Genomic DNA, 57,671 nt, shown 5'->3' with positions numbered 1-57,671 from the left:
CCGAGCAGCACGTCAGTCCTGCATGGAGCGGTCGAACCGCAGGCGCAGGTGATCACCGATCTGATTGAGGGCGAAAACAGTGAAGAAGATGACTGCCGCCGGGACGAACACCATATGCGGCGCAGTGGCAATCGCGGCCTTACCGTCGCTGATCATTCCGCCCCAACTCGGCTGCGGCGAAGGGATACCCATCCCCAGAAAGCTGAGCGACCCCTCGGCGACGATCAGTGCCGCGATCACGATCGGGAAGAACGCTCCCAATGACGGCACGACATTCGGGAATATCTCTTTGAGGAGGATCCTGCCATCGCCGGCACCGAGATTCTTCGCAGCACGTACGAATTCGCGCGACGACCAGGAGATGGTGGTGGCCCTCGCCAAACGTAGAAACGCCGGGATCGTGACGAGTGTCAGACCGATGAGAATCGTCGTGACACTCGGAGTCAGGATCGAGGCCAACGCGAGGAGGAGAATCAGTGGCGGGAATGCCAACATCGCGTCCGCGACAAGTGACAGGCACCAGTCCGTGCGCCCGCGGAAGTAGCCGGCGAGCATTCCGAGACTCGCACCGATACCCAGACCCGTGAGTCCGGCCACGACGCCCACCACCAACGACACTCGTGCGCCATGGATGCACCGGGACAGGATGGACCTCCCGTAGCTGTCCGTGCCCAGCAGCAAGTCGAGTGAACCCCACTGCGGTGGAACACGTGAACCTCCAACGGGAACGGAATATTCCGCAATCGGAAGCAGGTTCGCACACAACGCCAGAAGGATCACCGCTCCGAGCCAGAAGTAGCATGCCCATACGACAACCGAACGCTTCTTCCTGGGTGGCGCAACAACTGGTCGCCTTGCCGCCGCGCCGACTGCGGAGGCCTTGACCACCGGGCTGGTGAGTGTCATGCGCGAACCGCCTTTCGGACCCTCGGATCAAGGAAGCCGTAACTGGTATCGACGAGCATGTTGACGACCACATAGACCAACGCGATGAAGACGACAATGCCCTGGACCGTGATCACGTCACGAACGGTGATCGACGACGAGACGAGCTGACCCAGCCCGGGTAGACCGAACAGAATCTCGACAACCACGGTGCCGCCGATCAACCGCCCCAAACTGATGCCGGCCATGGTGATCAAGGAGAAGGACGACGGCCGCAGCGCATGCCGGAACAACACGTACGCCCGCGGCATCCCCTTCGCCCGCGCCGCCGACACGAAGTCCTCCCGCAGCGTGCTGACCAGATCCGTCCGAAGCAACCGCTGGAACGTCGCAACCTCGACCAACGCAATGGCCACCGCAGGCAGGAAGGCATGCTGGAGGTTCGCCCCGAGGCCATCACTGATTCGTGACCACCCCGAGACCGGGAACCAACCGAGCTGCACTCCCAGGAAATAGATCAACACCGGACCCGCGATGAACGCCGGAACCGCCAAGAACCCGGACGAGACAGCACTGATAGCGCGATCCACTGCGGTTCCCTGAGTCGCGGCGGCAATGACGGCCAGCACGATGGCGATGGCAACGCCGAGGAACAGACCCATCACCGCCAGCTCGATCGTCACGGGAAGACGATCCAGAATCGCCTGGGTGACGTCCTGACCAGTGATCGGCGACGAGCCCAGGTCGCCGCGAACTGCAGATCCGAGCCAATCCACGTACTGACGCCACAACGGCTGATCCAGGCCGAGCTCGGTATTCATCTGGGCGACAGCCTCGGGGGTGGCGTTCTCGCCCAGAACCACATCGGCGACAGATCCCGGCGCGAGGCCGAGTAGCCCCACCACGGCCACCGTGACGAGGAACAGTACGAGCAGGCTTCGACCCAGTCGTTTGGAGAACATCAGCGTCATTGCGATCGCCTTCGACCCTTTCCGTATTCACGCGCCAAAGCAAGGGATGGAGCGACGCGGGCGTCGGGTCCGTGAGCGCGCCCTGTGCGCGGGCAGCATAGGCACCGCATCGGCACCTCCCGTTTCTTCACCGCAAGGCCAGGGCTATGACCTGCGTCACGCAAAGATAGACCACTTGCTCAAAACAATGCAATAGGGGAACCCTGGGTCGACGAAGCCGATACACCTGCTGCGGGACAGGCGCCTCCGGTTGCAAGCCTGCGCGGCGCAGTCGGGCGCCGCAGCCGCGGCCTTTACAGGCCTACTCACGGACCGCCCGGTGTACGAGTGCACCGGTGGGCAGGTACGGCGCGTCGCCCGCGAGGACCGTCCCCGCGAGGGGTGGATGGGGATCATCGCCGCTGACGCCGGCATGCTGTCGGCGTCGAATGCGAAAGACCGGGATGCCGATCGGAAAGATCCGGCATTCCCGGTCAGGGTTGACACACCGAACTGGTGCAATTCAGGCCACACGAACAGTTCGGCAATGTCTGCCAGAGCGCAACAGATCAGGCGCGAACAGACCGGATCACGGTGCGGGCGATCACGTTGCGCTGGATCTCATTCGTACCCTCGCCGATCTCCAGTACCTTCGCGTCCGCGTAGAATCTGGAGATCTTCGATTCTCGAATGTAGCCGTAGCCTCCGTGGATCTGAACGCTGGCGCTGGCGGCACGGTTGGCCACCTCAGATGCGTACAGCTTGGCCATCGCAGCTTCCTTGCCGAACGGACGCCCGTTGTCCGCGAGCCACGCAGCGCGATAGACGAGGCTCCGTGCAGCTTCGACTTCGGTGGCCATGTCGGCCAACTTGTGCTGCACCGCCTGGAAGTCGGCGAGACGCTTGCCGAACTGTTCCCGTTGCGTCGCATGCACAGACGCGAGATCGAGCGCCTCTTGTGCGAGCGACAACCCCAGTGCGGCAACACTGATGCGGCCGCCGTCCAGCACGTCGAGGAACTGCCGAAGCCCGTTGCCCTCTTCTCCGATCAGATTCTCGGCCGGGATCCAGCAGTTGTCGAAGATGAGTTCCCGCGTGTCCATCCCGTGCCAGCCGAGCTTCCGAAGGGGGCGTCCGACTGTGTATCCGTCGGTTCCGGTGGGAACGAAGAACGTTCCGAATCGCTTGGATCCGTCGTCGTTCGTCCCGGTGACGGCGAGTAGCGTCACACCAAGACTCACCTCGGTTCCAGCGTTGGTAATGAACATCTTTGCGCCATTGACGAGCCAACCGCCGGCATCCTGCCGCGCTGTCGTCCTGATTCCTGACGCATCGGATCCCGCCGTCGGCTCCGTCAGTCCGAATGCCCCGATGTTCCTACCGGAGGCGAGCGGAATGAGCCAGTTCTTCTTCTGTTCTTCGGTGCCGAACACAGCCAGCGGAAGCGACGCAATCGTCGAGTGTGCGTTCCAGGCTGCTGCGAATGATTGATCGGCAGCGCCGATCGCTTCCATCGCCGCCACGTAGGAGACGTAACCTGCATCAGTGCCACTGTACTCGTGCGGAATGAGCAGCCCGGTAAGGTCGAGTTCTCCCATTTTCAGGAACACATCGGAAGGGAAACGTTCTTCCTCCGACCAGGACTCGGCGTACGGCTCGATCTCCTTCTCGGCGAAGTCACGGCACAGCTTCTGAAGCTCGATCGCCTCGGCAGGCAGGTCTAGATCCATGTCGGGTCCGTCCTGTGAATAGGTCGCCGACGGCGACCCTTGTTTTTTAGAACAATCGGTATAATATTGACCGCACTGTGCCCCAGTCAAGAGTCGACTCGTGCGCGAGTCTCCACACCGATCGGCGAAGACATAATGACGCTTGCTGAAACAGATTCGACAGCACACTATTTCGATGACCCCGTAACTCTGGCCGGGTTGTACCGGCGGATGCTGAGGATCCGCCGATTCGAGGAGCACGCCTCCCGGCTGTATCGCGCAACCCAGATACCCGGATTTCTGCATCTGTCCATCGGTCAGGAGGCCACCGCCGTCGGCGCCTGCTGGCCGCTCGACGACCGGGACGTCATCACGTCCACACATCGCGGGCACGGTCATTGCATCGCCAAGGGCCTGGATGTCGACGGCATGTTTGCGGAGTTGATGGGAAAGGAGACCGGCACCTGCAAGGGCCGCGGTGGCTCGATGCACATCGCGGACCCCAGGAAGGGGATCTTCGGCGCCAACGGCATCGTCGGCGCCGGAATGCCGATCGCGGTGGGTGCCGGCACGGCAGCCCAACTGCGCGACGCGGGCGGTGTTGTGGTCGCCTTCTTCGGCGACGGTGCCGTGGCCCAAGGCGTGTTCCACGAGTCGGTCAACCTTGCAGCGGTGTGGGACCTTCCGGTGATCTTCTTCTGCGAGAACAACGGGTACTCCGAGTTCTCCCCCGCGGGAGACCAGCATCGCGCGACGCTGCGTGAGCGAGCAGCCGGCTACGGGGTCGAGTTCCACCAAGTAGATGGCAACGACGTCACGAAGGTCGCCAGGCTTCAGCGCGAGCTCGTGCACCGGCTTCGCGCGGGCGGCGGCCCGGCCATCGTCGAAGCCACAACCTACCGATGGCACGGCCACTACGAGGGTGACCCGGAGAGCTATCGGAGTGCAGCCGAACTCGAGGAGTGGAAGAAGAGGGACCCGCTTATCGTCCTCGGCGACACGATGCGTCACGTTGGGATGGTCCCGGAACTCGCGGCGATCGAGGCCGAGGTCGAAGCGGAGATCGAGCAAGCCATCGCGAAAGCATCGGACGCCCCGTATCCGGCGGACGAGACGGTGGCGGACTACGTTTCGACCCCTCGCCCCGTCGTGTCCGAGCCTCCCGTTCCCACCGAAGGTTCGACGAAGGTCATGCATGCGATCACCGATGCCTTGACCTACGAGCTGGAGAACGACCCGACGGTCTTTCTGGCAGGGATCGACGTCGGCAAGGGCGGAAATGTCTACGGCCTGACCCGCGGTCTGACCGAGAGGTTTCCCGGACGCGTTCGGGATACCCCCATCTCGGAGAGTGCAATCATGGGAACAGCGGTCGGCGCGGCCATGGCAGGCTTCAAGCCAGTGGTCGAGTTGATGTACTTCGACTTCATCGGCGTGTGCCTCGATCAGTTGATGAACCAGGCCGCCAAACTGCGTTTCATGACAGGCGGGGCCGTATCGATGCCCCTCGTTGTCCGTACTCAGTTCGGTGCCGGAAAGTCCTCGGGCAGCCAGCACTCGCAGAGCCTCGAAGCCCTGTTGGCACACATTCCGGGCCTGACGGTCGTCATGCCGTCGACGCCGGCCGACACCTACGGACTGCTGAGAGCCGCCATCCAGGATCCGAACCCGGTGATCTTCATCGAGAACCGCCTTCTCTACGGCAGGAAGGGGCCGACCCCGCCAGCGGACCATATCGTTCCTCTCGGCAAGGCAATCGTGCGTCGGCTCGGCCGTGACGTCACTGTGGTCTCCTATTCGAAGATGATGTACGACTGCCTGGCAGTCGCCGATCGCCTCGCCGACGACGGCATCGACGTCGAAGTCATCGACCTTCGCACGATAAGTCCGCTGGACTTCGACACCGTGCTCGAGTCACTCCGCAAGACCAACCGGCTCGTCGTCGTCCACCAGGCGGTCGGCGAGTTCGGTGTCGGCGCGGAGCTCGCAGCTCGGGCTGTCCGAGAAGGGTTCTGGCACCTCGATGCCCCCGTGATTCGGGTGACCGCAGGATCGACGCCGGCACCGTACTCGCCGCCCCTCGAGCAGCAATGGTTGCCTGACGAGGCCCGCATCGAGGACGCAATCCGAGAAGCGCTCGATGCCCACCCGTGAAGTACCGCTGCGACCAGGACAACCGAGACCTGGACCACTGACACAACAATTGTTCGTCTGGGACCGAAGAACAGGAGCGCGCAAATGAGCGCAAAACTCGAGGACAAGACCGCTGTTGTCACGGGAGCGGCTGGTGCCCTGGGATCAGCGGTGGCCACACACTTCGCCGCCGAAGGCATACGGGCAATCGTGCTCGCCGACATAAACCTCGACGCTCTCGACGCCCTGGCGGAAACGCTGCGAGCACAGGACATCGAGGTGGCCGCAGAACACCTCGACGTCGCGGACGGGGACGAATTCGATGCGCTGATCCACAATGCAGCCGTACGATTCGGAACGGTCGACACCCTGGTGAACACCGCTGGCATCGTCTCGCCGAATGCACGCATTCACAATCTCTCCACAGCGGACTGGGAGCGGTCGATGTCGGTCAATCTCACCGGTACGTTCCACGGCATCCGAGCGGTGGCACGCACCTCGAGGAAGAAGACCAACGTATCGATTGTGAACATCGCATCGGTCAGTGGACTGACCGCGTGGACATACGCCGCTCCGTACTGCGCATCAAAGGCCGGCGTGATTCACCTGACCCGAGTTGCCGCCCTCGAGTACGCGAAGGAAGGGATACGGGTCAACGCGGTGTGCCCCGGCACCTTCCCCACCGCACTCCATGACAGCTTGCCGGCTGAAGCGCTGACTGCGATTGAAGACAGGCATCCACTGGGTTTCGGCGCACCCGCAGACCTCACCGGCGCAGTCACCTTCCTCGCGAGCGACGAATCACGCTGGGTGACAGGACACTCACTGGTCGTCGACGGCGGGTACTCGCTACCCTGACGATCTCACCTCCGAGGACGCGCAGGCAGAAACCCGGTATCCGGACGGCCATGGTGCAGTTCGTTGGTATCCAGAAATTCAGCTACATAGCCTGACCAGTACATTCAACCGGCAGGTACCGACCCCGATCGAGAGCCTCACCGTGTTCAACTTTGCCTCCGTGCTCGAACGAAACTCACACCGATTCGGCGACAGGATTGCCGTTTCGGAGGGCGCTCGCGAGCTGACCTACCGTGACCTGCAGTCGCGCGTCCAGTCCGCCTCCGTCGCCTTGCGCGACCTCGGAGTGACGCCCGGTGACATCGTCGCCGTTCTGTTGTACAACCGGGTCGAGTTCATCGAAACGATGCTGGCAGCCAACAGGATCGGCGCCGCCATCCTGCCGCTCAACTATCGGCTGTCTCCTTCGGAATGGCAGTACATTCTCGAGCACTCGGACGCCGCCGTCATCGTCACAGAGACAGAGTTCGTCCCGGCCGTCGACACGATTGCAGGGTCGCTGCCGAACCTTCACCACAAAGTGACGCTGGACCTTCCACCGGATCCCACATGGCGCGAGTACGACACGCTGATCAGCAAGGGCCATGGGCAGACAACGCAGATCGTCGATGGCACCCCGGGCTCGCTGCAACGACTCATGTACACCTCCGGGACCACATCGCGACCGAAGGGCGTGATCATCTCCCATGAAAACCTCATCTGGAAGAATCTTGCCCACATCCTCGAGTTCTCCCTGACCGCCGAGGACAACACCCTCATTTGCGGACCGCTGTACCACGTCGGAGGCATGGATCTGCCGGGTTTGGCGACGTTCCACGTGGGTGGCCGACTGAGCCTGGTCCGCAAGTTCGATGCGGCCGGCGTCGCGAACTCGATCGAGACCCTGCGTCCGACCAACATCTGGCTGGCGCCTTCGATGATGAATGCACTGCTGCAACTGCCGGACATCTCCGATCGCGACACTTCGTCGATCCGCTTCATCACCGGCGGAGGAGAGAAGATGCCGATCCCGTTGCTCGACCGTATCTCCGACGCCTTTCCCGGAGTATGGTTCGCCGACGCATACGGGCTCACCGAAACAGTGTCCGGCGATACCGTCAACGACGCCGCACACATGCGATCGAAGGTCGGCTCGGTTGGACGGCCGGTGCCCCACGTCCAGGTGGCCGTGGTCGATGAGCACGGGACACCGCTCGAGGCCGGAGAACTCGGCGAGATCGTGGTTCGCGGCCCCAAGGTCATGACGGGGTACTGGCGCGACGAGGAAGCAACGCGCAAGGCCCTCCGCAACGGCTGGTTCCACACGGGAGACATCGGTCGCCTCGATGCCGACGGATACCTCTACATCGAGGATCGCAAGAAGGACATGATCGTCTCCGGTGGAGAGAATATCGCGACCCCGGAGGTCGAACGCGTGCTCTACGAGCACCCGGACGTGGTCGAAGCTGCAGTCGTGGGCATGCCTCATCCACGCTGGGGAGAGGTACCCCGGGCATTTGTCGTCTTGCGCGCCGGCAGCGGCGCCGACTCCGAGACTTTGAAAGAGTTCTGTCGCACACGGCTGGCCAAGTACAAGGTTCCTGCGGAGATCGAGTGCATCGAGTCCCTTCCCAGAACGCCTTCGGGAAAGGTACTCAAGCGCGTCCTGCGCGATACCCCCGCCTGAGCGCGAGGGAAGGCGCAACTCCAGGCGCCATCGACACAACGGCGTTCGCAAAGCGAGCGTCACCGACTCGCGCCTACCGGTGCACGATCGAATGGACGGAAAAAGAATGGGCATCGCGAACGCCGACGTCTCGGGACGACGAGTAGTCATCACGGGTGCCGGGCGAGGACTCGGAAGAGTTCTGGCGACAGCATTCGACGCAGCAGGAGCTCAACTCGGCCTGGTGGCCCGATCGGAGCAGGCACTGACGAAGGTGGCCTCCACCCTCAGCGGCGACCCACTGATCTGCGCGGGCGATGTGCGTGCGGACGGATTCAACGAGACCGTCGCCGACCAGATGGTCGAGCGTTTCGGTGGAGTCGATGTGTGGATCTGCAATGCCGGCGTATCACCCGAGGTCGCCGCCGTGGAGCACACGGATCCTGCGGTGTGGCGCGACATCATCGACGTCAATCTGACCGGCACGTTCCTCGGTGCTCGCGCGGCTGCCACAGCCATGGAATCGGGGGGCCGGATCATCGTCACGGGTTCAGTCGTCGGTATCCGCCCTCGCGGAGGACTGGCGGCGTACGCCGCCTCCAAGAGCGGCTCTCATGCGCTCGTGCAGTCCATGGCACAAGAACTCGGGCCACGGCAGATCACCGTCAACGCTGTTGCGCTCGGATGGTTCGACACCGGGCTCGGCGCTCATTGGCACCGTGACACCGAGCGCGAGAACGACATCACTCGGCACACGGCACTTGGACGGTGGGGAACTCCGGAAGATCTTCCGGGAATCTACCTCTTCCTTGCCTCCGCGGCATCGGCCTATGTCACGGGATCCGCGATCACGGTCGACGGCGGATACTCACTACTGTGACGCCGCTCGTGCCACACGCCTCTTTGTGAATCGGCAGTAGAGAATGCGGAGCGTCACTGTCGGGTGGACAATCCTCGACAGCGTAGTTTTCAGCGACTGTATGGAATCGAATTACCTTGTGAGTCAGTGAAATTGAAGGGTGGAACGATCCGAGGCCCGACAGATCTTCACCGCGAACGATACGGGCCGCGGGCCGCGCACTCGCCCCCAAGGCGTGCGTCCGGATGTCCCCCGTCGCCGGTGAGGTCGACGAGCATCGCCTGGTACTGCCCTCTCCCCCAAATCTGGCTGAAGATGTGATAAGAATGGTCAGTTGACTAGGTTATAGTCCGGTCGGAACAACAAAACTCGACTTCAGTAAGCCGACGTCAACGTGTGGCGTGTGCGGAGGTAGACCGAACGACGGAGATGGGCTGCGAAGTCATGGCAAGACCACCAGGGCACGGCCCCGCGTATGAAGTGAAGCGCCAGGAAATCATCGACATCGCCGCCGCCCTCTTTGCGAAGAAGGGATACGCGGGCACCGGCATCGCCGAGCTCAGCGAGTCAACTGGGACTGCACGCGGGGCGCTGTACTACTACATCGGCTCGAAGGAGAACCTTCTGGTCGAGATCCAGAACCGGGTCATGGAACCACTCCTCACCGCTGCCCGGCGAATTGCCGATCTCGAGATAGACCCTGTCCTGCAGCTCCGGATGCTGTCCCAGTCGCTACTGGAAAATATCCTTGCCCGACTCGACCACGTTTGGGTCTACGAACACGACTACAAGAGTCTGCGTGGAACGAACCGCTCGCGCCTCCTGGGGCAACGGCGAGAGTTCGAAGACATCGTCGAGCAGATTCTCGTCGCTGCCATGGACAATGGATCGTTCCGGAAACTCGACCCTCGCCTGGCCACGCTCCAGTTCCTCAACATGCACAATCACACGTATCAGTGGATAAAGCCCGGTGGTGAGTGGGACGCGGAAACGTTGTCCAGGGAGTACTGCATGACCCTTATCTCGGGATTCCGCAGCGAGAGCTATCCGGTCGACGATCTGGACGAGCGCATGCACGACTACATGGGCCGGAGAAAGACCTCACCCCCCGAATCCCCGGCACGCCCCCGCAAGCGAGGCAAGCAGCAAACGTAGTCCTGCGATGTGGACGCGAGCGCCCTACCTCAGCGATGCGGGAGGTAGGAACCGCTCACCGTACTTGGCAGCCAACTCCTCCGCGCGGGCAACGAAACCACCCTTGCCTCCCTCGTAGCCGGTGACGAACTGGCTGACACCACCGGTCCACGCCGGGTAGCCGATGCCCATGATCGAACCGATGTTGGCGTCGGCGGTGGAGGTGATGACGCCTTCGTCGAAGCACATGACCGCCTCGATGGCCACGATGAAGAGAACCCGGTCGATCAGGTCGCGAAGGGGCGGGGTCGACGATCCGGAATCGAAGCGCTCACGCAGTCCCGGCCACAGGCCGACGCGCTTGCCGTCGGCGTAGTCGTAGAAACCCGCCCCACCCAGACGGCCGGTGCGGCCGCCCTCGACGAGACTTTCGACGACCGGGCCGACCGTTGGTTCCCCGCCTACCGCCTCGGTCTGCTCCTCGCGAATCCCCTGGATCAGGGCGAGGCCGACTTCATCCGACATCTGCAGCGGTGCAACGGAATACCCGGCCTGCAAACCGGACTGCTCGACGCTGGCCGGCTCAACCCCCTCGGCGAGCATGGTGATGGCCTCGTTGACGTACGTACCGATGAGACGCGAGACGAAGAAGCCGGGCGTGTCGTCGACCACGATCGGTGTCCGGCGAATGGCCTGGACGTAGTCGAATGCCCGAGCCAGTGCCTCGTCGGACGTCTTCTCTCCACGGATGATCTCCACGAGCGGCACCTCGTCGACCGGTGAGAGGAAGTGGATGCCGACGAAGTCTTCCTGACGCTTCACCCCGGCCGCGAGACCCGCAACTGGAAGCGCCGTGGAGCTCGAGCACAACAGTGCGTTGGGTTCGACGATGTCCTCGATCTCCTGGAACGCCCTGTGCGCGAGTTCAACCGATTCGAACGCGGCCTCGACGACCAGGTCGACACCCGCAAAGTCGGCGACATCAGCTGTCGGGGTGATCCTGGCAAGGAGTGCGTCAGATCTGTCCTGCGTGCTCCGGCCGTTCGAAAGCGCCTTGTTCTCAGAATCTTCGGCGTGAGCCTTGCCCTTCAGCGCAGTCTCGATGGCGACGTCCCCGAGGACGACCTCGAAGCCCGCCTTCGCGGAGAGGTAGGCGATGCCCGCGCCGACGGGGCCTGCGCCGAGAACGCCGACCTTGGTGATCGGGGTCTTGGCGATACCGGCAGGACGTGAGCCGCCGGCCCTGATCGCCTGCTGGTCGAAGAAGAACGCCTGCATCATGTTCTTCGCGACTTGACCGGTGACCAGCGAAGTGAAGTAGCGAGCCTCGATGATCATCGCGTTGTCGAAGTCGACCTGCGAGCCCTCGACCGCAGCGGCCATGATCGCGCGAGGAGCCGGCATGGGAGCGCCCCTGAACTGCTTGCGCAGGTTCGCCGGTAACGCCGGAAGGATTGCTGCGAGTGCAGGAGTTGCGGGGGCTCCGCCGGGGATCCGGTAGCCCACCCTGTCCCAAGGCTGTACACCGCCTTCGGGATTGGCCTTGATCCAGGACTTCGCGGCAGGCACCAATTCGTCGATGGAAGATACGACCTCGTCGACGAGGCCCACGTCCTTCGCCTCCGCCGGTCCACGCGTCCCTCCCGGGACGAGGACGCGAAGGATCGCATCCTGCAGGCCGAGCATCCGAACGGTGCGGACGACTCCGCCACCGCCGGGCAACATGCCGAGAGTCGACTCGGGGAAGCCGATCTTGACGCCCTTGACGTCGGCCGCGATGCGGTGGTGGGTGGCAAGGGCGATCTCGAGACCGCCACCGAGCGCGGCGCCGTTGATGGCGGCAACCACCGGCTTACCGAGGGTCTCGAGGCGACGCAGCATCGCCCGGAACCCCTCGACGTTCGCGAGGACCTCGTGAGCCTGATCTGGGCCGATCGTGATCGTGCGCCTGAGGTCACCGCCCGCGAAGAAGGTCTTCTTCGCGGAGGTGAGCACGACGCCGGTGACGGACTCCCTCTCCCCGTACAGGCGGTCGACTGTGGCCACGAACGACTGCTTGCACAGGTCGTTCATCGTGTTGGTGCTCTGGTTCGGGTCGTCCATGGTGAGCACGACGATGCCGTCGGCGTCCTGCTCCCAGTCGATCATGTTCTTCTCGGTCACGTAGATCGGTCTCCAGGTAGTCCGAGCGCTGGAAAGGCCGGTTGCCTACACGCGCTCGATGATGGTGGCCACGCCCATACCGCCGCCGATGCACAGCGTGACCAGGGCCCGCTTCGCACCGCGACGCTCGAGCTCGTCGACCATGGTGCCGGTGATCATCGCTCCGGTCGCGCCGAGCGGGTGCCCCATCGCGATCGCACCGCCGTTGACGTTGAGCTTCTCGTCGGGGATCTTCAGGTCCTTTGCGAACTTCATCGCCACGGACGCGAACGCCTCGTTGATCTCGAACAGGTCGATGTCGTCGACGGTCAGACCGGCGGCGGCGAGCACCTTCTTCGAGGCCGGGGTGGGGCCGGTGAGCATGATCGTCGAGTCGGCACCGGAGGTGGCGGTCGCGACGACGCGGGCACGCGCGGTCAGACCCATCTCCTTGCCGGCCCGCTCGGATCCGACGAGGACCAGCGCGGCACCGTCGACGATGCCGGAGCTGTTGCCGCCGTGGTGGACATGGTCGATCTTCTCCACCCAGTGGTACTTCTGCAGCGCCACGGCGTCGAAGCCGCCCATCTCACCGATGCCCGCAAACGACGGCGCCAGCTTGCCCAGCGCCTCGACCGTGGTGCCCGGACGCATGTGCTCGTCGTGGTCGAGGACCGTGACACCGTTGATGTCCTTGACCGGGACGACGGACTTGGCGAAGTAGCCGCCCGCCCACGCCTTCGCCGCGAGGTCCTGCGAGCGGGCCGCGTATCCGTCAACATCCTCGCGGGAGAATCCCTCCATCGTCGCGATCAGGTCGGCGCCGATGCCCTGCGGCACCAGGTAGGTGTCGTAGTTGGTCGCTGGATCCAGCATCCAGGCGCCGCCATCGGAGCCCATCTTCACCCGGGACATCGACTCGACACCACCCGCGATGGCCAGCTCGTCCCAGCCGGACCGAACCTTCTGCGCGGCCATGTTCACGGCCTCCAGACCGGACGCGCAGAACCGGTTGATCTGCACGCCGCCGACCGTCTCGGGCAGGCCGGCGACCGTCACCGCGGTCCGGGCGATGTCGGCACCCTGATCGCCGAGCGGCGAGACGACACCCAGGATCACGTCGGAGATGCGGTGCTCGTCAAGATCCGGGAACCGCACCCTCAGTTCGTCGATCAGGCCGGTGACCAGGTCGATCGGCTTCACTGTATGCAGCGAGCCGGACGCCTTGCCGCGGCCGCGTGGGGTTCGGATGGCTTCATAGATGAATGCCTCCGTGGTCACCGTTTCGGCGTCTTCCGGAAGTCCCAACTCACGATCTTGCTCGGCGTCACCCGCAACCATCCGTGGCGACCGTCGGCCGTGAACGTGTCGCTGCCCGTGTACTTTCGCGCGAAACGAAGTTCGGCGTCCGTCAATCGACTGTCGACGGACGAACCCCGGGGTACGTCTCCGACGCTCTCCGCGTGCCCGCTGATCTCCACTCCGCGCAATTCCCCGAAACCGTGGCCGGCATCGATGACGATCGACACCCGGGGATCACGCGTGACGTCCTTCCAGCGTTGGCTTCGCACAATCGAATTGAGCCACAAGCAGGTTCCGTCCCAGACGAACCACAATGGCACGACGTGCGGGGTGCCGTTGCCGTCCACCGTTGCGACACGGCAAGTCCGCTCCTCGGCGAGGAAGCTGTCGATCTCGTCCTGTGTCATCGCGATCGATCGGCCTCGACGCTGCTGCCTTACTTCTGCCATTTCAGACCCTCGTTCCTGTCAGCGCCCACGCCATTGCGGGGTCCTGCGTTCGAAGAAGGCATTGATGCCTTCTCCCATGTCTTCCGATGCCTTGACTGCCTCGATCGCTCGCGCTGTTGCTTCCCACCCTCGCTCATCGGCCTCGGAGAACTGGGATGCAATAGCGGCAAGCGTCTGCTGGACTGAGATCGGTGCTGATTGACAGATCTCCTCAGCGAGATCGCGTGCTTGGCGAAGGGCGTCACCCGGCTCGGTGACGATGTTGACCAATCCGAGCTGGAAGGCGCGATCGGCGGTGAGTCCCGCGTTGGTGATGAGGAGTTGCTTCGCAACATGTATCGGCAGCGCGCGAATCGCCCGAAACAGCGCTCCGGACGTGGCAACGACTCCTCGTTGCGTCTCGGGTAGCGCGAATCGCGCAGTGGTGGATGCCACGATGAGGTCACAAGCAAGTGCAATCTCGAATCCGCCACCCAGAGCAGGCCCTTCGACGGCCGCAATCAACGGCTTGATTCGGCGCCGCCGGATGAGCCCGTACTCACCGCCGCGATCGGTGCGTGCCTGTGCACCGTCTTTGAGGTCCGACCCCGCGGAGAAGACCGAGTCACTTCCGGTGATCACCCCAACCCAGATGTCGTCGTCATCATCGAGTCGGTCCAGCGCAGTGCTGATCCCCGTCGCCATCTCTGGATCTATCGCATTGCGCTTGTGTTCACGGTCCAAGGTGATGACGAGAACTTTGCCGTGAAGTGTCTGGCGGACAGGCATTCCTACTCCTTGGTGAGAGCTGCGTACGCTCGGGGGTCAACCTTCTGCACCTGTGCGTGTGTGCTCATCGGCCCGGTCTCCTACTTGAGCACGATCGGGGTGACGGGGGATCCGGCGGAGTTGGTGACCTTCAACCCCGGAGCGCAGAACAGGAACTCCCACACCCCATCGGCCTCACAGTCCGCCGCCAACTCCTCGAGGTTGAACATCTCCCCGAGCGTCAGACCCATATCCCGGATCACCACCTGATGGAACGGAATCGTCGCACCCGGAACCGGGCTCGGCCACACCTCACCCGAATGATTATCGATCGCCAACGCCGCCACCTCCCGGTCATAGAGCCACTGACAGGTATCGAGGCACGGACCCGGAGCATTACCCAAAAAATGCTCACGATCCCCCTCGAGGAACCACCGATACGACCCGGTCCGCAACAACACCACGTCACCGGACTCCACCCGCACCCCCTGCCGCTCCTCCGCCGCCAGCAGATCCGCCTCGGTGATCTCATACGAGTCCGCGAGCCGATCCACCCCCTTGAGCCGGGCGATGTCGAGCAACACCCCCCGCGAGATCAACCGATCCACCGCCTTGTGAAAGGAGTTGCGGGACGCACCCACAAAGTTGTTGACCGCACCCGCGGGCACACCGTTGTAGAACATCCCGCCATACCCCACATGCGCGAGCCCATCCCACTGCGTCGCCGACTGCAACCCGGTGATGATCATGTCATCCGCCGAGATCAACCCGTCCGCCGTCTTCGCCGTGTCCGACGGCAACAGCGTCATCACATGGATCGGATTGGTCCGCAACCCCCCACCCTTGAACGGGCCGTCCTTGTCGAACGGCATCCCCAGATCGAACGCCTTCCCGGTCCGCACCAACTGCGCCGCCGAAACCCGTTTGCCGGGGGTGACGAAGTTCAGCGTGCCGATCTCGTCGCCCTCACCCCACCGCCCCCAGTTGCTCAGCTTGCGACCGAGCTCCTGGTGCGGCCACACCTTCTCACCGCCGCCATCGCTGCCATCGCTGCCATCGCTGCCATCGCTGCCATCGCTCATGGTGTCGTCCTCCTCATCGGTGTGCCATGTAGTGCGTCACGCAGTCCATGAGACTGTCGGGAATGTAGTAGTCGGAACGGTTCTCGATCTGCGGCAGGTTGTCGACGACATCGGCGATGGTGGCATGGTGCGGATCGGGGTGCAGGTACCCCTCCGTGGCACCGAGGAACAGGTGCGCGAACCGCCCGGCCCCCGCCAGATAGGTCTGCCCGCTGACCTCACACGCCTCGTGCGCCAGGTAACCCACCATCGGAGCCACCAGCGCCGGGTCCATGTCGGACTTCGGCTCGTCCCTCCCCTTCCGCACCTGGTCCATGCCGTCCGACGGGGCACCACCCATCCGCGTCATCGCATTCGGTGCGATCACATTGATCTTGATATCGTGCTCGCCCGCCGAGAGCGTCATGCTGTTCGCCATCCCGATCACCGCCGCCTTCGCCGTGGCATACCCGAGGTTGTCCGGCAACCCGAACATCCCGATCGAGGTGGTGATGACGATCCGCCCGTAGTTCTGCTCGAGCATGTGCGGCCACGCCGCACGGGAGGTGTGGAACGCACCCATGACGTGGACGGCGAGGTGACTGTCGATGTTGTCCGCGTCCACGTCGGGCAGACCACCGAACCGGACATTGCCCGCATTGTTGACGACGACATCGATCCGCCCGAAATGCTCCACCGCCGTCTCGATCACCCGCCGGCCACCGGCGACGGTCGAGATGTCGCTGACGTCGGCGACCGCGACTCCGCCGGCGTCGACGATCTCCTGCGCAACGATCTGCGCCGGAGTGGCGTCCGCACCCGCCCCTGCGATCGAGCCGCCGAGATCGTTCACCACCACCCTGGCACCCAACCCGCCGAGCAGATGCGCATAGGCCCGCCCGATCCCGCGACCGGCCCCGGTCACCACCGCGACCCGACCGTCGAACCTGTATTTCTCCATCGCCAAAACCTTCTGTGTTGATTGCCGATTCACGACAGGAAACGCGCGTACTTCGAGTCCAGGACCCCGCGCAACGCCTCCCGCAACTTCGGCCGGCCACCCGGGTTGAGCAGGAAACTGCGGGGCTTACCCGCAATGTTGGTGCCGTAGAAGTAGCTGGCCTCCCCGAACGAGGAATGCACGGCCAGTTCTTCGATCATCTGGTTCCACTTCTGCTCCAGATCCGCGGGCACCTCCATCACCGTGGACCCCCGCTCACGCATGAACTCGATCGCATCGGCGACGAAGTCCACCTGATCCTCGGCATAGCGGGGGTTGTTGCCCGCCGCGCCGTGCGGGCCACCCGGGAAGAAGAAGTTCGGGAACTGCCGGCACATCGTGCCGGCGAACGTGCGCGGACCACCCGCCCAGTACTCCTCCAACGCCAGACCACCACGCCCACGAACACCCATCCTCGTCAGCGCACCGGTCCCGAAGTCGAACCCCGATGCCCACACGATGATGTCGAATTCCTCGAGCCCGTCCGCCGTTTCGATGCCGGTCTCGGTCACCCGCAGGATCGGAGTCGCCGTGATGTCGACCAGCGACACCCTCGGATTGTTGTACGCCTCGAAGTAGTCCGTCGTGAACGGTGGCCGCTTCGCCGCCCAACCATGATCCCGCGGGATCAACTTCTCCGCGGTCTCGGGGTCCGTGACGATGCCCCGGATCTTCTCCGCCATGAACCGGCACCAGTCCTCGTTGGCGGCGGAGTCGGTCATCGTGTCGGCGTAATTGCTGATCACCTTCGAGAAGCCGGGGCTGGTCCACATCTTCTCGTACCGCGCCCACCGCTGCTCCTCGGTGTCCTCGAACGCCTTCCGCGTGTCCCGCTGATGCAAAAAGCCGCTGTCGGACGCGTTCAGGATCTCCCGCATCTGCTCGAAATCCGCTTTGAGCTGCTCGTACTGCTCGGCCGAGATCGGCTCGTTCGCCAACGGAGTGCACCAGTTCGGTGTCCGCTGGTACACCGTCAACGATTCCACCTCGTCCGCGATCACCGGAATGATCTGCACACCACTCGAACCCGTCCCGATCACCGCGACCCGCTTACCGGTGAAGTCCACCGGCTCGTCCGGCCACAACCCGGTGTGATGCGACACCCCCCGGAAATCCTCCCGGCCCGGCACCGCCGGGAACGCCGGAACCGACAACACCCCCGTCGCAGCGACAACGAACCGCGCCCGCACCACGCTGCCATCGCTCGCGGACACCAACCAGGTGCCCGACTCCTCCTCGAACACCGCCGAGATCACCCGGGCACCGAACCGGATCAGCCGACGCAAATCCAACGCGTCGACCACATAATTGAAGTACCGCTCGTTCTCCGCCTGACCGGCGAACCGCTCGGTCCACTCCCACCCGTCGAACAACTCCCTCGAAAACAAGTACCCGTAGGTGTAACTCTCCGAATCCAACCGCGCACCCGGATACCGATTCCAGAACCACACCCCACCGACCCCACCACCCGCCTCCAACGCCAGCGTCGAAAACCCCGCCTCACGAGCCCGATACAACTGATGGACACCGGTCACCCCGGCACCGACCACCAACACATCAACGGACGTAACAGCATCCACCGCACTCATCAACATTCCCTCTCATCGCATCCCGCAATCACCGCGCAACCCGCCGATCGCCCGACAACACGGCAGTCGTGAACCCCCACGGAATCCTCCTCCACTCGGCTTCGGATGCTCGATTGCCCCGACAGCCCTCGCGTCATCAAGCAGAAATGACACAATTCGCGGCGAAGTATCTTTCGCCAATTACCAGGTCACCGGAAGCTCGTAGATCCCGTAGGCCTGCGAATCCTCCTTGAACTTCAGCTCGGAGATGTCGGCGTCGAGCCGCAGCGTCGGGATACGACGGAAGAGCGTGCTGAAGACGACGTGCAGCTCGATGCGCGCCAGCTGCTGTCCGATGCACTGATGCGGGCCCCAACCAAAGGTGATGTGGTGCGCCGCCGGGCGGGCCAGATCCACCTTCTCAGGGTTGGGGAACGCCTCTGGATCCCAGTTCCCTGCGGGAAGGGACACGATCAGTCCCTCACCCGCGCGGATGGTCTCGCCTTCGAACTCGATGTCTTCGATCACCGCTCGTTTCGCCATCAGGTGCGGAATGGTCAAGTACCGCAACAGTTCCTCGACGGCGTTGGTCACGAACTTCGAATCGTCGGATCGCTCACGAAGCAGGGCGAGCTGCTCTTCGTTCTGTAACAGCAAACCCGTACCCAGAGTGATCATGTTGGCACTGGTGTCATGGCCGGCGACGAGCAGGATGTGCCCGAGGCGAGAGGCCTCGTCGAGCGTCAGCTCGCCGTCCTTCACGCGCGTCCCCAGGTCGGACAGGACGTCCTCGACGGGATTCGCCATCTTCGCATCGATGAGACCCGCGATGTATCGACGAAGTGTTGCGGAAGTCTCGGCGGATTGCTCCGGGGTCTTGTTCAGTGCGTTGGTGACGCCGGCGTGCTCCTGGAAGAAGTCGTGGTCCGCGTACGGTACCCCGAGGAGTTCGCAGATCATCAGCGACGGCAACGGAAGCGACAGTGCCTCGTTCAGTTCGGTCGGGTTGGGGCCGGCCAGCATCTGGTCGATGAGGTCGTCGGTGATCTGCTGAATCGCAGGCCTGAGCTTCTCCATCCGACGACGAGTGAAGGAACTCGTCAGCATCCGCCGCCAGTGGGCGTGGTCGGGGCCGTCAGTATTGTTGATCGACGGAAGCGACTGGCCGGCATGTGCCTGCATGGCCACCGTCGTGTGCGGGTACCCCGGGCGCCACACGTTCGAGCTCACCCGCGGGTCGGTCAGGATCTCGCGCTGCGCTGCATGGCCGGTCACGAGCCAGGGCGTGTTGCCGTCCCAGGTCCTGACCCGACGAATCGGCTTGTCTTCCTTGTGCAGTTCGAGCAGCCCCGGAGGCGGCGCAAACGGGCACTCGCCCGACCTGGCCATCGGAAATTCGACAATCTCCGCAGCCTTGGCGGTCTCATTCATGTGTGTCCTCTATCTGTAGTCTTCTACGCATGGCGATCACGGAGCCACGCTATTCCTCGATGACAATGGCGAGAGCCGGACACACCGCCGCTGCCTGTCGGACGTCGTCAGCCAATTCGTCTGGAGGAGAAGGGTTCAGGAGCACGACGATTCCGTCCTCGTCACGCTGGTCGAACACCTCCGCCGCAGCGCTCACACACTGTCCGGCAGCGACGCACTTCTCCTCGTCAATGACAATCTTCATGTCTCTCCTCGTGATCTTTCGGCCGATCGAGAGTCGCGAGCGCGGCGATCTCCGCATATCCCATACGCAACTGTTTCCACAGGCGTGGCCCTGCCTGTGGAAGTGGACTTCCGGCAGTCGAGAGCGACTCAACTCCGACATCCTTGCCGTACCGAATGTGACTGCAAACATATCTCGACCGGTCATTCAAATCAACAGTTCGTTGTCCCCACTTTCGGTTCGACCAGGACCTGTAACCGATAGTGCAGTAATAGATTACGGCCGTATCGTGCCATCTCGTCATAACCGAACACGACCGCCGAGCCACGTGTTCCTCTCCCCGCCTACGGAACGACGGGCCAAACGTTAGGTTGGCCGGTACGAAGGTTCTCGTCCGCGACGATGGTCTGCAGTGGCATTTCGAATGGCGCGCACTGACCTTCACTGCACCCTGAAAGCCCGAAGCCGACGGTCCGGGCGATGGGCCCGGACCGTCGGTCGTGAAATGGCGATTCGTGCAGACGTCTTGCGAAGAATCGGGGACAGGTGCGCGATTCTCCTCTTCCTACTTCTGGATCCAGAGCGTCTCGGGGAGCACCGACCCCATCCCGTACTGCTGAATTCCACCGACGTTGCCGTTGGCGATGACACCAGGCGCAGCGCGGGTGTAGAAGATGACGGGGTTGAGTTCGGCAAGGCGCTTCTGAACAGTCTCGTACGCCGCTGTACGTTCCGCTGGATCGGTAGCCATGCGGCCCGCCTCCAGCGCTGCATCCATCTCGGGATCCTTGATGCCACTGGTGTTGCCGGCGGAGGCGCTGTGGAGCGAGGACCACAGGCGCGGTTCGGGATCAGAGAAGGCTACTGTGCTCACCAAAGTGTCGTAGTCCTTCTTGGCCATGATCTGCCCCACCTGAGCGAGATCGATTGTCCGGACATCGACCTTGACGTTGTTCAACGTACTGAGCTGCGTCTGAATCGCCTCGCCCAGAGCCTTGCCCGACGGGTACAACGACATCGTGAAATTCAGCGGCTTGCCCTCTGCGGCCAGCTCGTCGAGGAGGCGCTGCGCCTCGGCTCGGTCCTCGTCGGCCAGCGGGATGTCTTTGTAGAACGGCGAGGACTTGTCGAACAACGTGTGCGGCAGCTTGGCGGCACCGCCGTAGACCGCGTTGTTGATGCCGTCGAGATCGAGTGCGAGCGCGAAGGCCTTACGGGCACGCGCGTCGTCGAACGGCGCCTTCGTGCTGTTCAGCACCATCGTGGTGCCGCCGCCGAGCGGAACGACCGCGTTCTGCAGTCCGGCGTTCTTCGCCTTGTCGATGTTCGACCACACACCTTCGAGGGCGAGGTCGGCTCCGCCGCTGACGAGGGTGTTGTATCGCTGATCGGCATCACCGATCGCGCGGATCTCGAGCTTGTCCAGATACGGGCGCGGCGCGTCGTAGTACTTGTCGTTCCGGGTCAGCTTGATGACGTCCTGACGCGACCACTGCTCCAACGTGAACGGCCCGGCACCGATCGGATTGGAGTCGACGGACTGCTGGCCGGCCTGCAACGACGCCGGGGAGGCGATCCAGTTCATACCCGTCTGCAAAATAGCGTTGGCGAAGTTCGGCACCGGCTCGACCAGCGTCACCCGCAGGGTCCGATCATCGATGACCTGACTGCTGTCGATCAACGACGCCTGCGTGATGTCCGGTGAGGCGGTTGCGCGGTCTTTGATGCGGTCCCAGCCGAACTTCACGGCCGCGGCGTCGAACGGGCTGCCGTCGGAGAACTGAACACCGTCCCGCACTCTGAGAGTGAAAGTCTTGCCCGCGTCGGCGGACGAGAAGTCCTCCGCCAGCTTGAAGTCGATGCCACCGGTTTCCGGATTGTCGATCATCAAGGTGCCGTAGAGCGCGTTGCCCAGCACCGGGGAGTTTGCCCAGGAGTTGGAGATGAGCGCGGGATCGAGGCTGCGGGGTTCGGCCTGTTCGATGATCAGGCCGGTTCCGCCGCTGACCGCGTCGCCGGAGGGGCCGCCGGCGCTTGCAGAGTCGGTTGAGTTTCCGCTGCTACACGCGCTGAGCATGAGCATGGCGGCGGCAGCGCCGGCCACGAGCGCACGTCTTTTCGAAATCACGGGGGGCCTTTCATGGTTCGAGGGTGAAAGAATTTGACACAGGGGAGGTTTCGGTCAGATCAGTTCTGCATGGTGCGGTCACACCGCAGGCGCAGGTGATCGCCGACCTGGTTGAGGGCGAAGACGGCAAGGAATCGGCCGACGAGTCGCGCGCGACCCCGGAGGCATCGCGGCGCCTCGCACGGCGGGGAATTCGACACCGACTGCTGCAGTGAACCGCGTCTTCAGCATGAACACTCCTCGCGACCGAGGTATCCCGGCGCACGCTCGTAACGAGACGAAGGCTTGAGTACCTTCGTTCTGTTACTTAGATAACATAGTTTGCTAGGTCAGCGTTGGCAAGACTAACCTTTCAGAGTTCACCGTAGAGACTGTGACGCGAGGCCGCGTCAGGCGATTCCGGTGTGTGGAATGGCGGATCGATCGACGCCCCGAGTCCTGTCGACCCCGCGACGGCCGGCCAGCTTCCCTGACCTTCCGAGACCGTCCGCCATGCGCATGTCGACGACACGCAGTGCCAGAATCCCGGAATAGGCAAGTGCCACTTGAGATGCGGGGGTCTTTACTATTGCTTTGCCGATCCCGGACCCCTATGCTCCCTGTGGGCCAGTCCAATGACGGCGGTAAGAGTTGGACAGAGACGGAGTTCCCGAATGGGGACCGGCCGTTCTGTGGCGACCCCAACGTGGCAGTCGACTCAACCGGCACCTTCTTCACCGCATTCAACCGGCTCGGTTGCCCGGGCACCGACGACCGGTCCGGTGCCTGCCCGGAGGGAGCGGGTCGTGTCGGGGTCGCACGGTCGAACGACGGTGGAAAGACCTGGTCGGCGCCAGTCGACACGACCGTCTTCCGCGCCACCACACCGCGGCTGAGGATCGACGACGCCACCAACAGGATCGACGTCGTAGGCGGCCCCAGCGGCCCGAGCCCGCATCAGGTCTCCGTCAGCTCTGACAATGGCCTGACCTGGGGTCCGATGGCGGCGCTGCCCTCGCAGGCGTTCGGCAACCAGATCGCGGCGCATGATGGCGTCCTCGCGACAGCGACAGCCCTTGCGGTGGAGAACAACGTCGTCGTCCCCGGGGAGGTGCGGTTCCTCGCCAGCACCGACGACGGGGCAACCTTCACATCGCACCCGGTGACGGACAGCGACGGCGATCCAGCACGACTGCCACATGGCGTGGCCTTCCCCGACAGCGTCGGGCGGACCGCGACCGACCCGATCCCCTGGGTGACGGCAGACCCCACCGCGCACGGCCGCTTCGCCGTCATGCTGCCCGACGGCAACGACTTCGCGGTCTACGTCACCGCTGATTCCGGCACCACGTGGGCCGGGCCGACCACGATCCCCGCCGCCGGTGCGGCGAAGCCGTGGATCGAGTACGGTCCCGACGGTCGGTTGGGCGTGATGTGGCGGATGCTGGGCAACGACATGGTCAACGCTTTTGCGACCGTCTCATTCGACGGTGGCCAGACATTCAGCCCGGCGGTGCAGGTCAACCATGCGCCGCAGCCCTTCGGCTTCCACTACTCCTCCAGTGGCGGCGACGAGTTCTCGGGGATACTCTTCAGGGGCGACTACGTCTATGTCACCTGGGCGGACGGCCGAACCGGCGGCGAACTCGACGGAATCGTCGGACGCGTGCCACTGTCGATGTTCCAGGGCTGAGCGGACTCGACCGAAGATTTGCCTCCGGGTGCGGTGGACGATGTCGCGATCGTTCACCGTCCGGAGGTCCTCGCACACAATGCAATACCCGGCCTGATGCGATCAATCGGTCGCGTTGACACCGGACCTGCGACACACGGCCTGTTCGTGGTCGGCATCCGGAGCACCGCCGGGCACGAAGCACACCTCGCCTCCGTCAATGGACAGGTGACCGTAGTGCGGCGCGGGAAAATGGGCCGGGAACAGGAAAGCGCCCTCGTCCAGCGCCCGCCTCACCAGATCCTGCCGGGTGACGATCGCGGTTGCCAAGTCATCGCATCCGGGCAGATGGAGTTCCGGTCGAGTCAGCTGGACCGGATGATGAAACGCGTCGCCGCTGAAGTAGGCGAACATTCCCTCCGACTCGAGACGCATCAACGCGTGACCCACCGTGTGACCCGGCGCAGGTTCGATGGTCAGACCCGACGAGAGTGCATACGGTGCAGATACGACCTTGGCCAGACCCGCGTCGACGATCGGGCGCACGCACTCGTCAAAAGTGTTGGGGTTGAACTCGTTGGGGTGCACATCCGAACTGGACGTGTCCCACCGCCGGTACTCCTCGTCGACGAGCAGGTAGGTCGCGTTGGGAAACGTCGGCACCCACGCACCATCGACCTGCACCGTGTTCCAGCCACAGTGATCGTGATGAAGGTGGGTGCAGAACACGACGTCAACGGCATCGACCGACACCCCCGACTGGGCAAGTCGCTCCAGAAACGGCACGTTCAGGCCATCGAAATAGAGGCCCCGCCCTTCGCGGCCGTTGCCGGTACAGGGATCGACGAGCACGGTGAGACCGTCAACTCTCACCACCCAACTGTGGCTCGAGAACTGGAAGGTCACCGACTCCTCGTCCAGGAAGCCGTCGGGCAGTTGAGCGATTCGGCGAGAGAGAAACTCTCCGTCATCGGTGAGCAGACCGAGTGAAACCGGTAGCGACTGCTCCGCCACACGGTCAATCAGAGCGTTGCCCAGCCTGATCGTCGACATAGTTTCCACCTATCAGCAGAGTGAGGGGCCCACAAGCTTCTCAGGCCGCGGCGTTTCGATGCGAGTCAGTCGGACCTTACCGCGCCAATGTTGTTGCAGCCAAGGGTCGATGAACTACAAATCCTGTCGAAACCCACCCCGATTACCGAAATCAGACACCATGCACCAACCGGGCTCCGTCGACCGACGCAATGCCTCACCCACACCGGGCGCCGGCCTGCCGATCACGATCGGCAGCCCGGGTTCGCCCACATCGAAAAATTGATGCTTGCAAGTTGTCTTCTAAGACTTAGTATACTTAGTGAACGGAGACCCTCAGGCGAACCAATTTCGAGAAGGACCTGGTGCAACGACAGGCTAGCCACCCACTCGCTGCGCCCTGAATCTCGATCGCACGCGCATCGGCAAGCGGGACACCTGACGGTCTACAGTCACCCATCCGGAGCGACTCGGAGAGGCCACACGCATCCACAACACGCGTACCGCAGCCGAAACCCACGGTCAGTGCGCGCATCTGCACATCACACGACATTCCATGCACCACTATGGAAAGGGCCTAAGGCGAACGCTATGGTGCTCACACTTTCGAAACGAGCTGGACGAAGCCTGCTCGTCCTCTTCCTGGTGACGGTAGCCGCCGTCTCCCTGCTCAGTTTGGCCCCCGGATCCGCTGCACAGGTGATCCTAGGCGAAAACTCCACTCCGCAGGCGGTCGCCGAACTGAACGCAAAGCTCGGCCTCGATCAGCCACTGTGGCGGCAATACATCGACTGGCTCGGCTCGGCGCTGCAAGGCAATCTCGGCACGTCGCCGTTGACGGGACAGGACGTCACTCACGCAATTCTGGATCGCCTTCCCGTCACCCTCGAGCTTGCAATCCTGGGGTTGCTCATCGCCCTGGCGATCGCAATCGTTCTGGCGGTGGTCGCCGCTGCTACTGCGGGAAGTTCGACCGACCGGGGCATCAGCGCCGTCACGTCTGTATTCCTCGCGATCCCCGCCTTCATCGCAGGCCCCGTACTGATCTACTTCCTCGCGTTGAAGCTGGGGTGGTTCCCCGTATCCGGCTGGTCTCGGATCGGAGACGGACTCGGCGACAATCTCCGAAGCGCGTTCCTCCCCGCACTCGCAATTGCATTCGTCGAGATCGCCACGTTCCAACGTCTTCTGCGGACCGACCTCGTCAGCACACTGAGAGAGGACTACGTGTCCGCTGCCCGTGCGAAGGGAATGTCGCGGACGTACGTCATGTTCCGGCATGCGCTTCGCCCCTCCTCCTTCTCGTTGATAACGCTTGCAGGCATCAGCCTCGGCCGCCTCATCGGCGGAACGGTGGTGGTCGAGATCCTCTTCGGGCTTCCGGGCCTCGGACAGTTGGTTTCGTCGTCCATCACGCTTCGTGACGTGATCACTGTCCAAGGCATTGTGGTCTTCGTTGCCCTCGTCTACGTCGTCGTCAACATGATCGTCGATTTCAGCTACGGATTCCTTGATCCACGAGTTCGCAAGGCGGTTCGCGCATGACCATCAGTCCCTCCTTGGACCAAATTCCCGACATCGAAGCAGAAGTCGAGAAACCGGTCGTTCGTGTCAAGAAGAAAAAGCGTTCGGTGATTGTCTGGTCTGCGTACTTCTGGTTGGCCATGGTCCTCGTCCTCGCCGTCACTGCGAACTTCCTACCCATAGCCGACTACGCTGCCCCCGTTGGTGAATCGCGACTCTCTCCCAGCTTCGGCTCGATCGACCTGTTGCTCGGCACCGACAGTTTCGGCCGGTCGATCCTCTCTCGCTGCATCCACGGAGCGCGGGTGTCACTCGTGGTCGGTACGGTGGCCGGCATTACGGGGCTGGCGATCGGCACGACTCTCGGCATGATCGCCGGCTTCTTCGGCCGGAAGGTCGATTCCGGTATCTCACTTCTCGCAGACGCGATGCTGGCCTTCCCTCCGCTGATCCTGCTGCTGGCCCTGTCCTCGATCCTCACGCCGAGCGTCAAGACGATTCTCGTCGGTCTGACACTCGTCACGGTTCCGTCTTTCATTCGTCTGGCACGTGCCACGACGATCTCCTGGACGTCCCGCGAATTTGTTCGTGCAGCTAAGAATCTCGGCGCGAGCAACTCCAGGATTCTGCTCAAGGAAATTCTGCCGAACGTTCTTCCCGCTCTGGGCGCATTCTTTCCCATCGTGATTGCAGCGCTGATCGTGGCCGAAGGATCACTGAGTTTTCTCGGTCTGGGCCTGCCGCCGCCGCAGCCCAGTTGGGGCGGAATGATCAGCGACGGCAAGTCCTCCATTGCAACGTCACCGCACATTGTGTTCGTCCCTTCGATGGTCATCTTCCTCACCGTTTTCGCCCTCAATCAGGTAGGTGACCACCTACGCCTGCGGTTCGACCGCACCATGCAGGACTGATCCGACCGATATCCCTCTTGTCATGTTCTTCACCCGGACCATGAAAGGTCCTCCCGTGATTTCGAAAAGACGTGCGCTCGTGGCCTGCGCTGCCGCCGCCATGCTCATGCTCAGCGCGTGTAGCAGCGGAAGCTCAGCCGACTCAGCAAGCACCAGTGGCCCCTCCGGGGACGTGGTGAGCGGCGGAACCGGTCGGATCATCGAACAGGCCGAACCCCGCAGCCTCGATCCCGCGCTCATCTCCAACTCCTGGGCCAACTCCCCGGTGCTGGGCAACGCGCTCTACGGCACCTTGATGATCGACAATCCGGAAACCGGTGGCATCGACTTCAAGCTGGCGGAGGACTTCTCGTCCGCCGACGCGGGCAAGACCTTCACCCTCACACTGCGCGACGGTGTCCAGTTCTCCGACGGCAGCCCGTTCGACGCCGAAGCGGTGAAGTTCGGCTGGGACCACATCAAGAACCCGGCAACCGCCTCGCCGGACATCCCGCAGGCGTCCTTGATCGACAGCAGTCGCGTCCTCGACGACCGCACACTCGAGGTGGCGTTGGTCGAACCGGTCCCGAACTTCGCCAACGCCATCTTGCAGACGTCGATGAACTGGATTGCCTCCCCGGCCTCGTTGCAGGCCGGCCAGCAGGCCATCGACACCAATCCGATCGGTGCCGGGCCGTTCACGTTGGAGCAGTGGTCACGTCAGGACGTCATCAAGCTCACCCGCAACGACAACTATTACGACGCGCCGCGCCCGTATCTGGACAAGCTCGAGATCCGTGCCATCGGCGACGCCGATCAGCGATACAACACCCTCGTCAGCGGCGGCGCCGACCTCACCCTCGAAGGCAACTGGTCGAACATCGACAAGGCGAAGAACGCCGGACTGCAGAACGCGGTCGTTCCGACCGGCGGCGGCACCACTTTGGTACTGAACAGCACGAAGGCACCGTTCGACGACCCGCGGGCCCGCAAGGCCTTCGCGATCGCGCTCGATCTCGACGGCATCAACAACGCGGTCTACGACGGCACCGCCAAGCTGCCGCACACCCTGTTCGACGAGTCCTCGCCGTTCTACAAGAACATCCCGCTCGCCGACGAGGACCGAGCAGAGGCACAGCGCCTCCTCGACGAGCTCGCCGCAGAGGGCAAGCCGCTGGAATTCACGATGTCGCTGTACCCGTCGGGCAAGGCTTTGGGTGAGGCGATACAGACGCAGCTCAGTACGTTGAACAATATCAAGGTCAACATGCGCACCATCGACTTCGCCCAGGTAGGTCAAATCCTCGGCCAGATGGACTACGACGTGATCACGAACGCTGTCGTTTTCGGAGATCCCGAACCACGCCTGTGGTTCGGTCTTCACGGTGCCTCCGCAGGAAACTACAGCGGCGTCAAGGATGCGCAGATGGATGCAGCACTGGACGACGCACGGGTTTCCCAGGACGATTCGGAACGGGCGGCGGCGTATGAGGTTGTCCAACAGCGTCTTGTCGAACTGAATCCCGTCATCTTCTATGTCCGTTCTGCGCCCGGGGTCGTCGCCAACGGCAATGTCGGTGGAATTCAGCAGTACGGGATGGGGTCGGTACTTCCCGAGGTGCTCTGGATCCACACCCATGATTGACCCCCCATTCCTTCGGATGCGGTTCGGCCGCACCGTGCTGGACTGATCTGACCGATACCCTTCTGTGTCAGGTTCTTTCACCCTCTCAGCCCATGAAAGGTCCCCCGTGATCTCGAAAAGACGTGCGCTCCTGGCCGGCGCTGCCGCCGCCATGCTCATGCTCAGCGCGTGTAGCAGCGGAAACTCAACCGACTCGGCAACTGCCGGCGGCCCCGCCGGTGACCCGGTCACCGGCGGAACCGGCCGGATCATCGAGCAGTGGGAGCCGCGCACCCTCGACCCCGCACAGATCACGAACTGGTGGGCGAACTCCCCAGTTCTGGGCAATGCCCTCTACGGCACCCTGATGACCAACGATCTCGAAACCGGAGAGATCGACTTCAAACTGGCGGAGAGCCTCACAACCGCCGACGCGGGCAAGACCTTCACCCTCACCCTCCGTGACGGCGTCCAGTTCTCCGACGGCAGCCCGTTCGACGCCGCAGCCGTCAAGTTCGGCTGGGAGCACGTCAAGGACCCCGCCACCGCCTCACCGGACATACCGCAGGCGAAGCTGATCGAGAGCAGCCGCGTCGTCGACGACCGCACCCTCGAGGTGACCCTGGTCGAACCGGTCCCGAACTTCGCCAACGCCATCGTGGAAACGTCGATGAACTGGATCGCCTCCCCGGCCTCGTTGCGGGCCGGCCAGCAGGCCATCGACTCCAATCCGATCGGTGCGGGACCGTACACGCTCGAGCAGTGGTCTCGCCAGGACGTCATCAAGCTCACCCGCAACGTCAAGTACTACGACGCACCACTCCCGTATCTGGACAAGCTCGAGATCCGCGCAATCGGCGATGCCGATCAGCGGTACAACACACTCGTCAGCGGTGGAGCCGATCTCGCCCTCGAAGGCATCTGGTCGAACATCGCCAAGGCGAGGGACGCCGGCCTGCAGAACGCGGTCGTTCCGCTCGGCGGCGGTACGGATCTGGCCTTGAACACCACCAAGGCGCCGTTCGACGACGTGCGGGCCCGCAAGGCGTTCGCGCTCGCACTCGATCTCGACGGCATCAACAATGCGGTGTTCGAGGGCACGGCGGAGTTGCCGCGTACCCTGTTCGACGAGTCCTCGCCGTTCTACAAGGACATCCCGCTCGCCGAGCAGGATCGGGCCGAGGCGCAGCGCCTCCTCGACGAGCTGGCAGCAGAGGGCAAGCCGCTGGAATTCACGATCTCGCTGTATCCGTCGAACAGGGCTCTGGGCGAGGCGATTCAGACTCAGCTGAGCACTTTGAACAACATCAAGGTCAACGTGCGGACGATCGATCTGGCCCAGCTGGGCCAGATCATGGCGCGGAAGGACTATGACGCCCTGGTTGCGGGCCTGATGTTCAGTGATCCCGAGCCGCGCCTGTGGTTCGGTCTCCACAGCTCCTCCAGCGGAAACTACAGCGGCATCGCCGATCCCCAACTGGACGAGGCACTCGACAAGGGCCTGTCCTCCCAGGACGAGTCGGAGCGCGTGGCTGCGTACGAGGTGGTCCAGCAGCGTCTTGCCGAGTTGAACCCGCTCATCTTCTACACCCGTGCTGCACCGGGTGTCATGGCCAACGGCAACGTCGGTGGAGTCGTGCAGTACGGAATGGGGTCGGTACTACCCGAGACGCTCTGGATCCAGAAGTGACAAGGAGACGACAATGAGTGCTCCTCAGCTCTGCCCACCGAAAGGCAGCGAGAACATGGTTGATACCCCGGTCCTTCAGGTGCGCAACCTTCATACGTACATCGGTTCGCCTCGCGGCGTCGTACAGGCGGTTGACGGAGTGTCCTTCGACGTGGCGCCGTCCGAGGCATTCGGAGTCGTGGGCGAGTCCGGCTCGGGAAAGTCTGTGATGGCGCGCGCCATCATGGGATTGATGCCGAGTCAGGCTTCCCTGACCGGCGAGGTGTACTTCCAGGGACGCAACCTCCTGACACTCAGCCAGAAAGACAGGGAGGAGGTTTGGGGGAAGCAGATTGCGATGGTGTTTCAGGACCCCGGTCGTTCTCTCAATCCCGTGGTCCGTATCGAACGCCAACTCACCGAGGGAATTCGGCGACATCTCGGTGTTTCGCGTTCCGAAGCGCACGGTCGCGCGCTCACCCTCCTCCAAGAAGTGGGAGTTCCCGATCCCGAGCAACGACTGCGCAACTATCCGCACGAACTCTCCGGCGGCATGCGCCAACGCGTGATGATTGCGATTGCACTTGCATGTGAGCCTGACCTGCTCATCGCCGACGAGCCGACCACCGCACTCGACGTGACGATCCAGCGGCAGATCCTGGATCTCTTGAGGAAGGTGCAAACCGAGCGTGGGATGTCGCTGATGCTCATCAGCCACGACCTTGCAGTGGTTGCCGGACGCACCGACCGCGTCGCGGTCATGTATGCAGGCAAACTGGCCGAGGTCGGATCGACGAGGGAGGTGTTCAACGCGCCCCGCCATCGGTACACCCATGCACTGCTCGGTGCAACGCCGACGATCGAGCACGAACGCCATGCACCGTTGAACTTGATTGCGGGTTCACTGCCGTCCCCCACCCATCCACCGGCAGGGTGTCGGTTCGCGCCCCGTTGCGAGGCGGCGGACACGGAATGTACGGAACTGGGCCCGACAATGACCTCTGTCGGTAGGGACCATCAGTTCGCCTGCATGAATCCAGCATCAACACAATCTCTTTCAGCAGTCGGAGGTACACCCCGTGGCCGGTAGCGGAACCGCGCATCTGCGCGGAGAAGACACTCTTCTCAGTGTTCAGGACCTTGCGGTCGAATACAGAACGAAAGGCGGATCGTTCAAAGCGGTCGCGGGTATCAGCTTCGACGTCAAGAAGGGCGAGACACTCGGCATCGTCGGCGAATCCGGGTGTGGCAAATCCACGACAGGCCGGGCCGTACTTCGCCTCGATCCCATAGCGGGTGGACGAATCCGCTACGACGACACATGGATCGAAGAACTTCCCGAGAAGCGTATGCGCGATCTGCGCCGGGAGATGCAGATGATCTTCCAGGATCCTGTTGCATCGCTCAATCCACGTCGAGCTGTCAAGGACATCGTCACCGAGGGCCTCGCGATCGCGGGTGCGTCCGCCGAGGACCAGTCCGAGGCATCGCAGACGGTGCTCGAGCAGGTGGGCTTACCCAGCGAGCGCTTCTCCTCGATGCTGCCACGTCAACTGAGTGGTGGGCAGGCCCAACGCTTGGCCATCGGCCGGGCCCTCGCGCTCAATCCTCGCCTACTGATTTGCGACGAGCCGGTCTCGGCCCTGGACGTGTCGGTGCAAGCTCAGATTCTGAACCTCCTCGAAGATCTCAAGAAGGAGTTCGATCTGACGATCATCTTCATCGCCCACGATCTGGGCGTGGTACGAGCGGTCAGCGACAACGTACTGGTGATGTATCTCGGTAAGGTCTGCGAATTCGGTGACGCCGTCGAGGTTTACGAAAAGCCGGCACACCCCTATACCCGAGCACTGCTCGATTCCGTGCCGTTGACCGATCCTGACAAGGGATTTGCCGGTCCCGCCCTCCAAGGCGACATCCCGTCTCCCCTGCGCCCGCCGGCCGGTTGCCGATTCAGGTCACGCTGCCCCTCTGCACAGGCAAAGTGCGCCGAGGAGGAACCCGTGATGAGCGAGGTTCGTCCCGGGCAGTACGCGGCCTGCCACTTCCCATCGCGTTAGACCGATCCCGAGACCGAGACTCCCCAGTGCCGCAACGAAGTTGCTGCACCGGGGATTCATCACCACGATCGGAGATCAGGTCATCGACGCGACGCGGACGGCGGCAGCCAGGTCATCGACCACTTCTTGTCGGCGCAGACGAGATTGCTTCGGCATGTTCCAGCCCAGGATGCCGGTGACAATCCCCTCCTTGCGATACCGAGCGACAAACCGGCGAGCCGACAGATCGCCGTCGACGATGTCCACCTCGGCATCTGCAGGGAGTGCGCCGTGTACCTGAATCTTCACGTCGAACTGATCAGACCAGAAGTACGGCACGGGCACGTAGGGTTCGTCTTCGCCGACGATGGCACCGGCAACTGCGAAGCCCTGTTCAGTGGCATTGGTTCGGTTCTCCAGGCGGACAAGTTCACCGAGCTGCTCATGATGCCATCGGGCCACGTCACCGACGGCGTAGATGCCGTCTGCCGCTCGGCAACGAGAGTCGCACACCACGCCGTTGTCCAGCCGCAAACCACTGTCGGTCAGCCAGTCCGTCGTCGGGATCGCACCGATCGCCACCACAACCACATCGGCTGGCAGAACCTCGTCCGTCGCCAGTCGGACGCCGGTGACACGTCCGCCTGCTTCCGTCAGTCCGACGACGCTGACGCCCAGTCGTAGTCGGACTCCATTGTCCTGGTGCAATTCCGCAAGCAGTTCCGACACCATCGGACCGACCTGCAACACCATCGGCGCCGGCTGCGGGCCGGTCATTGTCACGTCGACGCCCAGTGCCCGTGCTGTTGCAGCGATTTCGGACCCGAGAACCCCTTCGCCGACGACGACCAGCCGAGTAGCCGTCAACAGGTCGGAGCGCAACGCGATTGTATCTTCGAGCGAGCGCAGCACATGTACCCCGCCCAGCCACTCCGTCCCCGGCAAGACTCGGGGACGCACTCCCGTCGCGATGACGATCGCATCCGCCTGCAAGTCTCGGCCCGCTGCCGTTCGCACCGTCCGGGTAGCCGGGTCCAGTCCGACCGCCGAGTCACCAAGGATGAAGTCAGCATCCAGGGAACTCAAGGCTTCATCCGTACGCAACGCTGCGCGGCCGGATTCCCAGGCCCCCGAGAGGACCTGCTTGGACAGGGGCGGACGATCATAGGGCGCATGCACCTCGTCCCCCAGGACGGTGATTCTTCCCGTGTAATTCCTGCGCCGCAGCGCTTCCGCGGTAGAGAGGCCTGCCGCTGACGCGCCCACCACCAACACCGCATCCGGGGACGTCATGCGAGTGCCGACGCCCGATGTAATGTCGCCATTCCCCATGCGTGACTCCCAATCAACTCTCTTGGCGTGTATCGCCAGATAAATTAGACCAAACGTTACAAACAATTAGAGCCGACGCAGCGGAGGCTCTTTCACCATCCACACTCGCTGCGAATTCGCGGACGCCGGCCGACGAGTCTTGAATGTCCTACGGCTGGCCGGGATTGAGCCTGACGAACAGCCCCTCCGCCTCCGCGCACACCACGTCTCCGTCACGCAGTTCGGCACGCAGAACTCGCTTGCGCCCTTCCTCACTGACGAACCATCCATGCACGGTGAGTTCGGCACCGACTGGGGTGACCGACCGGTAGTCGGTGTGCAGGTAAGCGGTCCGGGAGTGTCGTCGGCCTGCCGAGTTCGCCAACCGACCCAGGACCTCGTCGAAGAACAGCGGGATCGCACCACCGTGTACCGCCCCGTTGCCGCCCAGAAAGTAGCGGCCGAATCGGACCGTGCCCCGAACATTGTTGCGGTCGGCCTCCCTGACGACAAAGGTCGGCGACATCGTCTGGCCTCGCCCCTGCAGATCCCGGAGGTGACCGAACACCTGATCCCGCTCCGGAACGGCAATCGGTGCGAGCCGCTGGCCCCACCGTTCCAGATCGTCGCGCAGTGCGGCCACAGTGTCGGGGTCCGGCCGTGCGGCAGTGACGTAGTCCAAGAAGTCGCGCAATCGCGCGACCATTTCACCGTAAGCAGTGTCGTTCTCATCGCCCGGCTTCACCAGCGCTGCCCATGAGTCGGGCACCGGAACATGGTCCAGTTCGGGCATGTCGATTCCGAGCCTCGCATTGTCATCGCGCATCGTTGTGCTCATCTCACCGACATCCCGCGCGTACTCCTGCAGTGCCATCCCGTACTCCCTTTCCCAACCCAGGCCGCTCGCCCGTGTGCGCGGAACAGGGTCCCAGCACACGGGAGAGCGGCGTTGTGACGACGCTGCCCTCCGGTCGAGTCGAGTTCAGGACGAAGACGAACAGGCCACGCCGGTCGCTGTCATTCCGCGATGCTGCCCGTGTGAAGCCGCGCGAGACGCAGACCTTCATGCTGGTCAGGCGCCTCGACGTTCCACCCACCGCACGAACACCAGCACGTGTAGTGATCCCCGTCGGGAATAATCCCCTGGCCATCGCAGGATCCACCAGTGTTCGCGATGCTCGTCATGAACTCGAGTGGCTTTTCCTCGAGTGCGCTCTCGTAGTCGCCGTCCATGTGTCAGACCTCGCTTTCGGAATCAACGCGGAAGACGGGCAACTGCCAACCATCCGAAATGGGATGGAAGTCGACCGTCAGACTCATGCCGATCTGCACTTTCTCGGGTGCGATGTCGACGATGTTCGTGACAAGCCGCGTCCCCGGGGCATCGGGCAGCTCGACGACAGCCGGCACCAGGGTCAGGTTCGGTTGCCCGGGAAACTTGTGCACGACCGCGAAACTATAGACGGTCGCGCGGCCGGACAGATCCACCCAGTCCATCGACGTCGACTGGCACTCCGGGCAAAACGGCGTCGGAGGCAGTCGAAAGGTCCCGCAGTCACTACACTTGGGCGCCACCAACCGACGCTGCTTCGCAGCCTGCCAGAACGGCTCGGTCGAGGCATCGGTGGCGATTCTTACCCTTTCGGTTGGAAGCACCGAGGCGAGGCGTGATTCGGTCATCGGTCACGCCCCAGGATGAGGCCGCTGATCGGCAGAGCCGCGGGCCCCCCGGTGACCAACGCGTAGTCGGCATCGTCAACCTGATTGATCGCAGTCCCGCGCATTTGCTCGACTCCCTCCAGAATGTGGGTCATTCCGATGATGTACGCCTCGGACAGTTGTCCGCCATGGGGATTGACGGCGACGGCCCCCTTCTTCTTCTGACGCGAGTAGCGGATAGCACCACTCTCCACGAAGGGTCCACCCTCGCCCTTCTCACAGAAGCCGTAATCCTCGAGCTGCATCACGACCATCGGGGTGAAATGGTCGTAGATCAGGGCAACGTCGATGTCCTGCGCGGTGAGCCCGGCCTGCTTGTACAGGCGGTCGGCCACCGACTTGTGACCGGAAGATGTGAACGTGTCCGCCGGCATGCCGTACCAGGTGAATCCACGGCCCCAGTCCCGTGATCCACCGTGAGCGGCCGACACCACTGGGACCGGCTTCTGCTTCATGTCACGGGAGCGTTCCGCGGACGTCGTGATGATCGCGATCGCACCCTCCGTCTCCAGACAGAAGTCGTACACGCAGAGCGGCTCCGCGATCATTCTCCCGTTGAAGTACTCCTCGCGGGTGAGGGGCGCCTTCTGAATGGCCTTGGGCCTGTTCAAGGCGTTGTTGCGCGTCGAGATCGCGACCTCGGCGAAAGCTTCACGGGTGGTGCCGTACTCGTACATGTGACGACGCGCCAGCACCGACATCAGGTGTCCCGGACCCGCCAGTCCGGACGGCTGCACGAACGAACCGAGCGGAGTGGGCGGTTTGGCCGAGATCACGGTTCCGAGCCGCTGTTGTTGCTGCTGCAACGCCATGACCGTCACCACGACGGACGCGTCTCCGGCCACAATCGCAGCACGGGCAAGGCCGATCGCTCCGGCCGAGCCACCGCCACCACCGGTGAGTGTTGCCGTGAACCGAACCTCGGGGATTCCCAAGGTCTCCATGAAGTCCACAGTCTCCATCTTGTCGCCGTAACCGGCGCCGGCTCCCGAGTAGTACGCGAAGCCGTCGATCTCCTTGACCGAGATTCCGGCATCGTCACATGCTGCCAGAATGGCCTCGCCGGCAAGCTGAGTGATGCTCTTGCCTGCGGATTCACCCCTGCGGTAGTAGGGCGTCGCTCCGACACCGACGATCGCGACGTCACGGCTTCCCGAATCCTTCAGCATGCCGTCATACCCCACTGCTGGGAGCAGCCGGAACGTGCGGGAACAGCTCGTAGAACGCACCCTGGGTTATCCGCAAGCGAGTCTCGTCGGAGACGCCGTCGAACAACTGCTTGAGGGTGTCCTGCGTATGCCCGAAGGTTCCCTCCATGTGGGGGTAGTCGGAACCGAACATCACATTCTTGTAGCCCATGGCGTCATGCGCAGCGACCGCCGTCTCGTCGTGCTGGAAGGATGCGTACACCTGCGCCATCAGGGTTTCCTTCGGATCGCGCTCGAGCTTCGGGCGCACGACCCTACTGTGCTGGCGGTACCCCTCGAGCATGCGATCACCCAGGAACGGAATCCAGGTGGCACCGCCCTCGGAGATCAGCACCCGCAGGTCGGGATGCCGATCGAGGGCACCGGACGCGACCAGTTTCATCGCGGCCCGCTGGCCGGAGAAGGTCGTCTCGGCGTAGTTCATCACGGCACCGCCGGGTCCGCGGTACACCACACCGGCACCGCCGGACGTGACATCCACCGGATCCGTGCCGATGTGGAAGGCGAGAACCATTCGAGCGCGTTCCGCAGCATCCCAGAACGGTTCCCATTCAGGACGGTGCCAATCCGGTGCACTCGGGTGCGGCGTGGTCGGCAGGAAGACCGCATGGAAACCGTTCTCGGCTGCCCACTCGAGTTCGGAAACCGCGTCCTCGACGACCAGCGTCGAAACCTGTGCAGTCACCACGTAGCGATCCGAGACGGACACAAGATCTTCCAACGCCCACTCATTGCTTGCCCGCATGCACGCCTTGAGCAACTCGGGCGTACGGAACGTCGAGGACCACATCCCCAGCGACGGGAAGATGACCTCGGCCCACACCCCTTCGTGGTCCAGGTCGGTGAGGCGAGCCTTCGCATCCCGGATGCCGACCGCTTTCCGGGTCTCCTCCAGGAACTCGACAGCCGCCGAGGTCGGCAGTTTGCGGCGGAAGGTCTGACCGTCGACATGCACGGTTTCGTACTCGCCGTCCGGATCCTTCTCGGAAATCGGCGTCAGGTCCGCGAGCGCCTTCGGCAACCGGGTCGTCCACAGATCGCCCGGCTCGAGAAAGTGCGAATCGCCGGAGTTGGTCCAGATCTTCTGCATTGCGCAATCCTCCGAACATCAGGCCGCATGCACGCGGCGTTGGGGTCAACCGAGTATCTCACTAAGTTAGCGAGGTGTCCATACTTTCTAAGACTTGTCTATTATCTTTGCATCGAGGGAGAATCGTGGAGCGATCACGTCGACGAACCTTGCACAACCGACCAGCGGAGAGGCCAGACCATGCCACCCGAGAATGATTCCACCAGCACCAGGCGCAGGCACACGACAGGTGAAGCAACTCGTGAACTGCTGATGACGTCGGCCGAGCGCCTGTTCGCGTGGCATGGTGTGGAGGGAGTCACGTTGCGGGAGATCCAGATTCAAGCTGGTCAGTCGAACTCGTCGGTCATCGCCTACCACTTCGGATCGAAAGCCGGGCTCGTTCGCGCACTGATCGCTTTTCGGTACAAGACCATCGACGCACGGCGAACCGAGTTGCTGGAGGAGGCTCGTGCCGCGAACAACATCCGTGACCCCCGGACTGCGGTGTGGCTCATAGTGCGCCCCCTGGTGGAAAGCATCGAGTCCGGCGAGATGTTTGTGCCCTTCCTCGCCAAACTGAACGAGAACCCTCGCTCGCATGGCGAGTACTGGCCCAGGCAGCTCGAGGATACAACTGTCGACGTCCTCAATCAGATACCGCTCGAAGTGGTTGCCGACATGCCTGATCGAGTTCGACGCGGTCGCGAAGTCCAGCTGTACAACAGTGTGCTGCACATGCTCGGCGATCACGCACGTCGACAGCATCACATCAGCGAGGCGAGGCTGAGCAGCTACGTGGACGGGTGGGTGGGGATGCTGACCGCGCCGGTCTCGGCGACAACGTCCAGTCTCCTGAAGACCGACGCGACCGTCCCCCGCACCCACCGCCGTTCGAAGCAATCAGCCCGCGATTGACTTGTCTCTGAGCTCCGCGATCTGCGCAGCGCCATAGCCGATCTCGCTCAGTAGGGCATCGGTGTGCTCGCCGAGAGTGCAACCCGCGTCGGCCTTGACATCGGACCGAGAGAAGCTGTTGAGCGGCGCGAGCCGCCGATGCTCGTCGAACACAGGGCTGACAGCGGTGGCCGTGTATCCGGCATTGTGGAACTCGTCCGTCTGCATGCACCATTCCGCCGTTTCCTGCGCGACGGCAACACAGCCCACATCCTGCGCCGTCAGAAGTGACTCCCACTGGTCCTTCTTCCGCGTGCCGAAAATACTGCTCAGCGCGGCCACCAGCGCTGCGCTGTTCACCCTCCGGGACTCGGGATCTGCGAACCTCTCGTCTCTGATCTCGTCGTACTCGCTGAGTGCGCGGACGAGCGGGGCCCACTCGTCTGGTTCAGGTGCTGCCAGGAAGACCCAGCCATCGGCGGCCCGGTACATGCGGTAGAGCGGGCCGAGCCCACGGAACTCGTCGTCGACACGCGTTACCGCCTGGCGGCCCGCATAGCTGGTGTTCCGCGAGATCAGGATCTGCGTGCAACTCGCCAACATCGTCGTGACGAGGTCGGCGAGCACGATCCCGCGTCGCTTCGCGTAGATGCCCAACAGCAAGGCGGATCCCGCGCCCAGAGCAGCGACACCATCGGCTTGCACCGCCGGAACCGTTCCCCCGGCGTAGAGACTGCGAGCACCGGTCAGGAGCTCCTCACGATCCTCCGGCCCCTGTCTGACCAACGGCGAATCGGTGACCGACACACCTGACGCCGCACCCATCGAAGGCGCGTAGGCCGGTCGGGAAGCGTAGGGTCCGTCGACGCCGTAGCCGACCGCGTTGAGGTACACCAGATCTGGATTGATCTTCCGCAAGGACGCCTCGTCGAAGCCGATCCTCCTGGATGCGCCGGCGCGGAAGCACTGGAGTACCGCATCGCACTGTTTCACAAGGCGGTGAAGCACATCCCGGCCCTCTTCGGTGCCGAGGTCAATGGCGATACTCTCCTTGCCTTGCAGCACCTTCGCGCCGCCGGCCTCGGGATAGGCCATGATCCCTCGGATCAGATCTCCGCCGAGGGGTTCGATCTTGATCACTCGTGCACCGAGGTCCGTGAGCAAGGTTGCACCGTAGGGACCGGCATACATCGCTCCGAGCTCGAGTACCGTCACCCCCTCGAGCGGGTACTTCTTGACACCGTCCGCGTTCCCATCGACCGGAGTCGTCTCAGGAGGGGCCGAGCTCGCGAATGCTCGCAGCTCATCGGAATGCTCACCGATGCGGGGAGCGGGCCGCACGTCGGTCAGCGGGTTACCGCCCGCATGCACGAGAGTTGAGGGCTGACGCACAGGTCCTAGGTTGGGATCGTCGACGGTGACGACTCGTCTCTCGTGAACCAGCTGTGGATGATCGAGCGCCTCGTCGGGGCTACGGAACTGCTCGGCTGCCACATTGGGGTTACGCTCGAACGTACTTTCCCACTCGGCCAGAGTCCGTTCCCCGACCTTCGAAATCATCTTGTTCCACCACTCGAAGCGCAGATCCGCATCGGGAAGCACCGGGAACCCCGCCCATTTGGGATCGGTCAGCTCCTCCGCCATGCCGAGTTCTTCCACCCACGCTTGCAGCAGCCGCGGTGCGCTCTGCGAGAACTGCAACCACGTCCCGTCCTTCGTCGTGGCCACGAGTAGTGCGAACATCAAACGGGACTGGGGGCGACCCTGATCGTCGAATGCCGCAACCTGGGATTCGAAAGCGTCCGGGTAGCGGTGAAGAATCATCTCATAGAACCAGTTGTACGGATCGTAGGCACCGACACCCGTCACCAGATTGGATTCGACCACCTGACCCAGGCCGCTCTGTTCACGCTCGATCAGGGCCGCCAGGATTCCCTGCACGGCGGAATGCGCTGCACCGAAAGACGCGTACGGCACCGAAACGTAGGTGGGATCGGGCCCCGGAGCGAGTTGCCGCTTGGAGTGGAAGATTCCGCACTTGGCCATGACCAATGCTTCGTAGCTCTTGTAGTTGGACCAGGGTCCCTGGGTTCCCCACCCCGTGATCGTTGCCGCGACCAGGCGCGGGTACCGCGCGGACAACGACTCCGCGGTGAATCCGCGGCGCTCCAACTCCGCGGGCCGCATCGTGGTGACGAGGACGTCGGCCCGGGTCAACAGACCGTCCAGCACATCGAGATCCGCGTCGGCGTCCAGGTCGAGACTGATGCTGCGCCGAGACCGAAGCAGGCCCGGCCAACCGGGCTCCTGCCGCAACGGGCTTCCCTCGGGCGCCTCCACCAGAATGACGTCTGCACCGGAGTCCGCCAGGAACTGGGTGGCCTGGGCTCCGGCCAACGTCGTGGAGAGATCGACCACGACCAGGCCGGCAAGGGGTGCAGGTCTGGTGCTGTCAGTTGAGTCGGTCATGATTCACCTTTGTGCTGTTTCGTTATTGGACAGAAGCGGCGGCCACCGAGGCTCGTTCAGCCGGCCCGGACCGCCGACAGGGTTCCCCCGTCCACCAGCAGATCCGTGCCGGTGATGAAGGATGCGCGGTCCGACGCGAGAAACTCGATCGCGTCAGCGGTTTCGACCATCGTGCCCTCACGCTCGAGGGGCGTGTTCCGGAGCAATTCGAGCTTGAGTTTGCCACTTTGGCCGGAGAATTCCCTGGCGCCCATGGGAGTGGCGATCAGTCCCGGTGACATCGACACGATGCGTGCACCCTTGGCGCCCCATGCGGTCGCGCGGCGCCTGCACATGCGGTTGATCGCGAACTTCGACAGCCGGTACGCCTGAACGGGCTGCTTCTCCGGTACCAGGGCTTCCAGTCGGTCGAAGAAGTCCGGGGCCAGCGGATCGTCCAGGACCGAGATGATCTCGTCGGTCGGCGGATCGGATCGATGAGCGGCAAGCGAGGACACGAAGATCGCAGCGGTGCTCTGCCTCGCCAGCTCCAGGCACTTGCGTTCGATGAGCGTTGCCCCGATGAGGTTCACCGTCAGCAGCGTGCGCCAATCCCCGACGGACGGCGACAGTGCCGCCACGTGCGCGAGGGTACGTAGTTGCCCCTGCTTCGCGACGAATTTTCCGAGTTCTGTGACCGATTCGGGATCGGTGATGTCACACTGCGTCGCCGTCACGTCGATGCCGTCCTCGCGGAGCACCGCCTCCCGGTTCGGATTCTTGTCCGCCGACAGGCTCGCCAGGACGATTCGGTGCGACTGACCCAAGCGACGCGCAGTCGACATACCCATTCCGCCGCCGCCGATCACCAACGCGATGGGCAGGTCGGGACGCTCGCTGACTCCAGTCCTCATGGTTCCTCCATTCACCTTCACTGAACTCGATCAGCGTTCTACCGACCGAGTTTCGAACTTCACACGACGAACTCGGCCGCCCCTTCGACGACCACCGAACCGTCGTTCTTCCGCAATGCGATCGCCAACTCGACGAGTTCCTCGCCGTCGCGTTCGAAGAGTCGCGCCACTGCCGCAGAGGCGACCAACTCGTCACCGCGGTACACGACGTTTGTGAAACGCGTCCGGAATCGCCGGACCGTGTCCTCCCCGAAGTGCTCCGTGCAATATCCCGCCAGCCAGCCCGCACCCAACATCCCCACACTGAACGCGGCCGGAAACCCCGCCGATCGGGCAAGTTCGTCGTCGTGATGCATCGGGTTCATGTCACCGCTGGCACCTTGATAGCGCACGATGTCGGTCATCGTGACAGGACCGAAAACTCGATCCGGAAGCTTCTGTCCCAGAGTAAACTCCGTCATGACTTCCCCTTCTGCACGTAGGCTGACGTGTACCAGCACTCGGCTCGAACCTTGTCGTCGTCGCCGCAGAACGACACGACGAAGCGAACGATCACCATGGGACCACTACGGCCGTGCTTGATCCGAACGTCGTGTAGCCGCTCGGACGTGAACAGGGTGTCCCCCGCCCTCGGCGGCGGCCCGTGGAAGACGTACTCCTGCTCCAGCGACAACAGGCTTGTTATGTCGAACGGGACACCCGCCGTCGCACACGCTTCCGCGACCTCTGCGGAGCGCACGGTGTTGCCGATCGCTTTCCAGTACACAACGGTTGCCAGAAAGGTCGGCGGTATCGCACTCGCCGGATTGTCCAGGTAGGCCGGCCTACCCGCACCGGTCGCGGTGGCGTACTCCCTGACCTTGCCCCACTCGATGGGAAACTTCACCATGTGCATTTCTCACTTCGCAATTAGTTCTGCAGTGCGCCGGCGGCCTGACTGCGCGGCGTCACCAGGTGGACGCGCTGCACGTCGGCCCTCGCCAATCTCTGCAATTCCGCCCCGACGGCCTCGTTCGGCCTCGACAGATCCTGGATTCTGAATTCTCCAGTGCTGCAATGCTACGCATCTCGCACTATGACATACCCAAACACTTAGTGCAATTAGTTATCTATGTCGGTCCCTACTGATATCTTCGACACAAGCCTGACCACCCGGGCCACGTGACCGGGCGATGCCTCCCGGCCGAGCGGCCCCCACTAACGAAAGCCTTTCCGCAACATGCCGATCACGAGCAGCAGGACCCTCTTGCCGGGTGACGGAGTCACCCTCACCGCCGATCTGTGGCGTCCGGAATCCCACACGGAGAGAGGGTCCGTCGTGCTCTTGCACGGTGGCGGCCAGACCAGGCACTCGTGGCAGCGCACCGGCATCCGTCTGGCCGAACACGGTTGGCGCACTTATGCCGTGGACGCCCGCGGCCACGGCGACAGCGATTGGGCATCCGACGGTGACTACAGCACCGAGGCGTACGCCCGGGACCTCGTTTCGATCGTCGGCGTGATCGGCGAGGCGCCCGTTCTCGTGGGTGCGTCGATGGGCGGGACGGCCGCGCTCATCGCGGAAGCCGACCATCCTGGCCTGAGTCGAGCGCTCGTCCTTGTCGACGTCGTCCCGAAGGCAGAGCCGGAGGGGCTGGCGAAGATCACCGGATTCTTGGAGCGCGGACTCGCCGGCTTCGACACACTCGACGATGCCCTCGCTGCCGTAGTCGCCTACAACCCCCACCGTCGTCGACCGCCGCGTGCCGACGGCCTGCGCAAGAATCTGCGTGAGCGAGATGGTCGTTGGTACTGGCACTGGGATCCTCAACTCCTCTCCGATCGAAAGAAAACACTGGCCACGGCCACAACGCGGGAGATCCGCGCACGGGCGGCAGCACGAACGATCACCGTCCCGACTTTGCTGATCCGCGGCGCACAGTCGGACATCGTCAGCCCCGACGGTGCACGCGAACTTCTCGAGTTGATTCCCGGCTCGCGTCATGTGGATGTCAGTGGTGCCGGGCACATGGTCAGTGGCGACGACAACGACGTCCTCAGCGAGGGACTGCTCGAATTCCTCTCGGAGATCCAGCCCCGGTCCTGACTCTCGCCGGGTACGTCAGTCGAGGTTTACCCACACCGTCTTCGTCGCGAGGTACTCGTCCATGTGCTCGGTGCCTCCCTCTCGGCCGTATCCACTCATCTTGGAGCCACCGAAAGGAACGGCCGGGTCGAGGAGGTGGTAGGTGTTGACCCACACCGAACCCGCTCGAACCCGAGCGGCAACTCGGTGCGCGGTGCCGACATTCTGGGTGAAGACACCGCCGGCGAGCCCGTACGGCGTCGCGTTCGCACGTTCGACAGCCTCGTCGAGGGTGTCGAACGGCAGCGCGGAGATGACAGGACCGAAGATCTCCTCCTGCACGATCGACATGGAGTCGTCGGCGTCACCGAAAACAGTGGGAGCGACGAAGTTACCGGCGGCGAGCGCTCCGGAATCGAGACGGCTTCCCCCGGCTCGGACGGTGGCGCCCTGCTGCACCCCCGCGTCGAGGAAGCCGACGACCTTGTCGAGCTGGCGCTTGCTCACCAGCGGCCCGATCTCGGTCTCGAGGTCGATGCCCGGTCCGACCCGCAGCTCGCTTGCGAAGACCGAGAGGCGCTCGACGAATTCGTCGTGAATGGCACGATCGACAAGCAGTCGTGAGCCGGCGATGCAGATCTGACCAGAGTTGGCGAACGCCGCCATGGCCACGGTAGGCACGGTGGTGTCGAGGTCCGCGTCCGCACACACGATCAGTGGTGACTTGCCGCCGAGCTCGAGCGACACCCGCTTGATGTTGTTCGCGGACGCCCGCACGATACTCTGACCGGTTTGCGTCGATCCGGTGAACGCGATCTTGTCGACCCCGGGGTGCTCGGCGAGTGCGGCACCGGCTTCGACTCCGTTGCCCGTGACCACGTTGACGACACCCTCGGGAACCCCGGCGCGGTCCATCAGCTCGGCAATCAGCAGCGGGCTCAACGGCGCTTCTTCCGAAGGCTTGAGCACGATGGTGCACCCGGTGGCCAACGCGGGCCCGATCTTCCAGATCGACGCGGCGACCGGTGCGTTCCACGGGATGATGGCGCCGACGACACCGACGGGTTCCTTGCTGGTGTAGCTCAGCAGATCACCCGTTTGCGAGTTCTTGATCGTGCGGCCGTCCAAATTCATTGCCATGCCGGCGTAGTACCGCAGCATGCCGGTGACACGCGCCTTCTCGGCACGAGTCCGGATCAGCGGCTTGCCCATGTCAAGGGTGTCGGTCAAGCTGAGTTCGTCCCAGTGCTTGTCGAACAGATCGGCCAGGTCCAGCAACAGACGTTGACGCTGAACAGGTTTGAACCGACTCCAGGGACCGTCGAACGCACGGCGTGCGGCAGCTACGGCGCGGTCCACGTCGTCCGCTCGGCCTCGAGGCACCGATGCGAGAACTTCACCCGTTGCCGGATTGACGGTGTCAATTGTTTCACCGGACACCGCGTCGACCCAGGTGCCGCCGATGTACATCTTGCGGACGTGACTCTCGGACGGAGTGAGTACGTCTTCGATCCCTGTTGTGGTCGTCATACCAGCGACTCCTTCGCTTCCTGTCGGCGCCGTGCTTTGATGTCCTCTGGACGGGGATTCGGGGGATTCACGACGAGGATGGCGCGTGCTGACGGATCGCCTGATCCAGCAGGGACGCCGCAGGCCACCCGACATATGCTGCGCACTGCAACGCAGCTTCCTCCAGCTCCTCGCGCGTGAGATCACCGCTTTCCAGAGCAGCGGCAACATGCGCCGCCATCGGTTTCGCAGCCCCCACCGCCGCAATGCACGAGAGGGTGATCAGACGACGTTCGCGGATCGACAATCCGGGGCGCGTCCACACCTGATCGAAGAGGAAATCCTCGCCCGCTTCCATGAGCACGGAGGGCGAGCCACCGCTCTTGGTGGTTACCATGATCTTCTCGTATGTCGTGCGTCGGTCGCCCGCCTCGCCGAGGTTCTTTACCGGATCATCCACTGTTCTTCCGTCCGTCGATGCTTGCGCGACCCGGTCGTCACCGGGCGTCACACCGAAACATTAGGCGCAGCGGGTAATCCCGCCGTCGTCGATATTCCACTACATGGAACGGCGTCACCCACTCCTCGGTTGCCGTTCATTCCATCCAACGGAACCCACGGATGACACGTCCAACTGCGTTCGACACACTTCGGACATGGCAATTGAGCACTTCGGTCTGCTGTCCGACGAAGGTTGGGTCGACGGTTCGGTCGACCAGATCTCCCCCAGGAACTTCTGGAACGACGGCGGTCTCCTCGCCGATGCCCCTGTCGACGCGGGGAAGACCTTCAAGGGCAACATGTGGATCTCGACCAAGGTGGACACGTCCTTCCACTTGAACGGGCTTCGATGCGAGGCCAACTTCTCGACGCCTCGTCGTCACAGCAACCTCGACGGACTGATCATCGTGTTCGGCGGCCAGTTCACCATCACGTGGGACGAGGCCGGCGACGCAGCCAGTCGAACCATCGGTCCAGGCGAGTTCTGGACCATCACGGCAGGTACTCCCCATGTCATGACCGCCGGCCCCGAGGGCGTGACCTACCTCGAGTCGTGGTCCGAACCGCTCGACAAGCTCGAAACGTACTGGCACGACGAAGGCTGGGCCGATCGCTGACTCGTCGCCCGTTCTCTGCGAACCGCCCCTGAGCTGCCAGTGAATGGACCCCCGGGCCGTGAATCCACGGCCCGGGGGTCCGACTGTGTTACCCGGAGACCGTCAGGTACCGCGGGTCGTACGGCCCGATTGTCCTGGCGTAGTCCATCTCGGCACTGAAGTTGCCAACCTTGTCGCTCATCACCCAGGGAGCGGTCGACCACGTCAGCGGTGCGCCCCACGCTTCCTCGACGAGGTATCTGTTGAGCTCGACCGAGGAGGCCTCGCGTTCTTGCCGGCTACGACGCGGATCGGTGGCATCGGTCAGCATCTTCTCGTATTCGGGAGTCACACCCGCCGGGTTGGTCCGGGGCCCCCAACGGTAGTTGGAACCAGCGGTGAAGCCGGTCCCCATCGTCGAGACCTGCACCATGGCCGATGCCTCACCACGGCTGAAGGACTGCGGGCCCTCGAGTCCGTCTTTCACGATCGGCGTCATCTTGATGCCGGCCTTCGCGAACTGCTCCTGCAGAACGTCGGCCACACCCGGAGTGACCGTGTTGACAACGATGACCCGGCCCAGGTCGATCCCGTCCGGGTGACCGGCCTCGGCGAGCAGTTTCTTGGCCCGCTCGGGGTCGTAACTGTAGATGCCTTCGAGCGACGCGTCGTAGCCCGGCAGGCCGGCGCGCGAGTACTGATAGCGGGCGTCGGAGCCGGGGAAGAGCGCAGCGACGATTTCCTGACGGTTGTATGCGTAGTTGATCGCCTTCCGCACCCTCACGTCATCGAGTGGCGCCGTGTTCCGGTTCAGGAAGAGTTCCACGCCGGTGCCGCTCGGGATGTTCACGGTGACCAGCCCTTTGCGGCCGTCGAGGGCTGCGACGGTACCGGGCACGAACAGGCCCAGATCGATCTGGCCACCGGCCATGGCATTGGTGAACGCCTGGGCGTCGGGAATGGCCTCGTACTCGATGCGCGCGATTTTCGCAGCGTTTTTGTCCCAGTAGTCCGTGCGATCGCGAACGATGACGAGTTTCTCTCCGGGAGCGAAGCTGTCAACCGAATATGCGCCCGAGCCATTGGTCTCGACAGCCGGGTTGCCGTGGGCAATCAGATCGGGATGCATGATGAAGCCGGCCATCTCGGCCAGAATGTACGGCACGACGTCGGTAGGGTTCGCCAGCGTGAGCGTGACCTGATAGGGGCCGGTAACGGCGACGTCGACAACCGGTTTCATCCGTGACTTCACCGAGGGGCTGTCGAGCGTGCGAGCCCGGTCCAGGTTGACCTTCACGACGTCCCCGTCAACGGGCGAGCCGTCGCGGAAGGTCGCATCCTCTCGCAGGTCGAGAACGAGCGCCAAACCGTCCTCGGAGTACGAGTAGTTCTCGACCAGCATGCCTTCGGCGGTTCCGTCCGCTTTCACGGTGAACAGCCGGTCGTAGATCATGTTGAGACCGAATCTGAATGTCACGATCTCACTGGTCGCCATGTGCGGGTCGAGGGTTTGGGTCCCGGTGGTCCATCCGGTCCTCAGAGTTGCCTCCGTGTTCGGGCTACCCGAACCGCCCGAACCGGAGTCGGTGGAACCGCAGGACGCGAGCAACCCCACTGCGAGGAGTGCGGCAGCCACACGGATCGTGCGCCGTAGAAACATAGTGAGCCTTTCTTCCGGGAACACTTGGGTCGCCGCTCGATACGACCTCACGACGGAGCAGGGCGAAATGTCCGCCTGCTCGGGTGCGACGCCGGAATCGCCGACAGCAGCGTGCGGGTGTACTCCTGCGTGGGGTTCGCGAACAGCGCAGCGGCATCCTCGCACTCGACGAGCTCCCCCCGCTTCATCACGGCGATGCGGTCGGCGATGACGCGCACGAGCGACATGTCGTGAGAGATGAACAAGTAGGCGAGATTTCGCTCCTCCTGCAGTTCGCGCAGCAGGTTGACGACATGCGACCGGATGGACATGTCCAGCGCGGCGACGGGCTCGTCGCACACTACGATCTCGGGATCGGTCACGAGAGCGCGGGCAATGGCAACGCGTTGCAGTTGGCCACCGGACATCTCGTACGGATAGCGCTCGAGATGATGCGAGGTCAACCCGACCCGGTCCAGCAGCGTCGCGACACGCTTGGCACGATCGGCTGCGCTGTAGCCACCCTGGGCGAGCATCGGTTCGGCAATCGAATACCGGATCTGAGCACGGGGATTGAGCGACTTGAACGGATCCTGGAAGATCATCGTCGCCCGGGTTCTGATCTTGCGGAGGTCGGACGCACCCATCGCGGTGATGTCGTCACCGAGCACCGTGATCGACCCCGACGTGGGCTCGATCAGTCGCAGCGCCAACCGGCCGACAGTCGACTTGCCCGCACCGGACTCGCCGACGAGTGCGAGCGTCTCACCACGCCGCACCTCGAAGCTCACTCCCCGTACCGCTTCGACGGATTCGGCAATCCGCCCGAGCAGGTTGCGTCTGGCCGGGTACGACTTCGTCAGTCCCTCGACGGCCAGTGCTGTGTCGTGAATGCCTGATCGGACACGGTTGCGTGCACCGGTCATGGTGGTGTCAGTCATAGAATGCGTCCTCCAGCGAGATCTCGCCGGTGCGGACGCAGCGCGCGAGATGATCGGGTCCGGTAGCCGAGAGCGGGATGGGACCATCGGTGCACGCGTCCTTCACGTACGGGCAGCGAGGAGCGAACCGACAGGAATCCACGAACTCGTGCGGGGGTGGCACTCGTCCGGGTATGACGCCCATCTTCTCGGCATGCCGTACCGGGTCGGGCATGGCGTGTAGGAGCCCGGCGGTATAGGGGTGCCGCGGATTGTCGAACAGTTCGAGGATGGGCGCATCCTCGACGATTCGGCCCGCGTACATCACTGCCGCCCGGTCGCACACTTCCGCGACAACACTGAGGTCATGGGTGATGAGCAGGACACCGAGACCGAGCTCTCGTTGGAGTTCGTGAATCAGGCCGAGCACCTGCCGCTGCACGGTCACGTCCAGCGCGGTGGTCGGCTCATCGGCGATCAGTACGTCCGGGTCACACGACAGTGCCATCGCCAGCATGACGCGCTGGCACATGCCTCCGCTGAACTCGTGCGGGTAGGCGTGAACTCGCTTCGCCTGTTCGGGGATCCCGACGCGGTCGAACAGTTCGACGGCACGCGCCCATGCGTCCTTTCTCGAACACTTGCGGTGCCGCCGCACCGCTTCGGCGACCTGGTCACCGACCCGGAACGCAGGGTTGAGACTGCGGCGCGGTTCCTGGAAGATCATCGCGACCTCGGCGCCGCGAACCTGGTCGAGTTCTGTCTCCGACAATGTGTTCAGGTCGCGGTCGTTGACAACGGTGGAGCCGGATGTGCGTGCGTTGCGGGCCAGCAGGCGCATGATCGCGAGCGACGTGACGGTCTTGCCGGAACCTGATTCTCCGACCAGTCCCACGGTTTCGCCTCTGCGCACACTGAACGTGACGTCGTCGACGATCCGCGTCCAGCCGTGATCTGGCGTCTCGAAGTCGACGCACAACCCGTCGACCCGAAGGACCGTATCCTGCATCAGCGCGTCCGTAGTGACCGTCATGCCTTGCTCCCGCCCTGGCTGCCCACCGCGTCGCGAAGGCTGTCACCGAACAGCGACAGCAGCAGGATCGAGACGACGATCATCACGCTGGACGGAACGATGGTCCAACTGTTGATCGCGAGGTTGTCGAATCCCTCCTTCACCATCGAGCCCCAACTCGCGGTCGGCGGTTGAACACCGAGGCCGAGGAAGCTGAGACCGGATTCCGCGACGATCGCAACGGAAACTCCGAAGGAGATCTGAACAAGCATGGGCGAGAATATATTCGGCGCCACGTGGCGCGTCATGATCCGGGCCGGACCGGCACCACCGGAGCGAGCGGCTTCCACGAAGTCCTCGCTGATCACTTCCCTCGTACTGACCCGCACCAGCCGGTAGAACCGGGGTGCGAGCAGCACACCGACCGCGATCATCGCGTTGGTCAGGCTCGGTCCGAGTGCACCGACGATGGCCACCGCGAACAGCAACGGCGGCAGCGACATCAGCACGTCGAAGACGCGACTGGTCACGGAGTCGAGGGCGCCGCCCAGGTAGCCGGCGAGCAGCCCGAAACCGGCACCGACGACGAGACCGATACTGACCGCCAGGGTGGCGGCGGCCAGGTCGACTCCGGTGGCAACCATGAGCCGGCTGAGAATGTCTCGGCCGACTGCATCGGTGCCGAGCCAATACTGGCCGCTCGGACTCTCGAGCCTGCGCAGCAGGTCCTGCGCCGTCGGATCCTTCGGCGTCCAGAACTGGGCCAGAATGCCGATGAACACCAGGAGCATCAGGCCGACGAGGCAGATCATCCCGACCCGATCCTGCAGGAGACGCCTGACCGTCCGGCCGGGCGTGTACCCGAACATCTTCCTGGTGCGCTTCGCCTTCGTCACTATGGTCATCTGTTTCGAATCCTCGGGTTCAGGTAGCCGTACGAGATGTCGACCAGCAAGGTCACGAGCAGAACGATCACGCCGCTCACCAGGACGACACCCTGCATCGTCGGGATGTCACGGTTGATGACGGCGGTGACACCGAGCTGACCGAAACCCTGGATGTTGAAGATCGCCTCGACGATCACGGCAGCACCGACGACGCGTCCGACGTTCAGCCCGAGCACGGTGATGTAGGGAACCGCGGCGTTCTTCGCGGCGTGCTTGCCCACGAGCATCATCTTGCTCAGGCCCTTCGCACGGGCGGTCCGAATGTAGTCCTGCTCGAGTGCGTCGATCATTCCGCCGCGGGCCTGCCGGACGAGTTCGGCGAGGCTGATGCTCGCAATGGCGACGGCAGGGAGCGTTGCGTACATCAGCCACTCGCTCAGCCCGTCACTCAGCGGTGCATATCCGGTGGGAGGGAAGAGCTGTAGACCGTCCAGAGCAAACCACTTCACCAGGATCGCAGCAAGGACGAAGGGAGGTACGGCGAGAATGAACACCGAAGTGCCGGTGAGGAGCCGGTCGAACGCGCTGTCGCGTTTGACGGCGGCGAGGATTCCGAGCGGGATGCTCAGGATCACCACCATGAGCATCGCGAACAGGCCGATGGAGAGTGTCCTCGGAAGCCGGCGGGCGATGATGTCCGTGACGGGCTCGTTGGTGGAGAACGACACTCCGAGGTCGCCGTGCAGCGCGTTCCACACGTACGTCAGATACTGGTGCCATACCGGTTGGTCGAGCCCGAGACGTACCCGGACCGCCTCGACGGCCTCCGGTGAGGCCTCCGCACCGGCGATGATCGCGGCCGGGTCTCCCGGTGCGATTTCGACGAGCAGAAACACGATGATCGTCAGGATCAGAAGCATCGGCAGGACCGCCAGTAGTCGTGATGCCATGAACCTCAACATGAAAGACCCTTCGTCCGGCCATGCGTGAAGTGTGGATACAAGACACGAATTCGAATGCAAACGGGGAACGCCAACCGAGGCCGATTCCCGCGGTGCACCCAATAGTGAGGTACATCACTTAGATTGTCAATCTAACTTAGTCATCTAGGTATTCGCGCTCATGTCGATGACAATCTTTCCGGTGGTTCGTCGCTCGGCCACACGGGTCAATGCGAGCGGTGCCTCGTCGAGTGAGTAGACCTCGGAGACGAACGGCTTCATTCCCTGCGCGACCAGTCGCTCAATCTCTCCGCGCCCCTTGTCCACCGCGTCGGGAAGGTGGGATGCCAGCGTCCGGATCTCGAAGCCACGCACGATCGCACCCTTGAGGAGCACCAGGTTCAGCGGAATCCGCGGAATGTCGCCCTGCGCGAACCCGACGGAAACGAACCGCCCGCCCCACGCGATTGCTCGGAGCGCCTGCTCCGAGTAGGAGCCACCCACCGGATCGATCACCACGGCGGCGCCCGTTCCGGTGATCTCCTTGATGCGCTGTTTCAGGTCCTCGGTGTCGTAGGCGATCGTTTCCACCGCCCCCATCGAACGGCAGGCCTCGGCCCGCTCCGGAGTTGACACCGCGGCAATCACTTTGCCGCCCAAGCGAGTCGCGATGTCGATGGCCGCGCTCCCGACACCGCCTGCCGCACCGAGGATCACCACCCATTCTCCGGGCTCGAGCCCTCCGAAGGTCGTCACCGCGTGGTAGGCGGTTCGGTAGGTGACGTTGAACGCCGCCGCATGGACCATGTCCAGGCCCGCAGGGACTGGGGACAGTGCGGTCCGCGCGACCGTGATCCGCTCCGCGAAGGCACCGGACAGCACAGTTCCCATCACCGCGTCTCCGGGAGCGAGGTCGTCGACTTCCGGGCCTACCGACAGCACCCGTCCGGCGAATTCGCTACCGGCGGTGAACGGTGTCGGCACCGATAACTGGTAACGATCGGCCGCGATGAGGACGTCCGGGAAGTTCACCGAAGCCGCCTCGACGCCCACCACGACCTCACCGGTGCCCGCGACCGGGTCGGGCACCTCACGGATCACGATCGTGTCCGGCTTTCCGTGCACTTCACACCGCGCTGCGCGCATGTTGGAACCTTCCTGCTGGTGAATGGGGCTTGCCGTGAGGAGAAGTCGGAAGTCAGCGCGCCCCGCTGCGTACCGGCGCCTGCGGTCAGTACAGACCGCCGTCGACGCGGATCAGCGACGCCGTCGTGTAGCTCGAAGCCGGGCTCGCCAGGTACAGCGCGGTCGTGACGATCTCGTCGGGCCGTCCCGGCCGACCGATCGCACTCTGCGTCCTCTCCCGCTTCTCCGGCGCCCACGCCTTGGAGATGTCGGTCAGGAACGGGCCCGCGGAGATGGTGTTGACGCGGACCTTCGGCCCGAACTCGCGCGCGAACGCCCCGGTCACCGCGTTGAGCGCGGCCTTCGCCCCCGCGTAGGGGCCGAAGCGTGGCTGGGGGAAGATCGCGCCCGAGGACGAGATGTTGATGATCGAGCCGCCGTCCCCGGCGGCCATGCGCTCACCGACCAGCGACGTCAGGCGGAAGGGACCCTTGAAGTTGACGCCGATCACCTTGTCGAACAGTTCTTCGGTGGTCTCGGCCGACGACGGTGCGACCGGGGACATGCCCGCATTGTTGACCAGGACGTCGACCCGGCCGAACACCTCGTACGCCAGGTCCACCAACGCGTCGATCTCGTCCCACCTGCCGACGTGGCAGCTGACCGGAAGTGCCGTGCGGCCGAGCGCCTCGACCTGGCGAGCGACCTCCGCGCAGGCGTCCGCCTTCCGGCTGGTGACGACGACGTCGGCACCCGCCTCGGCGAATGCCAGCACCATTTCGCGGCCCAGCCCCCGACTGCCACCGGTCACGAGAGCCACCTTGCCGGCAAGCGAGAAGTGATCGATCACGCGATTCCGTGCTCCTCGAGGACGGCGGCGTGCTTGACCTTCGCCGCGGCCAGTCGCGTCGGGATGTGCTCGGTCGGGAACAGGTTCTCGGTGGGCTCGTAGTTCGCGAGCACACCACGGGCGACGGCGACCTTGTGCACCTCGGTCGGGCCGTCCGCGAGGCCCATCGAGATGACACCGGTCCACCAGATGTGCAGCGGCGTCTCGATGGTGCTGCCGAGCGAGCCGTGCAGCTGGATCGCACGGTGAATGATGTCGTGGTACACCTTCGCCATCGCGACCTTGCACATGGCGATGTAGGTGCGTGCTGCCCCGTGCGGCTGGGTGTCGATGATCCACGCGGTCTTGAGGACCAGCAGGCGGTACTGCTCGAGCTCGATTGCCGAGTCGGCGATGAACTGCTGCACCAACTGCTTCTTGGCGAGGACCTCACCCTGGGTGCGGCGGGAGAGCGCACGCTCGCCCATCATGTCCAGCGCGCGCTGGCATTTGCCGACGGTCCGCATCGCGTGATGGACCCGGCCACCGCCGAGCCTGGCCTGCGCCACCTCGAAGCCCTGCCCGGGACCACCGAGGATCGCATCCGCCGGGACGCGGACGTCGTTGTACCGAATGTACGCGTGGGTACCCTCGTCGAGCTCCTCGCGATCGCCCATCACGGAGACGTTGCGGACGATCTCGATGCCCGGAGTCTCGGCAGGCACAACGAACATCGACATGCGGCGATACGGGGATGCCTCGAGGTCCGTCACCGCCATCACGATAAGGAAGGAGGCGTACCGCGCGTTCGACGAGAACCACTTCTCGCCGCTGATGACCCACTCGTCGCCGTCCTTGCGTGCCGCGCAGACGAATTCCTTCGGGTCCGAACCCGCCTGCGGCTCCGTCATCGAGAAGGACGACACGATGTCACCGTCGAGGAGCGGCTGCAGGTACTTCGCCTTCTGCTCCTCGGTGCCGAACATGGCGAGGATCTCGGCATTGCCCGTGTCCGGTGCGGCGGTGCCGAAGACCGTGGGCGCCCACATGGATCGACCCAGCACCTCGTTCAGCAGGGCGAGCTTGATCTGCCCGTATCCCTGCCCGCCGAGCTCCGGACCCAGGTGGCAGGCCCACAGGCCCTGCTCCTTCACCCGCTCGCGGAGCGGCGCGAGAATCGCTCGAGCAGCCTTGTTCTCGGTGTTGTAGGGCTGGCCGAGATGAGGGAACAAGAGGTCGAGGGGTTCACACTCTTCTCGAACGAACTTGTCCGCCCAGTCGAGCTTCTCCTGAAACTCGGCGTCAGTCTGGAATTCCCACATCGTATGTTTCCTTTACGGTTTCGCGCATCGCGATGCGACGCGGTGTACTACGAACCTCAGTGTGCGGTGATCGCACCGAAGCAGAAGCGCAGCAGGTGCGCCCGGACCTCCTCGGTAGGTTGCTCCCCCGATTCGAGATAGGTTGTCGTCAGCCCCATCACCAGCGTGTGGACGAACATGGCCGTGCGCTCGGCGTCCGCGACCCCGCTCTCGTCGAGAACCTGGCCGAGCAGTTCCCGGATCCGGGTGTGGCCGACCGGTTCGATCTCGCTCTTCGTTCTCGCGATCTGCCCCATGTTCCAGATGATCACCCGACTGAGCTCGGACAGTGCCCGGTCCTCGATCTGCGCCAGGACCCCGTCGATCCACGCGGCCAGCCGCGCCTCGAGCCCGGACTGCTCGAGCACCCGATGCTCGAGGTAGGCGTGGATCTTCAGCAACCCCTGCTCGTAGGTCGCGACAATGACGTCGTCGCGACCGCGGAAGTTCCGGTAGAACGCCTGGTTGGACATTCCCGCTGCACCGACGATCTCCGCGATCCTGGGTTGTTCGGTACACCCGTTGCGCAGCATCACCGACTGTGCCGCTCGGATCAGAACATTGACCTCGTCGTCGTAGGAGGCCTGCCTGCGCGGCGTCGGCACGCGGCGCAGCTGACGACCGCCCGGGATCACCGGTGGAGCATCGTTCTGTCCGGGCACGGTCTCTGTCATCGGATCAACTCGTTCCAGCAATCAGGGCAGCAGCGACCGGGTCAGTATCCGATGAACTCGAGCGCTTCGGTCAGCAGGCCGGGCAGCGCCGGTTCCATCCTCTGGAATGCGGGGCTCAAGGTTCCCCGCCTGCGCGCACGCTTGATCAGCAGTGCGGTGGCAGCCGCTTCCTTGTACCGGGTCAGCGCGTGGAACCACTCGATGTCCTCGACGGTGCGACCCAGCGTCTCCTCGTAGGTCGTCGTGACCTCCGCGACCGTCGGTGTGCCGCAGGGCTCGTCGAAGGCGGCAGCCGGGTGCCGAACCTCGTCGGTGAAGTAGGTGAGCCACGTCAGATCGATGCGCGGGTCACCGACGGACCAGATCTCCCAATCGATGATCGCCGTGACGCGATCACCGTCACACAGGGTGTTGCCCAAGCGGTAGTCGCCGTGATTGACAACCGGTGGTGCCGGTGCGGGCATTGTGGCGTACAGCGCCTTGGCGCAGGTCGGGTAGTCCCCCCGGAGATCATCCGGGATGGTCTCGAAAGCCCGCGTCCATCTGTCGATTTCGTCTGACAGTGAGAGGACGGGCTCATCCCCCAGGCCGATGTCGGCAGGGCTCACCGAATGGAGGTGCCCCAGCATCCGCGCGGCGTCGAGGTACCGCGCGCGCGTCTGCGCCCGGGTCGCCTCGTCGCGCGGACGGTCCGCGACCAGGAGCGGCTCCACACATTCCCCGGGGACCATCTCCATCGCCACGAACGGGGGGCGGGCGGCATCCTCGAAGTGGACCGCCGGTGCGGCGACACCCGGAACGCTCTGCAGCGCCCTCATGACGCGACCCTGGCGGATCACGTCCCTGTTACGGACCGGTTCGAGCCCAGGAGGGGCGACCTTGAGGACGACCGACTCCGCCTTGCCGCCATCGGAGACGTCGGCGATGAAGGTCAGGCTCGAGGTTCCGCCGGTGAGCGGGCGCACGTTGTCGACCTGGAGACCCGGCCGCCATTGACGTCCGGCCACGGCAGCTCGAAGGCCGATGTCGGCAATGAGGTCCGAGTGCTCGGTTTCCTTCGTCATGTGGATCCTTCGCTTGAAGACGAGCAAAAGTGAGATTGTGATTCTGGGAACATAATTCTGAGTACCTGCCGCGGCGTCAACACTTCGTTCCACTGAACGGATCGCTCGGAACCTGCGTCAGCTCAACGAAACCCGGTGATATCGCGAATTACCCGACTTGAAAGTGCGCAACGCGCAGGTCCGCCTTGCGCACCTTCCCGAGTGCGGTACGAGGCAGTTCGTCGACGACGACCAGCCGCTCGGGTGTCTTCTGCCTGGCCAGTCCCGATTTCTCGAAGTGCACTCGAAGCTCGTCGAGGCCGAGCCGGGCACCCGGTCCGACTACGACA

Annotated in this window: 52 protein-coding genes (1 of these 52 cut by a window edge); 15 read left to right on the top strand and 37 right to left on the bottom strand. The window is 63.6% G+C overall.

What is annotated here, in order from left to right:
- Positions 1-12: 12 nt before the first annotated feature.
- The 3 genes from CJ179_RS52705 to CJ179_RS14155 form a co-directional block, all read right to left on the bottom strand.
- Positions 13-555 carry an ABC transporter permease gene (locus CJ179_RS52705; protein ID WP_257015512.1) on the bottom strand — a complete coding sequence of 181 codons (543 nt, stop codon included), beginning with the start codon at positions 553-555 and terminating at the stop codon, positions 13-15.
- Between the two features lie 347 nt (positions 556-902).
- Complete coding sequence (locus CJ179_RS14160) at positions 903-1,856, bottom strand: ABC transporter permease (RefSeq protein ID WP_095861977.1); 954 nt, start codon at positions 1,854-1,856, stop codon at positions 903-905.
- A 548-nt stretch (positions 1,857-2,404) separates the two neighbouring features.
- On the bottom strand, positions 2,405-3,655 hold the full coding sequence (locus CJ179_RS14155; RefSeq protein WP_257015510.1) for an acyl-CoA dehydrogenase family protein: 1,251 nt from the start codon (positions 3,653-3,655) through the stop codon (positions 2,405-2,407).
- Between CJ179_RS14155 and CJ179_RS14150 the strand changes: the two genes are divergently transcribed.
- From CJ179_RS14150 to CJ179_RS14130, 5 genes are all read left to right on the top strand, one after another.
- The gene (locus tag CJ179_RS14150; protein WP_218834824.1) at positions 3,605-5,698 is read left to right on the top strand and encodes a pyruvate dehydrogenase complex E1 component subunit beta; all 2,094 of its coding nucleotides are present in this window, start codon (positions 3,605-3,607) and stop codon (positions 5,696-5,698) included. The genes CJ179_RS14155 and CJ179_RS14150 overlap by 51 nt on opposite strands.
- Before the next feature lie 84 nt (positions 5,699-5,782).
- Positions 5,783-6,535, top strand: a complete 753-nt coding sequence (locus CJ179_RS14145) for an SDR family NAD(P)-dependent oxidoreductase (RefSeq protein ID WP_095861974.1) — start codon at positions 5,783-5,785, stop codon at positions 6,533-6,535.
- A 142-nt stretch (positions 6,536-6,677) separates the two neighbouring features.
- The gene (locus CJ179_RS14140; RefSeq protein ID WP_095861973.1) at positions 6,678-8,201 is read left to right on the top strand and encodes a long-chain fatty acid--CoA ligase; all 1,524 of its coding nucleotides are present in this window, start codon (positions 6,678-6,680) and stop codon (positions 8,199-8,201) included.
- A 106-nt stretch (positions 8,202-8,307) separates the two neighbouring features.
- On the top strand, positions 8,308-9,060 hold the full coding sequence (locus CJ179_RS14135; protein ID WP_218834822.1) for an SDR family NAD(P)-dependent oxidoreductase: 753 nt from the start codon (positions 8,308-8,310) through the stop codon (positions 9,058-9,060).
- A 423-nt stretch (positions 9,061-9,483) separates the two neighbouring features.
- A complete protein-coding gene (locus tag CJ179_RS14130; RefSeq protein ID WP_095862678.1) occupies positions 9,484-10,194 on the top strand; it encodes a TetR/AcrR family transcriptional regulator in 711 nt (236 codons plus the stop codon).
- Between the two features lie 24 nt (positions 10,195-10,218).
- Here the strand turns inward: CJ179_RS14130 and CJ179_RS14125 are convergent, their stop codons facing one another.
- The 10 genes from CJ179_RS14125 to CJ179_RS14080 all read right to left on the bottom strand — a co-directional run bounded on the left by CJ179_RS14125 (position 10,219) and on the right by CJ179_RS14080 (position 22,200).
- Positions 10,219-12,321 carry a 3-hydroxyacyl-CoA dehydrogenase NAD-binding domain-containing protein gene (locus CJ179_RS14125; RefSeq protein ID WP_179377618.1) on the bottom strand — a complete coding sequence of 701 codons (2,103 nt, stop codon included), beginning with the start codon at positions 12,319-12,321 and terminating at the stop codon, positions 10,219-10,221.
- Between the two features lie 60 nt (positions 12,322-12,381).
- Positions 12,382-13,596, bottom strand: coding sequence for an acetyl-CoA C-acetyltransferase (locus CJ179_RS14120; RefSeq protein ID WP_095861970.1), 1,215 nt, complete (start codon positions 13,594-13,596; stop codon positions 12,382-12,384).
- Entirely contained in the window at positions 13,593-14,066 is a 474-nt protein-coding gene (locus CJ179_RS14115; protein WP_257015508.1) for a pyridoxamine 5'-phosphate oxidase family protein, read from the bottom strand. Before CJ179_RS14115 ends, CJ179_RS14120 begins: the two co-directional genes overlap by 4 nt.
- A gap of 18 nt (positions 14,067-14,084) precedes the next feature.
- Positions 14,085-14,834, bottom strand: coding sequence for an enoyl-CoA hydratase-related protein (locus tag CJ179_RS14110; RefSeq protein ID WP_095861968.1), 750 nt, complete (start codon positions 14,832-14,834; stop codon positions 14,085-14,087).
- 80 nt (positions 14,835-14,914) lie between these two features.
- Positions 14,915-15,895 carry a cyclase family protein gene (locus CJ179_RS14105; RefSeq protein ID WP_095861967.1) on the bottom strand — a complete coding sequence of 327 codons (981 nt, stop codon included), beginning with the start codon at positions 15,893-15,895 and terminating at the stop codon, positions 14,915-14,917.
- A 13-nt stretch (positions 15,896-15,908) separates the two neighbouring features.
- Positions 15,909-16,835 (bottom strand): SDR family NAD(P)-dependent oxidoreductase, encoded by a 927-nt coding sequence (locus CJ179_RS14100; RefSeq protein ID WP_095861966.1) that lies wholly within the window; start codon positions 16,833-16,835, stop codon positions 15,909-15,911.
- A gap of 29 nt (positions 16,836-16,864) precedes the next feature.
- Entirely contained in the window at positions 16,865-18,463 is a 1,599-nt protein-coding gene (locus tag CJ179_RS14095) for an NAD(P)/FAD-dependent oxidoreductase (protein ID WP_218834821.1), read from the bottom strand.
- A 180-nt stretch (positions 18,464-18,643) separates the two neighbouring features.
- Positions 18,644-19,873, bottom strand: a complete 1,230-nt coding sequence (locus CJ179_RS14090; RefSeq protein ID WP_095861964.1) for a cytochrome P450 — start codon at positions 19,871-19,873, stop codon at positions 18,644-18,646.
- A 49-nt stretch (positions 19,874-19,922) separates the two neighbouring features.
- Positions 19,923-20,117 (bottom strand): ferredoxin, encoded by a 195-nt coding sequence (locus CJ179_RS14085; RefSeq protein WP_095861963.1) that lies wholly within the window; start codon positions 20,115-20,117, stop codon positions 19,923-19,925.
- 544 nt (positions 20,118-20,661) lie between these two features.
- Positions 20,662-22,200: an ABC transporter substrate-binding protein gene (locus tag CJ179_RS14080; protein WP_257015507.1), complete on the bottom strand. Its 1,539-nt coding sequence runs from the start codon at positions 22,198-22,200 to the stop codon at positions 20,662-20,664.
- Positions 22,201-22,909: 709 nt separating this feature from the next.
- Between CJ179_RS14080 and CJ179_RS14070 the strand changes: the two genes are divergently transcribed.
- The gene (locus CJ179_RS14070; protein ID WP_095861961.1) at positions 22,910-23,896 is read left to right on the top strand and encodes a sialidase family protein; all 987 of its coding nucleotides are present in this window, start codon (positions 22,910-22,912) and stop codon (positions 23,894-23,896) included.
- 102 nt (positions 23,897-23,998) lie between these two features.
- On the opposite strand, the gene CJ179_RS14065 is transcribed toward CJ179_RS14070, so the two are convergent.
- On the bottom strand, positions 23,999-24,928 hold the full coding sequence (locus CJ179_RS14065; RefSeq protein ID WP_095861960.1) for an MBL fold metallo-hydrolase: 930 nt from the start codon (positions 24,926-24,928) through the stop codon (positions 23,999-24,001).
- A gap of 570 nt (positions 24,929-25,498) precedes the next feature.
- Here CJ179_RS14065 and CJ179_RS14060 point away from each other — a divergent pair.
- The 6 genes from CJ179_RS14060 (at position 25,499) to CJ179_RS14035 (ending at position 32,674) form a co-directional block, all read left to right on the top strand.
- On the top strand, positions 25,499-26,452 hold the full coding sequence (locus CJ179_RS14060) for an ABC transporter permease (protein WP_095861959.1): 954 nt from the start codon (positions 25,499-25,501) through the stop codon (positions 26,450-26,452).
- On the top strand, positions 26,449-27,342 hold the full coding sequence (locus tag CJ179_RS14055; protein WP_095861958.1) for an ABC transporter permease: 894 nt from the start codon (positions 26,449-26,451) through the stop codon (positions 27,340-27,342). Before CJ179_RS14060 ends, CJ179_RS14055 begins: the two co-directional genes overlap by 4 nt.
- A gap of 55 nt (positions 27,343-27,397) precedes the next feature.
- Positions 27,398-28,966, top strand: a complete 1,569-nt coding sequence (locus CJ179_RS14050) for an ABC transporter substrate-binding protein (protein WP_218834820.1) — start codon at positions 27,398-27,400, stop codon at positions 28,964-28,966.
- A 106-nt stretch (positions 28,967-29,072) separates the two neighbouring features.
- Positions 29,073-30,635 (top strand): ABC transporter substrate-binding protein, encoded by a 1,563-nt coding sequence (locus CJ179_RS14045; RefSeq protein ID WP_257015506.1) that lies wholly within the window; start codon positions 29,073-29,075, stop codon positions 30,633-30,635.
- A 13-nt stretch (positions 30,636-30,648) separates the two neighbouring features.
- Entirely contained in the window at positions 30,649-31,704 is a 1,056-nt protein-coding gene (locus CJ179_RS14040) for an ABC transporter ATP-binding protein (protein ID WP_257015505.1), read from the top strand.
- Positions 31,694-32,674 (top strand): ABC transporter ATP-binding protein, encoded by a 981-nt coding sequence (locus tag CJ179_RS14035; protein ID WP_095861955.1) that lies wholly within the window; start codon positions 31,694-31,696, stop codon positions 32,672-32,674. Before CJ179_RS14040 ends, CJ179_RS14035 begins: the two co-directional genes overlap by 11 nt.
- A gap of 75 nt (positions 32,675-32,749) precedes the next feature.
- On the opposite strand, the gene CJ179_RS14030 is transcribed toward CJ179_RS14035, so the two are convergent.
- The 6 genes from CJ179_RS14030 to CJ179_RS14005 all read right to left on the bottom strand — a co-directional run bounded on the left by CJ179_RS14030 (position 32,750) and on the right by CJ179_RS14005 (position 37,981).
- A complete protein-coding gene (locus tag CJ179_RS14030; protein WP_257015504.1) occupies positions 32,750-33,985 on the bottom strand; it encodes an NAD(P)/FAD-dependent oxidoreductase in 1,236 nt (411 codons plus the stop codon).
- A gap of 148 nt (positions 33,986-34,133) precedes the next feature.
- Positions 34,134-34,838 carry a PaaI family thioesterase gene (locus CJ179_RS14025; RefSeq protein ID WP_257015503.1) on the bottom strand — a complete coding sequence of 235 codons (705 nt, stop codon included), beginning with the start codon at positions 34,836-34,838 and terminating at the stop codon, positions 34,134-34,136.
- Positions 34,839-34,981: 143 nt separating this feature from the next.
- The gene (locus CJ179_RS14020) at positions 34,982-35,197 is read right to left on the bottom strand and encodes a hypothetical protein (RefSeq protein WP_095861953.1); all 216 of its coding nucleotides are present in this window, start codon (positions 35,195-35,197) and stop codon (positions 34,982-34,984) included.
- A gap of 3 nt (positions 35,198-35,200) precedes the next feature.
- A complete protein-coding gene (locus CJ179_RS14015) occupies positions 35,201-35,644 on the bottom strand; it encodes a Zn-ribbon domain-containing OB-fold protein (protein WP_095861952.1) in 444 nt (147 codons plus the stop codon).
- A complete protein-coding gene (locus CJ179_RS14010; protein ID WP_095862674.1) occupies positions 35,641-36,852 on the bottom strand; it encodes a thiolase in 1,212 nt (403 codons plus the stop codon). The genes CJ179_RS14015 and CJ179_RS14010 overlap by 4 nt, the downstream gene beginning before the upstream one ends.
- A gap of 4 nt (positions 36,853-36,856) precedes the next feature.
- Positions 36,857-37,981 carry an amidohydrolase family protein gene (locus tag CJ179_RS14005; RefSeq protein ID WP_095861951.1) on the bottom strand — a complete coding sequence of 375 codons (1,125 nt, stop codon included), beginning with the start codon at positions 37,979-37,981 and terminating at the stop codon, positions 36,857-36,859.
- Positions 37,982-38,008: 27 nt separating this feature from the next.
- Here CJ179_RS14005 and CJ179_RS14000 point away from each other — a divergent pair, with 27 nt between their 5' ends.
- Complete coding sequence (locus CJ179_RS14000) at positions 38,009-38,878, top strand: TetR/AcrR family transcriptional regulator (RefSeq protein WP_257015502.1); 870 nt, start codon at positions 38,009-38,011, stop codon at positions 38,876-38,878.
- On the opposite strand, the gene CJ179_RS13995 is transcribed toward CJ179_RS14000, so the two are convergent.
- From CJ179_RS13995 to CJ179_RS13980, 4 genes are read right to left on the bottom strand one after another with little or no spacing between them, the layout of a single operon-like run.
- Positions 38,864-41,326 carry a CoA transferase gene (locus CJ179_RS13995; protein WP_095861949.1) on the bottom strand — a complete coding sequence of 821 codons (2,463 nt, stop codon included), beginning with the start codon at positions 41,324-41,326 and terminating at the stop codon, positions 38,864-38,866. The two genes, CJ179_RS14000 and CJ179_RS13995, sit on opposite strands and share 15 nt — an antisense overlap.
- Before the next feature lie 56 nt (positions 41,327-41,382).
- Positions 41,383-42,219 (bottom strand): SDR family oxidoreductase, encoded by an 837-nt coding sequence (locus CJ179_RS13990; protein WP_095861948.1) that lies wholly within the window; start codon positions 42,217-42,219, stop codon positions 41,383-41,385.
- A 59-nt stretch (positions 42,220-42,278) separates the two neighbouring features.
- Entirely contained in the window at positions 42,279-42,680 is a 402-nt protein-coding gene (locus CJ179_RS13985) for a MaoC/PaaZ C-terminal domain-containing protein (RefSeq protein ID WP_095861947.1), read from the bottom strand.
- Positions 42,677-43,108: a MaoC family dehydratase N-terminal domain-containing protein gene (locus CJ179_RS13980; protein WP_179377590.1), complete on the bottom strand. Its 432-nt coding sequence runs from the start codon at positions 43,106-43,108 to the stop codon at positions 42,677-42,679. Before CJ179_RS13980 ends, CJ179_RS13985 begins: the two co-directional genes overlap by 4 nt.
- Before the next feature lie 330 nt (positions 43,109-43,438).
- Here CJ179_RS13980 and CJ179_RS13975 point away from each other — a divergent pair, with 330 nt between their 5' ends.
- The gene (locus tag CJ179_RS13975; protein ID WP_095861945.1) at positions 43,439-44,305 is read left to right on the top strand and encodes an alpha/beta fold hydrolase; all 867 of its coding nucleotides are present in this window, start codon (positions 43,439-43,441) and stop codon (positions 44,303-44,305) included.
- A 15-nt stretch (positions 44,306-44,320) separates the two neighbouring features.
- On the opposite strand, the gene CJ179_RS13970 is transcribed toward CJ179_RS13975, so the two are convergent.
- Both CJ179_RS13970 and CJ179_RS13965 read right to left on the bottom strand, forming a co-directional pair.
- Positions 44,321-45,814 (bottom strand): aldehyde dehydrogenase, encoded by a 1,494-nt coding sequence (locus CJ179_RS13970; protein WP_218834819.1) that lies wholly within the window; start codon positions 45,812-45,814, stop codon positions 44,321-44,323.
- A 67-nt stretch (positions 45,815-45,881) separates the two neighbouring features.
- Positions 45,882-46,304 (bottom strand): carboxymuconolactone decarboxylase family protein, encoded by a 423-nt coding sequence (locus CJ179_RS13965; RefSeq protein ID WP_143548900.1) that lies wholly within the window; start codon positions 46,302-46,304, stop codon positions 45,882-45,884.
- A 145-nt stretch (positions 46,305-46,449) separates the two neighbouring features.
- Between CJ179_RS13965 and CJ179_RS13960 the strand changes: the two genes are divergently transcribed.
- Complete coding sequence (locus tag CJ179_RS13960) at positions 46,450-46,911, top strand: hypothetical protein (protein WP_095861943.1); 462 nt, start codon at positions 46,450-46,452, stop codon at positions 46,909-46,911.
- 88 nt (positions 46,912-46,999) lie between these two features.
- Here CJ179_RS13960 and CJ179_RS13955 read toward each other — a convergent pair whose 3' ends face one another.
- The 11 genes from CJ179_RS13955 to CJ179_RS13905 form a co-directional block, all read right to left on the bottom strand.
- On the bottom strand, positions 47,000-48,526 hold the full coding sequence (locus CJ179_RS13955; protein WP_179377589.1) for an ABC transporter substrate-binding protein: 1,527 nt from the start codon (positions 48,524-48,526) through the stop codon (positions 47,000-47,002).
- Positions 48,527-48,597: 71 nt separating this feature from the next.
- Positions 48,598-49,470 (bottom strand): ATP-binding cassette domain-containing protein, encoded by an 873-nt coding sequence (locus CJ179_RS13950; protein WP_257015501.1) that lies wholly within the window; start codon positions 49,468-49,470, stop codon positions 48,598-48,600.
- On the bottom strand, positions 49,463-50,482 hold the full coding sequence (locus CJ179_RS13945; RefSeq protein WP_257015500.1) for an ABC transporter ATP-binding protein: 1,020 nt from the start codon (positions 50,480-50,482) through the stop codon (positions 49,463-49,465). The genes CJ179_RS13950 and CJ179_RS13945 overlap by 8 nt, the downstream gene beginning before the upstream one ends.
- Complete coding sequence (locus tag CJ179_RS13940; protein WP_095861941.1) at positions 50,479-51,366, bottom strand: ABC transporter permease; 888 nt, start codon at positions 51,364-51,366, stop codon at positions 50,479-50,481. The genes CJ179_RS13945 and CJ179_RS13940 overlap by 4 nt, the downstream gene beginning before the upstream one ends.
- The gene (locus tag CJ179_RS13935; RefSeq protein WP_179377588.1) at positions 51,363-52,298 is read right to left on the bottom strand and encodes an ABC transporter permease; all 936 of its coding nucleotides are present in this window, start codon (positions 52,296-52,298) and stop codon (positions 51,363-51,365) included. The genes CJ179_RS13940 and CJ179_RS13935 overlap by 4 nt, the downstream gene beginning before the upstream one ends.
- A gap of 156 nt (positions 52,299-52,454) precedes the next feature.
- Complete coding sequence (locus tag CJ179_RS13930) at positions 52,455-53,435, bottom strand: NADPH:quinone oxidoreductase family protein (protein ID WP_095861939.1); 981 nt, start codon at positions 53,433-53,435, stop codon at positions 52,455-52,457.
- Positions 53,436-53,520: 85 nt separating this feature from the next.
- On the bottom strand, positions 53,521-54,264 hold the full coding sequence (locus CJ179_RS13925) for an SDR family NAD(P)-dependent oxidoreductase (protein ID WP_179377587.1): 744 nt from the start codon (positions 54,262-54,264) through the stop codon (positions 53,521-53,523).
- Positions 54,261-55,565: an acyl-CoA dehydrogenase family protein gene (locus CJ179_RS13920; RefSeq protein WP_095861938.1), complete on the bottom strand. Its 1,305-nt coding sequence runs from the start codon at positions 55,563-55,565 to the stop codon at positions 54,261-54,263. The genes CJ179_RS13925 and CJ179_RS13920 overlap by 4 nt, the downstream gene beginning before the upstream one ends.
- 56 nt (positions 55,566-55,621) lie before the next feature.
- A complete protein-coding gene (locus tag CJ179_RS13915; RefSeq protein ID WP_095861937.1) occupies positions 55,622-56,278 on the bottom strand; it encodes a TetR/AcrR family transcriptional regulator in 657 nt (218 codons plus the stop codon).
- A gap of 41 nt (positions 56,279-56,319) precedes the next feature.
- Positions 56,320-57,342, bottom strand: a complete 1,023-nt coding sequence (locus tag CJ179_RS13910) for a phosphotransferase family protein (RefSeq protein WP_095861936.1) — start codon at positions 57,340-57,342, stop codon at positions 56,320-56,322.
- Between the two features lie 148 nt (positions 57,343-57,490).
- Positions 57,491-57,671 carry the 3' end of an AMP-binding protein gene (locus tag CJ179_RS13905; RefSeq protein WP_095861935.1) on the bottom strand. The gene runs 1,436 nt beyond the window's last position, so the window shows 181 of its 1,617 coding nt (coding positions 1,437-1,617); its start codon lies beyond the right edge, outside the window; the stop codon is at positions 57,491-57,493.

The sequence above is a fragment of the Rhodococcus sp. ACS1 genome (assembly GCF_002300155.1).
Lineage (GTDB): Bacteria > Actinomycetota > Actinomycetes > Mycobacteriales > Mycobacteriaceae > Rhodococcus_F > Rhodococcus_F koreensis.
The sequence above is the reverse complement of the archived record's forward strand: the minus strand, read 5'-3'. Positions and strand labels throughout refer to the sequence as shown.

Coding starts and splice junctions, on each gene's coding strand:
- CJ179_RS13930 (WP_095861939.1), bottom strand. CDS start 53,435: ATGCGCGCAGCGCGGTGTGAAGTGCACGGAAAGCCGGACACGATCGTG.
- CJ179_RS13935 (WP_179377588.1), bottom strand. CDS start 52,298: ATGGCATCACGACTACTGGCGGTCCTGCCGATGCTTCTGATCCTGACG.
- CJ179_RS14060 (WP_095861959.1), top strand. CDS start 25,499: ATGGTGCTCACACTTTCGAAACGAGCTGGACGAAGCCTGCTCGTCCTC.
- CJ179_RS14130 (WP_095862678.1), top strand. CDS start 9,484: ATGGCAAGACCACCAGGGCACGGCCCCGCGTATGAAGTGAAGCGCCAG.
- CJ179_RS14000 (WP_257015502.1), top strand. CDS start 38,009: ATGCACGCGGCGTTGGGGTCAACCGAGTATCTCACTAAGTTAGCGAGG.
- CJ179_RS14160 (WP_095861977.1), bottom strand. CDS start 1,856: ATGACGCTGATGTTCTCCAAACGACTGGGTCGAAGCCTGCTCGTACTG.
- CJ179_RS13980 (WP_179377590.1), bottom strand. CDS start 43,108: ATGGTGAAGTTTCCCATCGAGTGGGGCAAGGTCAGGGAGTACGCCACC.
- CJ179_RS14085 (WP_095861963.1), bottom strand. CDS start 20,117: ATGAAGATTGTCATTGACGAGGAGAAGTGCGTCGCTGCCGGACAGTGT.
- CJ179_RS13910 (WP_095861936.1), bottom strand. CDS start 57,342: ATGACGAAGGAAACCGAGCACTCGGACCTCATTGCCGACATCGGCCTT.
- CJ179_RS14020 (WP_095861953.1), bottom strand. CDS start 35,197: ATGGACGGCGACTACGAGAGCGCACTCGAGGAAAAGCCACTCGAGTTC.
- CJ179_RS14005 (WP_095861951.1), bottom strand. CDS start 37,981: ATGCAGAAGATCTGGACCAACTCCGGCGATTCGCACTTTCTCGAGCCG.
- CJ179_RS14090 (WP_095861964.1), bottom strand. CDS start 19,873: ATGAATGAGACCGCCAAGGCTGCGGAGATTGTCGAATTTCCGATGGCC.
- CJ179_RS14040 (WP_257015505.1), top strand. CDS start 30,649: ATGAGTGCTCCTCAGCTCTGCCCACCGAAAGGCAGCGAGAACATGGTT.
- CJ179_RS14125 (WP_179377618.1), bottom strand. CDS start 12,321: ATGATCGACTGGGAGCAGGACGCCGACGGCATCGTCGTGCTCACCATG.
- CJ179_RS52705 (WP_257015512.1), bottom strand. CDS start 555: ATGCTCGCCGGCTACTTCCGCGGGCGCACGGACTGGTGCCTGTCACTT.
- CJ179_RS13945 (WP_257015500.1), bottom strand. CDS start 50,482: ATGACGGTCACTACGGACGCGCTGATGCAGGATACGGTCCTTCGGGTC.
- CJ179_RS13985 (WP_095861947.1), bottom strand. CDS start 42,680: ATGACGGAGTTTACTCTGGGACAGAAGCTTCCGGATCGAGTTTTCGGT.
- CJ179_RS13975 (WP_095861945.1), top strand. CDS start 43,439: ATGCCGATCACGAGCAGCAGGACCCTCTTGCCGGGTGACGGAGTCACC.
- CJ179_RS14030 (WP_257015504.1), bottom strand. CDS start 33,985: ATGGGGAATGGCGACATTACATCGGGCGTCGGCACTCGCATGACGTCC.
- CJ179_RS14110 (WP_095861968.1), bottom strand. CDS start 14,834: ATGCCTGTCCGCCAGACACTTCACGGCAAAGTTCTCGTCATCACCTTG.
- CJ179_RS13960 (WP_095861943.1), top strand. CDS start 46,450: ATGGCAATTGAGCACTTCGGTCTGCTGTCCGACGAAGGTTGGGTCGAC.
- CJ179_RS13990 (WP_095861948.1), bottom strand. CDS start 42,219: ATGAGGACTGGAGTCAGCGAGCGTCCCGACCTGCCCATCGCGTTGGTG.
- CJ179_RS13950 (WP_257015501.1), bottom strand. CDS start 49,470: ATGACTGACACCACCATGACCGGTGCACGCAACCGTGTCCGATCAGGC.
- CJ179_RS14145 (WP_095861974.1), top strand. CDS start 5,783: ATGAGCGCAAAACTCGAGGACAAGACCGCTGTTGTCACGGGAGCGGCT.
- CJ179_RS14100 (WP_095861966.1), bottom strand. CDS start 16,835: ATGGAGAAATACAGGTTCGACGGTCGGGTCGCGGTGGTGACCGGGGCC.
- CJ179_RS14095 (WP_218834821.1), bottom strand. CDS start 18,463: ATGAGTGCGGTGGATGCTGTTACGTCCGTTGATGTGTTGGTGGTCGGT.
- CJ179_RS13915 (WP_095861937.1), bottom strand. CDS start 56,278: ATGACAGAGACCGTGCCCGGACAGAACGATGCTCCACCGGTGATCCCG.
- CJ179_RS13940 (WP_095861941.1), bottom strand. CDS start 51,366: ATGACCATAGTGACGAAGGCGAAGCGCACCAGGAAGATGTTCGGGTAC.
- CJ179_RS14135 (WP_218834822.1), top strand. CDS start 8,308: ATGGGCATCGCGAACGCCGACGTCTCGGGACGACGAGTAGTCATCACG.
- CJ179_RS13970 (WP_218834819.1), bottom strand. CDS start 45,814: ATGACGACCACAACAGGGATCGAAGACGTACTCACTCCGTCCGAGAGT.
- CJ179_RS14105 (WP_095861967.1), bottom strand. CDS start 15,895: ATGAGCGATGGCAGCGATGGCAGCGATGGCAGCGATGGCAGCGATGGC.
- CJ179_RS14010 (WP_095862674.1), bottom strand. CDS start 36,852: ATGCTGAAGGATTCGGGAAGCCGTGACGTCGCGATCGTCGGTGTCGGA.
- CJ179_RS13995 (WP_095861949.1), bottom strand. CDS start 41,326: ATGACCGACTCAACTGACAGCACCAGACCTGCACCCCTTGCCGGCCTG.
- CJ179_RS14025 (WP_257015503.1), bottom strand. CDS start 34,838: ATGGCACTGCAGGAGTACGCGCGGGATGTCGGTGAGATGAGCACAACG.
- CJ179_RS14055 (WP_095861958.1), top strand. CDS start 26,449: ATGACCATCAGTCCCTCCTTGGACCAAATTCCCGACATCGAAGCAGAA.
- CJ179_RS13920 (WP_095861938.1), bottom strand. CDS start 55,565: ATGTGGGAATTCCAGACTGACGCCGAGTTTCAGGAGAAGCTCGACTGG.
- CJ179_RS14115 (WP_257015508.1), bottom strand. CDS start 14,066: ATGGCAGAAGTAAGGCAGCAGCGTCGAGGCCGATCGATCGCGATGACA.
- CJ179_RS14065 (WP_095861960.1), bottom strand. CDS start 24,928: ATGTCGACGATCAGGCTGGGCAACGCTCTGATTGACCGTGTGGCGGAG.
- CJ179_RS14015 (WP_095861952.1), bottom strand. CDS start 35,644: ATGACCGAATCACGCCTCGCCTCGGTGCTTCCAACCGAAAGGGTAAGA.